Genomic DNA, 57,431 nt, shown 5'->3' with positions numbered 1-57,431 from the left:
GTGCGGACGTGCAGGCGCTGATCGGCAACGGTGGCGCCCTGCGCACGCTGAAGCCCACCCAGTTCGTCGACGAGACCTTCGGACTGCCGACGGTGACCGACATCTTCGCCGAGCTGGAGAAGCCCGGCCGCGACCCGCGCCCGGCGTTCACCACGGCGTCCTTCGCCGACGGCGTCGAGACGCTGGGCGACCTGGTGCCCGGCATGGTGCTGGAGGGTCAGGTCACCAACGTCGCGGCGTTCGGCGCGTTCGTGGACGTCGGCGTGCACCAGGACGGGCTGGTGCACGTCTCGGCCATGTCCAAGAACTTCGTCAGCGACCCGCGCGAGGTCGTGAAGTCGGGCGACATCGTCAAGGTAAAGGTCATGGACGTCGACCTGCAGCGCAAGCGGGTCTCCCTGACGCTGCGCCTGGACGACGAGGTCGGGGCGGCTCCCGGCGGCCGCACCTCCGGCGGCTCCCGCTCCGGCGGTGCCGGCGGTCAGGGCGACGGCCAGCGCGGCGGCCGCCCGGGCGGCGGCGAGGGCCGCGGGCGGGGCGGCCAGGGCCGTGGCCAGGGACAGCGCGGACAGGGCGGTCAAGGCGGACAGGGCGGCCGCGGCCGCCCGGCCCCGGCGGACACCGCGATGGCGGACGCCCTCCGCCGCGCCGGCCTGGCCTAACCCCCCTCCGGGGCTTGCGCTCAGCAGGCTGAGGAGGAGTCGAACGTAGGGTTGGTCGCAGCAAGAGGCGTGATGGGGCGACCAACCCTACGTTCGGCTACCAGGTGATGCCTCGTGAGGCCTGGGCGTGGGAGACTGGGTGTCACCATCGGCCCCATGGAGATCAAGCGCGCCCCGTGAGCAGCACCGCAGAGACCACGCCCCGGCGACGTCGACGGCAGGAGCTGCTGAGCAGCTCGATCGCCGTGGCGCGGCGGCTGCTCGCCGACGGTGGGCTCGAGAGCGTGACGATGCTGGCCGTCAGCCGGGAGATCGGGATCGCGGGGCCTGGCCTCTACCGGTACTTCCCGAGCCGCGCCGACCTGCTGCGGGTGACCTACCGGGACGTGCTCGACGAGCTGGTCGCGCACGTCCGCGCGGCGATCGCCCGGCAGCCGGCCGGTGACCGCGCTGCCGAGGTGCAGGCGCTGACGAACGCGATGTTCGCGTGGAGCGTGGCGCACCCCCACGAGTTCGACCTGCTGCTCGGCGCCGGCCTGCGCCTGGTCGAGGACGGCGCACCGGTCGGCGGGGAGTCCGGTGGCGGCACGTTCTACGAGGTGGCGGCGCTCGCGTTCCCGCCGGTCGTCGCCCAGTGGGCCGACGGCGCCGTCCTGTTCGACGAGCCGGTCGCCCCGGAGCTCGCGGCGGACCTGGGCGCCCGCCGCGACGCGCTGCTCGCCGTGTTCCCCGACGCGCCCCGGGACGTGCCGCTGGGTCTGGTCGCGGCCGTCCGCGTCGCCTGGCAGCGCACCTTCGGCCTGCTGTGCATGACGGTGTACGGGCACGTCACCGAGCCCGACGGCCCGGTCCGGCGCGACTACATCACGGCCCTGCTCGACGACCTGAACGCCCGGAACCTCGCGCTCTTCGGCCTGGCGCCCAGCCCCGCCGCCGTCCTCGAGACCGTGTTCGAGACCGGGTCCGGGAGCGGTGCGGCCGAGCCCGCCGCCTCCGAGCCCGCCGCACCCGAGCCGCTCCCCGCCGGAGCCCACCCGGCCGACGTTGCGGGCACGACCCCGCAGCGCGGCACGGGCCGCCGAGCCCGGCTGCGCCGCGAGCTGCTGGCGGAGGCGCTGCGCTCGGCGCGCCGCCTGCTGGACGAGCACGGCCCGGACGGCGTCACGATGCAGGCCGTCGCGAAGGACGTCGGGATCGCGGCGCCCGGGCTGTACCGGTACTTCGACGGCCGCCCCGGCCTGCTGCACGCCACCCACCAGGACGTCGTCGACGAGCTCCTGGCGTACGTGGAGACGGCCAGGGCGCGGCAGCCCGCGGGCGATCCGAGCGCGCAGTGCCACGCCGTCGTCGACGCGCTGTTCCGCTGGTGCCTCGCGCACCGCAACGAGTACGACCTGCTGATGTCGGGGCGGCTGCGGATCTCCCTCCCGGGCGAGGACACGCCCGGGGCGCCGCGGCACGCGCCCCTGATGGCCCTGGACCGGGTCGGCGCCGTGTTCGCACCGATCGCCCTGGCGTGGTGGCGGGCCGGCTGCCGCGTGATCCCCGACGACGAGATCTTGCCCGCGCTCGTGCCCCACCTGCGGGCCGCCCGCGAGGCGATGCGCGGGATCCCGGGGTTCCCGCCGGACGTGCCGCTCGGGCTGCTGCACGCGATGAACCTGTGCTCCGCGCGGCTCTGGGGCCTGCTCACGCTGACCGTCTACGGCCACATGGGCGACCTGGAGACCCCGGCGGCCGCCGCGCACCTGGACGCGCTGGTGCTGGACCTCGCGGCCGACGCCCTCGACGTCTTCGGCCAGAAGCTCTCGGCCGCCGTCGTGCTGGTGCGGGACACGCCGGGAGCGTCCGACCCCGTCCGATAGACCGGTGGTGCGGGTTCGGTCAGGATGGCGACATGAACAACGCACCCGAGACACCCGGCGAGCAGACGGACGACACCTACGACGTCATCGTGATCGGTGGCGGGCCCGTGGGCGAGAACGCGGCGGACCGCGCCTCCCGCACCGGCCTGTCCGTCGCCCTGGTCGAGTCCGAGCTCGTGGGCGGTGAGTGCTCGTACTGGGCCTGCATGCCGTCCAAGGTGCTGCTGCGCGCGGGCACCGTGCGCGCCCTCGCGCGCGACACACCCGGCCTGGCAGACCCAGGGGCGCCCGACGTCGCCGCCGTGCTGGCCCGGCGCAACGAGATCACCTACGACTGGGACGACTCCGGGCAGGTCTCGTGGGTCGAGGGTGCGGGCATGACGCTCGTGCGCGGGCACGGCCGCCTGGCCGGCGAGAAGCTGGTGGAGGTCACGGTGCCGCGGGCGTCGGCCGGTGCCGGGTCCGGCGACGCGGCCGGAGGCGGCGCCGAGGACGACTCCGACGTCGGCGGCGGGCTCGGGGAGGCCGAGACGGGCGAGGTCCCGGTGACGAGGCTCCTGCGGGCCCGGCATGCGGTGATCGCCGCGACCGGCAGCGTGCCCGTGCTGCCCGACACCCCGGGGCTGGCGGCCGCCTCGCCGTGGTCGAGCCGGGAGGCGACGGGCGCCGAGGCGATCCCCGAGTCGCTGGTCGTGATCGGCGGCGGGGTGGTGGGCGTCGAGATGGCGAACGCGTACGCGGACCTCGGCGCGCGGGTGACACTGCTGGCCCGGGGCGGCCTGCTGTCGAACGCCGAGCCGTTCGCGGGCGAGATGGTCGGCGAGTCGCTGCGCGCGATCGGCGTCGACGTCCGGACCGGCCTCGGGGTCGCCTCGGTCGAGCGGCCGGGCACCGGCAGCGACAACGAGCCTGCCGGCCCGGTGACGGTCACCCTGTCCGACGGCGGGACGATCACCGCCGCCGAGATCCTGGTCGCGACGGGGCGCGTGCCGCGCACGACCGACCTGAACGTGGAGAGCGTGGGCCTGGACGCGTCGAGCCTCGGCCGCGGCGGGGCGCTGGTGGTCAACGAGTCGCTCGAGGTGGTCGGCGTGCCCGGCGGCTGGCTGTACGCGTGCGGCGACGTGACGGGGCGGGCGCCGACCACGCACCAGGGCAAGTACCAGGGCCGCATCGTCGGCGACGTGGTCGCGGCGCGCTACGGCACGGAGTCTGGCGACCGCTCCCCGACGAGTGGTGACCCGGAGCCCGCCGTCGGACAGGAGGGCAAGCCGTGGTCGCGGTACGCCGCGACCGCCGACCACGGCGCGCGCGTCCAGGTGGTGTTCACCCACCCGCAGGTCGGCTGGGTGGGGCCGACGGAGCGCGAGGCGCGGGCCGCCGGGATCCCGGTCGAGGCCGTGTCGTACGACCTGTCCTGGGTGTCCGGTGCGAGCGTGGACGGCCCGAACTACACGGGCCGGGCCCAGGTGCTGGTCGACACGCAGCGGCGGGTCCTGGTGGGCGCCACGTTCGTGGGGCCGGACGCCGGCGAGATGCTGCACGCCGCGACGATCGCCGTCGTCGGCGAGGTGCCGCTGGACCGGCTGTGGCACGCGGTGCCCGCGTACCCGACGGTCAGCGAGGTGTGGCTCCGCTTCCTGGAGTCCTACGGCCTCTGATCCACCTCGGGCTCGGTCCACTCACCTTTGAGGCCCGGGTTTCTTCGCTTTGGACGGTTCCAAAGCGAAGAAACCCGGGCCTCAAAGGTGAGCCGCGGCGGCCCGCGCGGGGCCGCCGGGTGGGGTCAGCTCGTCGGGGTCAGCGAGCCGTCCGAGCTGAAGACCAGCCCGAGGGTGACCTCGCCCTGCTGCAGGGCCGACTTGGTCAGCGGGCCGCCGGCGTCGAGCGAGCGGAACTCCGCGAACTCCAGGCCGTACGTCTCCTCGAGGCCCGGCTGGCAGAACGGGCGCTCCGTGCACTCCGGCGGGCCACCGAGCACCAGGCCGCCGCAGGTCTCGGCGAGCTCGCTGAGCGTCGTGACGCCGTTCTCGTCGGCGAAGGCCTTGGTCACGGCGAAGGCGTTCTGGTCCTGCGCGGGAGACGGCTGGCCGAACACGAGCCCGACCTCCTCGCCCAGCCCGGTCAGGCCCTCGACGGTCGCGTCGAGGTCGCTGCTCGCGACCGGCTCGGCGTCGGCCCCGTTGACGTCCTTGTTGATGAACTCGGTCAGGGTGCCCACGTACTCGGGGATCACCTGGACCTGCTCGCCGTCCTCCAGTGCGGGGAGGTAGGCCTCACGGTTGCCGATGGTGGTCACCTCGGCGTCGTACCCGGCGGCGTTCAGCACCGTCGCGTAGATGGTGCCGAGCGTGGCGCTCTCGGCGAAGTCGGCGGCGCCGACGACGATCTTGCCGCTGCCGCTCTGCTCGGAGCTGTCGAGGCCGGCGTCGGCGACGAACTCCTCGGCGACCTCCGCGGACGTGCGGCGGTCGACGTCCACGGCCTTGTTCAGGCCGATGAGGGTGTCGGTGTCGAGCGCGGCCGACACGGAGTCGAGCAGCGGGATCAGCGTGTCGTCGCCCTCCACGGCCGCCGCGTTGATCGCCGGGATGATGTTGTCGACGGTCTGGAGCTGCTGGTCGTCCTCGAGCACCACCAGCTCGTCGCCCGGGACGGCCTCGCACGCGGCGAGGGTGCTGCCGCCGGTCGAGGTGCTGCCGCCACCTCCGCCGGAGGAGCCCGGTGCACCACAGGCGGTCAGGAACGCGAGGGAGACGACGGCGGCCGCGGCGCCGAGCGCGCGCGGCAAGGACACATGCGTACGGGGGAACTTCATCGAATGTCTCCGAACGTGGGTGACGTACAACTGTTCTACGGCTTCGATCCGTCCCATTCGACCTCGGTCGGCGGTCGATGGCAAGGGATAAACCCCCTCGTGAGAATGTCGTTACATTTGGTCGGGCACCCCGGGGAGTTATTCCCGGAGAGATGCCCTGCTAGGCAGCGCGGACCCGGAGCGGGGCCGGGGTCGCGATGCGCTGCCCGACGGCGAGCACGGCGTCGATCAGCAGGCAGAGCCCGGCGACCACCACGCCGCCCGCGAGCACCTCGCCGTACCGTTGCGTGCCCATCCCGAGCGCGATGATCTGGCCCAGACCACCGCCTCCGGCGAGGGCCGCGAGCGGGATCGTCGCCACGACCTGCACGATCGTGACGCGCAGGCCCGCGGCGACGAGCGTGGTGGCGAGCGGCAGCTCGACCTGCAGCAGGATGCGCCCGTTGCTCATGCCCATGCCGCGGGCGGCGTCCTTGGCGTCGGGGTCGGCGCCGCGCACGCCCTCGTAGGTGTTGACCAGCAGCACCGGCACCGCGAAGAAGGCGGCGGCGATGACGGTGGCGGTGTTGCCGAACAGGCCGCCCGCGGCGAGGAGCAGGATGATGCCGAGGGTCGGCAGCGCCCGGGAGGCGTTGGTCAGCCAGACGACCGTGCCCGCGCCCCGGCCGCTGTGGCCCAGCCAGGCGCCGGCCGGGATGGCGAGGGCGGCGGCGACGGCCACGGCGATCACCGTCATGACCAGGTGCTCGCCCGTGAGCTCGAGGATGCCGCCCGGCTCGGTCCAGGTCAGGGGGTCGTTGAGCCAGACGATCGCCTCCTGGACGACGCCGGTGGGGGCGGTCATGCGGTCCTCCCGCGCAGCCAGGGGGTCAGGGCTCGGCCGACGGCCCAGAGGGCGAGGTCGAGCACGAGGGCCAGCAGGATCGTCGCGAGCGTGGCCGTCATGATCTCGGCCCGGTAGAAGTTGTTGCGGAAGCCCTGGAACATGAGCTGGCCGAGCCCGCCGTACCCGACCACGACGCCCACGGTCACCAGCGCGACGGTGGACACCGTGGCGAGCCGCAGCCCGGCGATGATGCTCGGCATGGCGCTCGGCATCGCCACCTGGACCAGCAGGCGCCCCGGCCCGTAGCCGAGGCCGCGGGCGGCGTCGGTGACGGCGGGGTCCACGGTGGACAGCCCGGCCACGGTGTTGCGCAGGATGATGAGCAGCGCGTAGACCACCAGGCCCACCAGCACGGGCGTGCGGCCGATGCCGAGCAGCGGGGCGAGGATCGCGAACAGCGCCAGGGACGGCACGGTGTACAGCACGGCCGCGGTGCCGAGCACCGGTCCGGCCAGCCACCGGGACCGGGAGATCAGCGCGCCGAGCGGGATGGCGATGGCCGCCGAGATCGCGACGGCCTCGATCGTCAGGCCGGCGTGCTCGACGGTGCGCTGCCAGATCAGGGGCGCGTTGTCGACCACGTACGACCAGGAGAACCACGGGTTGCCGGGCATGCTTGAAACCTATCGTGCTCTTCACCCGGTAGGTTCGAGCACATGGCCTCACGCACCGTGATCGAGCTGGACACCGTCCGCAAGACCTTCGGCAACGGCACCGTCGCCGTCGAAGGGCTGAGCCTCTCCGTGCGCGAGCACGAGGTGCTCGCGCTGGTGGGGCCGTCGGGCTGCGGCAAGTCGACCACGCTGCGCATGGTCAACCGGCTGGTGGAGCCGACGTCGGGCCGGATCCTGCTCGACGGCGAGGACGTGACCACCACCGACCCCGTGGCCCTGCGCCGCCGCATCGGCTACGTGATCCAGAACGTGGGGCTCTTCCCGCACCGCACCGTCGAGGCGAACATCGCCACCGTGCCCGGACTGCTCGGCTGGGACCGGCGCCGCACCCGGGCCCGCGTGGCCGAGCTCCTGGACCTCGTGGGCCTGCCCGCGGCCACGTACGCGAAGCGGTACCCGCACGAGCTGTCCGGCGGTGAGCGCCAGCGCATCGGCGTGGCCCGGGCGCTCGCGACCGACCCGCCGGTGCTGCTGATGGACGAGCCGTTCGGTGCCGTCGACCCGGAGTTCCGCCGCCACCTGCAGACCGAGTTCCAGCGGATCCAGCAGGAGACCGGCACCACGGTGATCCTCGTGACCCACGACATCGACGAGGCGGCGCGGCTGGGCGACCGGATCGCCGTCCTGTCCCGCGGCGGCAAGCTGGAGCAGGTGGCGAGCCCGCTCGCGGTGCTGGCCCACCCGGCGTCGGAGCGGGTGCGCGACTTCATCGGCGACGGCGCGGCCTCGCGCATGCTCTCGCTCGCTCGGCTGCAGACGGCCGACCTGGAGGGCGTGGACCGGATCGTCGAGCCCGCCCCCGCGCCCGTCCGGCTGGGCGCGCGTCTGACCGACGCGTTCGAGGCGGTGGCCGCGCTGCCGGCGTCGGCCATGGGGCGCGTGCCCGTGGTGGGGGAGTCGGGCGAGCTCGTCGGCTCGCTGACCGCGGACGGGATCCTCGGGGCGCTGCGCCGGGCGGCGGACGCGGCGGCGGGGACGGCGTCGGACGCGGCCTGGGACGGACCCGACGCGGCCGGTTCGACCGCGGACGCCGAAGAGGCCGCTGTGACCGACGCCGCGTCCTGACCTGCGCCCAGACCGGGACCCCGGGAACCAGCCCCGATAGTCTCGGGGCGTGACCAACGCACGCGTAGCCCTTGCGACCTGTTCCCAGCTGCCCGACCTCGACAAGGACGACGTGCCGCTGATCGCCGCGCTCGCCGAGCGTGGCGTGACGGCCGAACCCGCCGTGTGGGACAGCCCGGCCGTTGACTGGCAGTCCTACGACCTCGTGCTGGTCCGCTCCACCTGGGACTACTCGCCCCGCCACGACGAGTTCCTCGCGTGGGCGCGCTCGCTGCCCAAGGTGGCCAACGGCGCCGACGTCATCGAGTGGAACACCGACAAGCGGTACCTGCGCGAGCTCGAGGCCGCGGGTGTGCCGGTGATCCCGACGATCTGGCTGGACCCGCAGCGGCACCTGTCCAAGCGCGCCGTGCACACGCGCATGCCCGCGTTCGGCGACTTCGTGGTCAAGCCCGTCGTCAGCGCCGGCGCGCAGAACACGGGCCGCTACCAGCCGGTGTCCGCGCAGTCGCGCGGCAAGGCGATCGCGCACGCCACCCGCCTGCTCGACGACGGCCGCTGGGTCATGATCCAGCCCTACGTCACCTCCGTGGACACCACGGGCGAGACCTGCCTCGTCTTCATCGACGGCGAGCTCACCCACGCCGTCCGGAAGAACGCGCTGCTCACCGGGCCGGCCGAGGACTCGGGCGAGCTGTACGCGCGGGAGGAGATGGCGTCGTTCGAGGCCACGCCCGACCAGATCGAGGTGGCCCGGCGGGCGCTCGACGTCGCACGGGCGGCCACCGGCTCGGACCTCACCTACGCCCGCGTGGACCTCGTCTCGGGCGACGACGGCGTGCCGATGGTCATCGAGCTGGAGCTCACGGAGCCGTCGCTCTGGATGAAGTACGGCACGGGCGTCGAGGGCAAGCTCGCCGACGCGGTGGTGAAGCTGCTGGGCTGAGCCCGGCGCTCCCGCCGTCGGGCAACGCAAGAGGGCCCCTCGCCTGAGCGAGGGGCCCTCTTGTACATGGGGTGAGCGACGGGACTTGAACCCGCGGCCCTCGCGACCACAACGCGATGCTCTACCAGCTGAGCTACGCCCACCATGTTCGCCGATCGTGGACCGGCGACCGTCGAAAAGCATACATGGTCAGCGGCCACGAACCGAACTCAAATCTACGGAGCGAGCTGCTTCGTGACGGACGTCTCGGCGACGCTCGCCGCGGCGGCGCGAGCGGTCGCCGTGTCGGGGCCGGGCTGCGCGGGGAAGAGGACCTCGCGGTAGTAGCGCAGCTCGTCGATCGACTCCAGGATGTCGGCCAGCGCGCGGTGCCCGCCGTCCTTCTTGGGGGAGGCGAAATAGACGCGCGGGTACCAGCGGCGCGAGAGCTCCTTGATCGACGACACGTCGATGATCCGGTAGTGCAGGTACTCCACCAGCTCGGGCATGTGCAGGTCGAGGAACGACTTGTCGGTGCCGACGGAGTTGCCGGCCAGCGGGGCCTTGCCCGGCTCGGGCACCCACTCGCGGATGTAGGCCAGGATCTGCTCCTGGGCCTCCTCGAGGGTCAGCCCCTCGTCGAGCTCCTCGATCAGGCCGGACGTGGTGTGCATGGTGCGGACGAAGTCGTTCATCTGCGCCAGCGCCTCGGCGGGCGGTTTGACGAGGACATCGACACCGGTGCCCAGGACGTTGAGATCGGAGTCGGTGACGATCGCGGCGACCTCGATCAGCGCGTCGGCGCGCAGGTCGAGGCCGGTCATCTCGCAGTCGATCCAGACGATGCGCTCGTTGGGGTTGGGAAGGCTCACCGGCCCAGCCTATTCCGTCCGGCGCCGGGGGTGATCCGCTGGGTGCGGTACGGGGGCCTGAGCTGTGCTGCTCGACGTCGGCACTTTCCTGCGAGGTCGGCAGTCGGCATCGAGATCGGCACAGGCCTGTGCCGATCTCGATGCAAGGTACCGACGTCGTGGGGTGTGCTGGTCGGCAGGGTGCACGAAGGCCCTTCCGCGAGGCGACGAGGTCGCTCGGGGAAGGGCCAGGATGTCCGACGCCGGCCGGGTGGCTGGGCTGACCGGTTTGCCGGACGGTCGCGTCAGATCAGGCGGAGCCGCTTGGCGCGCTTGGCCGTGCGGCGCTCGGGGCGCTCCCGCAGAGCGCGCTCCTGGGCACCGGCGACCTCCGCGCGGCGGGCGATCTCGGCGACCTGTGCGCGGCCGATGTAGTAGGCGGTCTGGGCATGCATGTCCGTGGTCCTTCCAGGGTGGGGAGAGGTGACGGTCGCAGCGGGCGTGCTCCGGCCGGGTCGCGGTCGGAGCTCCTCAGTGTTTCCGTCGTGTTACATCATGTCAGATTCCGGAAATGCCGCGCAAGGCGGACAGGGGTGACGTGCAGCACCCTGTCGCAGGTCAGCGACCTGCTGGGAGGTCTTGCACGCCCAAACAACGAAGCAGAGCGTGTGACGGGCACACGCTCTGCTTCGGGATGTCGGCCGCGCCGGTCGCCGGAGGAGCTCCGACAGGCGCTGTACGGGTCATGCGGACCGCACGCGCAGGGCGGGTGCCGGTGCGCGGTGGTCGAGGTGTGCGGCGCGGGCCTCGGCCCGGCGTCGCTTCTGCTCCTCGCGGAGCCTGCGTGAACGCCGGTGTTCCTCGGCGTCCTGGAGGCGTTCCCGGTGAAGGGTCTGCGCCAGTTCGTACTCGGTGTGCACGTGAGTGCCTTTCGTGACGCTGGATTGCCGGTCTCCCGACAGGAGGGTCTGGCCGGACCCTGTCCACCGCCCGGTATGGGACCGGACGGACGTCACCGCGGTGTGCCTTGAGCCTCCCAGGAGACGGCGGTGCGGCGCACGGCTTTATTCGCGCGAAGTCGCTAAAGATTCCTTGCGCAAGTTCTCTTTAGCGTCCTACCCTCGTGGCATGCCAGAGCAGGAGCAGCCGGAGACCAAGGGGTTCACCCGGCCGACACAGCACGACGACATGGTCATCTCGCAGACCGAGGCCATCAAGGCGATGGCCCACCCGCTGCGGATCCGGCTGCTCGGGCTGTTCCGCCCCGGTGTGGAGCTCACGGCCACCCAGTGCGCCGAGCGCACGGGGGAGTCGGTGGCGAGCTGCTCGTTCCACCTGCGCCAGCTCGAGAAGTACGGGCACGTCGAGCGGGCCGAGGCGCACGGCAAGGAACGTCCGTGGCGGGCGGTCAGCCGCGGGTTCAGCGTCCGCCCCGACCTCGCGGACCCGGAGTCCTGGCCCGCGGCGAAGGCGTTCGGCAGCATGTTCGTCGCCGAGCAGTTCGCCGCCCTGCAGCGCTGGCTCTCCGACGCCGAGCGTGACGACCCGGACTGGCTGTACGCCACGACCCAGACCCACCAGGAGTACTGGGTGACGCGCGACGAGCTCGACGACCTCTCCCGGAGGCTGGAGGAGCTCACCGCACCGTTCCGCGGTCGCGCGGAGGACCCTGGCATGCGCCCTCCGGGTGCGCGTCGCGCACACCTCTTCGGCGCGGTCTGGTCCGAGATCCCGGACCCGGAGGGTGAGGACGCATGACCGCCACCAGGCCCCCCGCGGCCGGCGACGACCCCGCCCGGTACCTGCGGACCCCGATCTTCCGGACCCTCGTGGTGGGCTGGACCCTCGCGAACGTGGCGGACTCCCTGCTCACGCTGCTCATGGCGGTCTGGGTCGCGGACCTGACCGGCAGCGCCGCGCTGGGCGGCGTGACGTTCGCCCTGCTGGGCCTGCCCGCGCTCGCCTCGCCGTTCCTGGGGCACCTCGCCGACCGGGTCTCGCGCCGGCTCATGCTCGTGGTCGCCTACGTCGTGGGCGCGCTCGGGCTGGTGCCGCTGTTCTGGGTGGACCGGCCGGACCAGGTCTGGGTGATCTTCGCGTCCACGCTGGTGTACTCAGCGGTCGCGTACGTGACGGGCGCCTGCCAGTCCGGCATCCTCAAGGACCTGCTGCCGAACGAGGCCCTGGGGCACGCCAACGGCCGCCTCTCGATGATCGACCAGGTGCTGCGCGTGGCCCTGCCGATGTTCGGCGCCGCGGTCTACGCGGTGGTCGGCGTGGTGCCGCTGGTCGCGGTGGCGATCGCCGGGTTCGTGGGGGCAGCCGTGGTGTTCCTGCTGGTGCGGGTCGCCGAGTCGCGGTACGACGACGAGCCGGGCGAGTCGTACCTCGCGGCGATCACGGCGGGGTTCCAGCACCTGTTCGGCACGCAGCCGCTGGGCGGCATGACCTGGAACGCCGTGATCGTCTTCGCGTCGGTCGGCCTGGTGAACGCCGTCGTCTTCGCCGTGCTCGACGGGCTGGGGCTGCCCGCGGCCTGGCTTGGCCCGCTCACCGTGCTGCAGGGCGTGGCCGGGTTCGCCGCCGGGGCGCTGACGCCCCGCCTCATGGCGCGCTACGGGCGGCCGCGCGTCTACGCGCTGGGGATCCTCGCCGGGGGCCTGGCCCTCGTGCCGCTCCTGTTCGACTGGGTCATCCCCGTGGTCGTGAGCCAGGCGCTGCTCGGCTTCGGCGTGACGGCCGCGATCATCGCGTGGGTCACCGAACGCCAGGTCCGGACCCCGGAGCGGCTCCAGGGCCGGGTCGCGGCGGCCGGGCACCTGGTCAACAACCTGCCCGGCACCGTGGTGACGGCGCTCGGCGCGGGGCTGCTCGCGTTCGTCGACTACCGGCTGCTGGTGCTGGTCAACATCGTGGTGGTGGTCGCGGCCGGGCTGGTCGCGCTGCGCCTGCGCCGCGCGGCCGACCCCGACGTGTCAGACGCCCAGGTCACCCGGGTGGCCTGAGCGTCCGACACGCCAGGTCAGGCTTCGCCCGGGAGGGCCTTGCGGATCACCAGGCGGGTCCACGCGCCGACGAAGACCCGGTCGTTCTCCTCGATCTCGCGACGCACGCCCTGGCTCAGCGGGCTGTCCGGCAGCGGCTCGCCCGCCGCGGCCACGAAGGTGCCGTTCGACGAGCCCAGGTCCTCGACCCACCAGCGCTGGCCGTCCGTCGTGAGCTGGCAGTGCCGCCGGGACACCCCGGGGTCGCTGCCGCAGTCGATGTCGGGTCGGATGCCGCGCGACCTCGAGGGCCGCCCCACCAGCAGGCTGCGCTGCCGCAGCGTGACGAGACCGGGCAGGCCCGCGGACGGCATCGGGTCCTCCGGCCGCTCGTGCGCGTACCAGTCGGGGTCCACCCAGATCTCGGCCACCCAGGCGTCGTCGCCCGGGACGGGCGGCGCGGCCAGACCGCCGCCGTCCGGCGACGGCGCGGGGGCCGGCGCGGGGGCCGTGGTCGGGGCGGGCGCCGGCACACCGGCCGACGACGACGTCCCGGCCGGCGTCGGAGCCGAACCCGCCGGCACGGGCGCCGACCCGGCCGGATCGCCCGCGGACGCCGCGCCGGCGCCGGCCACGGAACCGCTCGCGGGCTGGGTGGCATCCAGGTCGCCGAGGTCCAGGCCGGACGTCGGCGGGGGCGGCGGAGCCGGCGTCCCGGTGGTGAAGTCGTACCCGCAGTTCTCGCAGAACAGGGAGTCGGCGGGGGACAGGTCGCCGCAGTTCGGGCACGTCACGGGGCCGGCGGACGCCCCGGCAGGCGCGGCCGGCGCACCACCGGACGCGCCGGTGCCGGTCGCGACGCTCCCGGGTGCGGCGGCGGACCCGACGGCCGACGCGGCACCGGCCCCCGCGGGGATCGGCGTGCCGCAGACGTCGCAGTAGTCCGTGGCCTGGCTGGTGTGTCCCTCCGGACAGACGACGGTCATGCGCGCCGGACCCGGGTCGTCTTGGTGGAGGCGGTGTCGAGTGCCATCTCGTCCAGCTTGGCGGTGTTCCGCTTGAGCCGCACGGTGCCCTCCTCCTCGTTCTCCACGTCCACGATCTTGCGCAGGCGCGACGTGGCCTCGTCGTTGCCGGTCTCGGCGGCGAGCTGCACGGCGCGGCCGAGCTTCACGGTCGCCGTCGCCTCGTCGCCCGCGGCCTTGGCCGCCAGGCCCTCCTGGATGGCCGAGGCGAGCTCGGCCTGGCCCGTGTAGTGCGCCACCTCGGGGCTGATCCGGGCGGTGAGCGTGGAGTCGTCCGACCACTTGGCCTTGACCAGGCCCGACGCCGCCACCTCGCCGCCCACCGCGACCTGGACCCGCGCCGCGAGCTGCTCCGAGCCCACGGGCTTGGCCGCCACCCGCACGGCCACGTGGTAGTCGCGGGTCTCGTCGGCCCACGCGCCGGTGGGGAACCCGCTGGTCAGCGGGTTCACCTCGGTACGACGGCTCGTCAGGTCGTCCACCTCGGGGGCCACCTGCTTGACGAACAGCACCTGCGACCCCTGCGGCGCCCACACCCGCAGGTCCACCGAGGCGACGCCGCGCGACATCGACTTGCGCACCAGGGCCGCGAAGTCCTCGGCGATGTCCTCCGGCCGCGCGATGAGGTCGACGGTGCCGAGCAGCGCCGTCGAGATCTTGCGCAGCTCCTCGACCACCCAGCGGTCGCCCACGCCGCGGGCGTCGCACTGGAAGTGGCCCGTGACGTCGGCGATCATCCGGTCCAGGTGCATGGTCGGCTCGGACTCGTTCTTGCCGTCGGTCAGCAGGATCAGGTGCTTCTGCGCCGCCGGGACCGTGGCGAACAGGTCGTCCGCGAGCCGCAGCCACGTCGAGATGGCCGTGCCGCCGCTGGCCGACATCGTGGAGATGGCCCGCTTGGCCTCGTTGCGGGCGCCGGGCTCCATGGCCACCATCGGCACGCGGGCGTTGGGGTAGGGGAAGATCCGGGTGGCCACGTGCGAGCCGCCGATGATCGCGAACAGCGTGCCGTCCGGGATCTGGTCGACGGCGACCGCGGCGGCGTGCTTGGCGGCCTCCATGTTGCGGCCCTGCATGGACCCGGACGTGTCGACGGCGACGATCTCGGCGACCTGCCCCGCGCCGCCGGCGTCCGCGGTGGCGCTCGCATCCGCGCCCGCACCCGCGGCGACGCCGACGGCCCCGGCCGCCCCCGCGCCGGTGCAGGTCACGGACACGATGGCGTGCACGTCGGTGCCGCCGTCGGACAGGAACTCGTTCTGGAAGACCTCGGCGGAGAACTCGGCCACGGTGGCTCCTCTCGGTTACGGCAGGCTAGCGCTGCTCGGTGACAGTCGGGGCGATCCGGGCGAGCGCGGCGGTGATGTTGTCGCGCCCGCCCTGGGCGTTGGCCCAGCGGACGAGAGCCGCCGCGGCGGCGTGGGGCTCGCCGCAGCCGGCGAACCTGCGCACGAGCTCGCCCATCTCGTGCGCGTCGGAGCAGTAGTTCCACAGGCCGTCCGAGCAGACCAGCAGCCAGCCGGGCCCGGACGGGACAGTCGCGGCGCAGCGCGCGTCGGTGTCCGCGGCGTCGGGGCCGAGCCACCGGGTGATGGCGTGCGCCTGGGGTGACGTCTCCGCCTGGGCGCGCGGCACGCCCGCCGCGATCATCTCCTGCGCCCACGAGTCGTCGACGCTGAGCTGCTCGGCGGGCCCGGCGTCCGGCAGCCAGTACACGCGCGAGTCGCCCAGCCACCCGGCGACGATCAGGTCGCGGTCCACGACGGCGGCCACGAAGGTGCACGACGGCGGGTCGTCCGCGACGTTCGTGCCCTTGGTCGCGGCGAGCTGTTCCGCCGCGCCCCGCACCGCCTGGCCCGCCGCGCGCGATGCGGCGACCATGGCGTCGGTCCAGCCGGCGATGCGCCGGCTGGTGGCGCCCGCGACCGAGCTCGACCCCTCGGGCCCGTAGGCCACGAGCACGTCCCGGGCCGCCCGGCTCGCGGCGAGCGAGGCGACGTCGGAGTCCGGGGCGCTGGAGACGCCGTCGCACACCACGAGCGCGGCGAAGGTGCTGCTCGCGGCGAGCGCCATCGCGTCCTCGTTGCGGGCGTGCCGGATGCCCCGGTCGCAGACGCCGGCCACCCAGGCGGCCGGGCGCTCCTCGAAGTGGTCGCGCTCGGACTGGCCGGGGGTGCCGCAGTCGGCGCAGTAGCCGTCGTCGGCGATGACGCCGCCGCAGGCGGCGCACTTGCGCCGGCCGGAGGCCTCGCCCGTCGCCGGGTCGAGGTCCAGCACGGTGGGCGCCACGTCCAGGGTCACCTCGGACGGCAGGGACGGGTCGTCTGCGACGGCGCCCAGCGCGGTGCCGCAGTTCTCGCAGAACCTGGCGCGGGGCGCCGCGCTCTCCCCACAGCTCGGGCAACGGACGAGGACGCTGTCGTCGGCGGTCATGTCTGGGCAGATCTCCTTGCGTTCGTCAGGGCTCCCGCCCCGTTTATCGCCACGTCCACTGTCGTACGGAGTTTGCCCGGTCCACGAGCGCGACGCGCTCCGAGCGCTCGTCGGTGAGGTGGGCGAGGTTGCGCAGGGCGAGCTCGAGGCGGTCTCTCAGCTCGTGCTCCTCGGCGCTCACACCGGCCACCCGTACGCTCGGGACGGGCCCGTCGCGCAGCACGATGTCGAGCGCCTCGTCGAGGGCCTCGACGGTGACCTGGGCCTTGGGACGGTCGGGGATGTGGGCGGCGTCGAGGCCGGCGACGGCGTCGGCCAGGTCGAGCAGCGTGCGGTGCGCGGAGACGAGGAGCCGGGCCCGCTGGAGGCGGGCGTCCGGGAAGGACCCGCGCGTGGGGCCCACCAGCTCGAGAGCCCCGAGGGCGCCGTCGAGGTCGCCGCCGCCGGACCGCACGCGGGCGAGGCCGAACGCGGCGGCACCGGTGTAGTTGGCGTCGGCCCGGGCGATGGTGCCGTAGAGCAGCTCGGCGACGCCCGGCTCGCCCGAGAGCTCGCAGGACGTGGCGAGCGCGAGCTTGGGCGCCGGTTCGCCGGGCACCTGCCCGTAGACGGCGTTGAACGACGCGCGGGCCGCGGCGGCGTTGCCCGACGCGAGGTGCCCGAGGCCCTCCATCCAGGCGGCGCGCCACTCCCAGGCGTCGTCCTCCAGGATCTGCGCCACGGTGGTGCGCAGCAGCGCGGCGTCGTCCGCCTCGATCGCGGCGCGGGCGACGGCGAGGCGCACCTCGACGGTGTGCTCGTCCGGGTCGGCCAGCGCCTTGATGCGCTCCACGGGGTCGGCCACGTTGACGCCGGCCAGCCAGGACGCCATCGGGTCGGCGGAGTCGACCTTCAGGAGCGGCAGCTCGTTCCAGTCGAGGGCGCCGTCGGCGCCGTCGAGCGGCGGCACGCCGAACAGCAGGGACTCGGCGGACGTCGTCGCGGTGTACCCGGGCCCCTTGTCGGTGGCGACCACCTCGCGCAGCACGCCCAGGAGCTGGACCCGGGCCTCGTCCACGGTGGCGAACCGGTCGGCGGGATCGGGGGCGCACGCCTTGGCGAGCCAGCGGTAGAACGAGTCGTACTTCTGGAAGACGGGGGTGTCGGCCACGGGCGGGAACGACGCCTGGTAGACGGTGGTGTTGCCGCGGAAGTCGAGCACGAGGGACGCCAGGGTGCGGCCGAGCGTGAAGATGTCGGACGCCACGGACGGCCCGACCTCCGGCACCTCGGGCGCCTGGTAGCCGACGGTGCCGTAGATGGCGGACGTCAGGTCGTCGGTGCGGCGTACGCCGCCCATGTCGATCAGCTTGACTCCGTCGCCCTGGGCGATGATGTTGTCCGGCTTGAAGTCGCAGTACAGCAGGTCGTGGTCGTGCAGGTAGCTGAACGCGGGCAGCACCTCGAGGATGTAGGCGATGGCCTGGTCCACGGGCAGCGGGCGGGGCTGACCGCCGTCCTGCTCGCGGCGGTCCTTGAGCACGTCCTTGAGCGACCGGCCGCCCACGAACTCCATGACGGTATAGCCCAGGCCCTCGTGGAGCACGAAGTTGAAGATCTCGACGATCAGCGGGTGCTCGACCTCGGCCAGGAACTGGCGCTCGGCGACCGCCGCTTCGTAGGCTTCCTGGTCGCCCGCGTTGAGGAGGCCCTTGAGGACCACCCAGCGGCCGCTGACGTTGCGGTCCCGCGCCAGGTAGATCCAGCCGAGGCCACCGTGGGCCAGGCAGCCCACCACCTCGTACTGGCCGGCCAGGAGGTCGCCGGCCTTGAGCGCGGGGGCGAAGTCGTACCGCGCGCCGCAGTGCCCGCAGAACCCGGCGATGCGGCCGGGCACGCCGTCCCGGGCGCGGCCCACCGGCTGCCCGCACGTGGGGCAGTACCGCTTGGACTCGGCGAGCTCGGGCGTCTCCATGACGGCCTGCAGCGGGTCGGCCACCGGCGTGTGCGGCACGGTGGTCAGGCCCGCCCCCAGCCGGTGCCCGCGCAGGCGCGTGGACCCGGTGCCGACCCGGCGGGTCTGCCGGGTGCCGCCCGTCACGCGGGCCGAGCCCAGGGCGGTGGACGCGAGGCGGGACGAGCTGGTGCGCCCGGTCGACGGCTCGGCCATGGCGCTCGGCACGGACCCCGAGGCGCGGACGGTCGCCGCGTCGAGGTCGTCGTCGGCCCAGGACGCCGCGACGGCGGCGAGCGCGTCGCCGTCCGGGTTGCCGCCGGCCGGCGTACCGCACACGTTGCAGTAGCCGTCCTCGATGGTGCCGGTGCAGCCCGGCTCGGCGCAGGCCTGTTCAGTCATCGGTGTCCCTCCGGGAGATCGCGCACGAGCGTCTCGAGCTGCTCGGTGAAGTGCCGGGCCAGGGCCAGGTCGCAGGGGGTCGCGTCGAGCGCCTCGCGCACCTCGTCCTCGCCCGCCTTCACGGTGTAGGACGACGCCCGCCCGTTGACCTGGGCCTTCGTCATCAGGTTCTTCACGCGGTAGCGCAGCTCGGCGCGCTCCCGCAGGGGTGCGGTGTAGGCGTCCTCGACCTGCTCCATGGCGCGTTCGACGGCGCCGAGGCGCTGGACGTAGGTGGTGAGCCGGTCCTGCTCGTCCGGGACCTCGCCCAGCCGGTGCACGTCCGGGATCGCGAGCCGTGGCGGATCGGCGATCTCCCGGCGGCAGCGCTCGGCGACCTGCGCGAGCCGGGGCGCCCGGTCGGCCAGCGCGGCGCGCAGCTCGACGGCGCGCTGCCGGTCCTTGGCGAGCGACCGGCTCCGGGCCGCGTGCACGATCAGGTCCCGCTCGGTGCGCGCGACCTCGTCCTCCAGCGCGCCGAGGGGGCCCGTGACGTCGGCGCCGCGGGCGGCGTCGGCCTTGAGCCGGGCGTGCCGGTCGCGCAGGCGGGCGACGGCGGCGTCGTCCTCCGTCGCGGCCGTGGCCCGCGCGGCGTCCTCCGCCCGGACGATCCCGGCGGCCACCGCCCGGAACCGCGCCGTGACGTCGGCCGCGTGCGGGTCGAACGAGAGCCGGGAGGCGAGCTGGTCGGCCTGCGCGTCGCACAGGCGCGCGGCGTCGACCAGGGACAGGAGCGACGTGGCGGGGTCGCCGCCGAGGCGGCCCCAGACGAGCTGCGACATGCGCTCGCGCGCCACGGCGTCGGCCCGGCCGGAGTCCCACACCTCGACCAGCTCGTCCGTGCGGGTGCGCACGGCCTGCCACAGGGTCAGGGCGAGCACCACGTCGGCGGTGACGGCGTCCGCGCCGGACTGCCGGGCCGCGACGTCGAGCCGGTCCAGGTCGGCCCGGCGCACGTCGAGCCACGCCTGCAGGTCGGACAGGTAGGCCAGGAGCGCGGCCGGCTCGGCCGCCACCCCCAGAGCGCCCGGCGGCGCGGGCGCGCGCTGCGTCCTGCTCACGGCGTCCGTCCGTACACGGGCTCGGGTGCGGTCGGCGCCGCGCCGAGCGCGTCGCCCAGCCAGCGGTCGTAGGACTCCTCCCACTGTCCGTCCGCGACCATGTCCTCCAGCACGCCGTTGACGAACCGCACCATGTCCGCGTTGCCGGCCGGGACGCCCACGCCGTACGGCTCGTCGCTCACGGCGTCGCCCACGACCTTGGCATACGGGTCCTGGGCGGCGAAGCCCGCCAGGACCGTGTCGTCGCCGGTGATGGCGTCCACAGCACCCTGCTGGAACAGGACCAGGCACGTGGTGTGCGTGGCGGCGGGCACCGCCTCGACGCCCTCCCACTGCTCCAGCCGCTCCAGGGTGGTGGTGCCCTCGGGCGCGCACACGCGCTGCCCGTCCAGGTCGTCGATGCTCTTCACGTCCGACGTCGACGGCACCAGCAGCTTCTGCCCCGCGTGGTAGTACTCGGCCGAGAACGCGATGTTCTCCCACCGGTCGCAGTTGATCGTGAACGCACGGGTCACGATGTCGACGTCGCCGTCCTCCAGGACGGTCTCCCGGTCGCCCGACGTGATGACCCGGTACTGGATCTTGTCCGGGTCGCCCAGGATCGCGTCCGCGATCTGGTGGGCCACGTCGATGTCGAAACCCTCGATGTCGCCCGTGAACGGGTTGCGCGAGCCCATGAGCAGGGTGTCCGCCGAGACGCCCACCTTGAGCACACCGCGCTCGCGGATCTCGGCCATGGTGGAGCCGGACGTCACCTCCGGGCTGCCGCCCGGGTCGAGCGACGCGACGGGCGGCAGGCCGTCGCTGCAGTCCTCCGCGGCCGTGGCCGTGCCCGACGTCTTCCCGCCCTGCTGGGCCGAACCCTGGGCCGACTGCTGCGCGGAGTCCTGCGTGGTCTCCTGGACCGACTGCTCGGCGGACGACCCCGCCCCGGCCGCGCCCGTCAGGAGCTGCGTCGTGGGCTGGGGTGCGCACGCCGCCGTCGTGCCCACCAGGGCCAGCGCCACCAGGGCGGTGACGATCGGTCTGCGGGCTGCGCGCGTGCTCATCGGTACTCCTTCAGGCGGACGTTCATCCCGGCGGCCGCAGCGACGGCGCCGGCGACACCGAGCACGAGGGCGACCCAGGCCGCGATCTGGGCGGTGGTCGCCGCGGAGCCGAGCCGGTCCACCGCGGCGGTGCTCGTGGTCTCGACGTCGGCGTGGGCCCGGTCGGAGAACGCCGTGAAGGCCGCGCCCGCCGAGTCGTCGGCCGTGGACGTCGCGGCGTCGACCGCCTCCTCCCAGTTGCCGCCGTCGTCCAGCGCGCGGATCTCGGCGTGCTTCTCGTCCCAGGCGTTCAGCAGCGCCAGGGGGTCGGAGCCGGTGTCCGAGGCGTCCTCCGCCTCGGTCAGCAGGTCCCGGGCCTGGGCGACCGACGTCTGGTAGGACTCCTCGAACTCGGCCCCGGAACCGCGCTTGATCAGCGTGAACGACTCCATCGACTTGGCGTCCGTCGCGAGCGACAGGGCCTGCGACGTGGCGACCGTGGCCGCGTACGGCCCGCTCGCCACCGACCGGGCCACACCGTTGCCGCCCAGCACCGCCGCCGTCGCCACGATGCCGCCCACCAGGAGGGCGGCGCTCGCGGCCGCCAGGCCCAGGTTCAGCCGGCGGTGCGTGCGGCGCGCCAGCCAGAGCTGGACGGCGGCCAGCGCCACCAGGCCCAGCAGCACGAACAACAGCAGCGCCTGGCTCAGGGAGACGGACGTCAGGTCGTCGTCCACCCGCTCGGACGTCGAGACCGCCACGTCGTCCAGCGTGGGCAGCACCTCGTCGCGCAGCGCGGCGGAGGCCTGGTCCAGGTAGGCCGCGCCGACCGGGAAGCCCTGCCGGTTGTTCGCCCGGGCCGACTCGACCAGGCCCGCGTACCGCTGCACCGAGTCCGACACCGTGGCCAGGTCCGCGGTCTCGTCCGCCCCCTGTGCCGTCGCGGCCAGCGCCGGCAGCGCCTCCGCGGCCTCGGACAAGCTCGCCTCGTAGCGCTCGCGGGCCTCCGTGGGCTCCAGCCCGCCGACGAGGAACGCGTTGGTCGCCGTCGCGTCCGCCGACACCAGGTCGTTGCGCAGCTCCTGCGTGCCGACGAGCTGCGCGGCGTCGCGCTGCGCGTCCCGCAGCGCCGCCGACTGGCTGCTGCCCGCCAGGAACCCGGTGACCGCGAGCAGCAGGCACGCCACCACGGCCACGGCGGTGGCCAGCGCCAGCCGGCCCGGGGTGGTCGCGAGCTCCGCGGTGAGGCGGTCCCGGACGGAGGTGCGCGCCGGTGCCTCGCCCTGGGCGCCCGGCGCCTGACCCGGCTCGGTCCGGGGCGGGCCCGTGGTGGTCAGGGGTGCCGTCACAGGGTGGCCTCGCTGTCTGTCCCGATGTCCACGACGTCCTCCAGGTCTTCCGGGACCAGCGTGCGCAGCTGGTCCACCGTCGGTCGTTCAACGTCCCGCAGGCGCCAGGCGTGCCGGGCGATCGCGGAGTCGAGCACGTTGCGTGCCCAGCGGCCGTTGCCGAAGCCCTCGCCGCGCACCTGGTCCGCCTCGAGGCGGTCGAAGCGGTCGAGGGTCTCAGGCTCCGGCTCGAAGTCGGCGGCCTGCGCCATGGCCGCGAAGATCTGCCGCAGCTCGGCGGCGGAGTAGTCCTCGAACGTGATGGTCCGCGAGAACCGGCTCTCCAGGCCCGGGTTGGTGCCGACGAACCGGGCCATCGGGCCCGGGTAGCCCGCCACGATCACCACGAGGTCGTCGCGGTGGTCCTCCATGTCCTTGACCAGGGTGTCCACCGCCTCGCGGCCGTACTGGTCCTCGGCCAGCGCGTACGCCTCGTCGATGAACAGCACACCGCCCAGGGCGCGCTGCACCACCGCCGTCGTCTTCTCTGCCGTCTGACCCAGGTACCCCGCCACCAGCTCGGAGCGGTCGACCTCCACGAGGTGGCCCTTGTCCAGCAGGCCCAGCGCGCGGTAGATGCCGGCCACGAGCCGGCCCACCGTCGTCTTGCCCGTGCCGGGGTTGCCGACGAACACCAGGTGGCGGGTGAGCGTGGGGGACGTGAGGCCGGCCTCGGCGCGGAGGCGCTCGATGCGGAGGAGCTCGGTCTGCCGGTGGATCTCTTGCTTGACGCGGTCCAGGCCGGTCAGTGTGTCGAGCTCTTTCAGGAGCTCTTCCAGTTTCTTCTCTGGTGCTGGTGCTGGTGCTGGTGCTGGTGCTGTGGCTGGGGCGGCCGCGGGGTCCGAGATACCGCGCCCGGATGCGTTCACGGGCCCCAGGGGGCCCTCCACTTCGGGAAGGGATACATCCGGGCGCGGTATCTCGGACCCCGCGGCCTTCGCTGTCAGGTCGCCTTCGCCTGGGGGGAGTGGTGGCCGTGTGTGGTGGGCCGCGTCGAGGGGGGTGGGGTACTTGGGGGTGGGGTGGGTGGGTGCCTTGTCTCGGCCTGTTGCCGCGCTGCGGTGGACCGCCTTCGTGCCTTCGGCGGCGGCTATGGCGCTGATGCTCGGGTCGCCCAGGGTGGCGGCCGCGTCGACGACGGCGGACAGGGCGTCGGCGTAGCCCGGGGCGTGCTGCGGGGCTGTCGCGATGAGGTGTTCCAGCAGGTCGGTCGGGGCGGAGCGCCAGCGGCGGGCGCTCACGGCGGCGTCGAAGAACGGCTGGAGCGTGGACGACGTCGGGCGGGCGGCGACGCTCGCGGCCGGGCCGCCGGAGGCGGTGGCCGTCAGCCAGTCGGTCGGGGCGCCCGGGGACGACTCGGCGACCGCGGCGGCCAGCCGCTCGCCCTCGGCCCGCGCGGCGGGGCCGTCCACGCCGGCGGCGGCGCCGGCCCGGGCGAGGGCGTCGAGTGCGGCCGTCAGCGCCGTCGTCGTCACGGGGCCTCCAGCGGAGCCTGACCCGACGCCGTACCGGGACCCGCCGTGCCCGGGCCGGGCAGCGGCTGGTCCGGCAGGGCCTGGCCCGGCGCCGCGCCGGCGCTCGGGAGGGTGAGGCTGCCCGAGGTGCCGAACTTCTCCTCCAGGAACCGCCCGTGGGCCACGAGGGCCACGGCGTCGGCGCGGGAGACGGCGTCGGAGATCTTGTCGAGCGTGGCGCCCAGGAGATCGAGCTGGTCACAGAGGATCAGGAGCGACGTCTTGCCGCGGTCCACGACGCGCCGGTCGGCGAAGTCGCGGGGCAGGCGCAGGTAGGCGTCGACGGCCTCCGGCAGGTAGCTCGTCGCGGTGGCGACCACGGTGTGCGCCTGCTGGGAGCCCGCGCCGAGCCGGTCCAGCCGCGGCGCCATCTCGTGCACGGTCTCGGCGACGCGCTGCACCCGGGCCGTGACGGCCGCGGGGGCCTTCCCGGACGCGCGCGCCAGCACGGCGTCGACGGACGTGACGATCTGCTCGGTCGTGGGCGGCGCCGGGATCGCGAGGGGCGGCTCCTCCTCGGTGCGCCCGCCGCCGAAGACCCGCTGCCACCAGCCCATGCGTTCCCCCGTGCCCGCGGCCGTCACCGGTTGCCGAGGTCGAGGGAGCCGCTCGCCACGCCGTCGGTGTTGGTGCGCCGGGCCCGCTCGACGTACTCGGAGGCCTTGGTCGTCTCGGTCTGCAGCACGCCGATGGTCTGCGACATCGAGTCCAGCGCACGCGTCTTGAAGTCGCTGATGGAGTCCATCGTCGCGTAGATGTTCGCGAACGCCGACTGGAGCTGCTCGATGCCCACGGTCGAGCTCGCGGCCTGCTCCTGGATGGTCGCGGACTGGTCGGCGAGCATCTTGGACGTGGAGGCGATCATGTTCGACGTCGTGGTGTTCAGGGCGCCGATCTGGTCCAGCACGAGCTTCTGGTTGGCGAGGGCCTGCGCCACGATGACGGCGGTGCGCAGCGCCGAGACCGTCGTCGTGGTGGCGCGGTCGACGCCCTTGGTGAGCTCGACGTTGTTCTTGATGATGATGTCGATCGCGAGGTAGCCCTGGATCGAGACCGCGAGCTGGGTGAGCAGGTCCTGGTGCTTCTGGCGCACGTAGAACAGCACGTCCTCGGACAGCGCCTTGGCCCGCTCGGGGTCGGCGATCTGCAGCTCGGCGATCTTCGCGGAGAGCTGGGCGTCGAGCCGCTCGGCCACGTAGATGTACTGGTTGAGCCGCGTCATCGTGTCCCAGAGGTTCTGCTTCTCCAGGTTGAGCGCGGCGTTGTCCTTGCGCAGCTCGTCCTGCCCGTTGTAGAGGGCCTGGATGATGGCGTTGAGCTGGCCCTGGGCGGACTCGTAGCGGCGGAAGTAGTCCTGCAGCTTGTCGCCGAACGGGATGATCCCGAGGATCTTGCGGCCCATGCTGGCCTCGGACGGGTCCAGGTCCTCGACGGTGCGGCGCAGCTCCAGCAGGGTCTGGCCCACCTTGGAGCCGTCGGCGAGGCCGCCCTCCTTCAGGGCCCGGACGGGCGTGGCGAGCAGCCGGTTGCTGGAGTCGGAGGCCTGCCGGATGTCCTGGTCGCCCATGGTGCGCACGTCCTCGGCGCGCTTGGCGAACTCGGGGGAGCGGGTGTCGGTGCCGAGCAGGCCGTCCAGGTAGGTGCTGACCTTCTGGTCGAGCGCGGGCGCCACGGCCGGGTCGACCTTGGGCGCCATCTTGGGTGCCTGCGTCGCGGGCACGGCCTGCACCGGGTCGGGCGCGGTGAGCACGAGCGGCTGTGCTGGCGCGGGGGGTTGAAGCGGCATCGGCTCGGTCATCGGTGCTCCTCGAGATAGGGCGTCCGAACGCGGCGAGTATATGCCGCGGGCATCCGCCGACGAGGGCGGAGACGCTGCTCGGCGGGGTGAGAACGAGGGGGCGGCGGGCAGAGTTCCCGATGCCGCTGGACGGGTGGAGTGTGACGATCCGGAGCGCCGCCCGAGGTGGTACGGCAGCCGGTCGAGGGCCATTTCCGGGTGAAGATCTTGTGTGTGGGTTCTCCACAGGGCGATGCGCGAATGGCGGCTCGTTCTCTCGCCTTCGTTTTCACCCTGTGGATGGTGCGGGTGAATTACCGGGCAAATCCTGCCAAGAATCTGTGCCTCGTGGAGCAACTTCTACCTTTGTCCGCGTTGCGGCATTGGTCCGATTGGTGCCAACCTCGGTCGCCGCTGGCATGGCCTCGGCTTGTCGGGGCTCGGTCGCGATGGGCCCTTTCGAGCCGCTAGGGGAGTGCTTCGGCGCGAGCTCGATCCACACGAAGGAACGGAGAGCAGGTTGCACCACTCAAAAATGCGTATGCGAGCCGGAGCCGGCTTGGCCACCATCCTCACCTTCCTCGTTGCACTCGCCATAGGAGGACTACCCGCGAACGCAGCCGAACTGGCATCAGGTTCTATCTCAGGCGTCGTGCAAGATGAGTACGAGCTGCCCGCCCACCCGGTCCTCGTCACCGTCCGGGTCGCGGACGAGCAGACGATCGCGGGTACGGCGACGACCGGGTCCGACGGTACGTTCGCGATCGGCGAGCTGACACCGGGCGAGCGCTACACGATCGAGATGACCAACGCCGACGGCACCCCCCGTTACATCCCTGGCGACGTCTGGGTGCGGGACGGCGACTACTACGTCGACACCGACGCCGCCGCAGGAACGCCATCCTTCGAACTTCCCGAGTCAGGTCTGTGGATGGACGTCCGGATCGAGCGTGCCGGCGGCATCTCGGGCAACGTCCTGGACCAGCAAGGTGCTCCGGTCTGGGGGGTAAGGGTCAAGGTCGCGGCAGCCGATGGACGAGTCGTCGCTCAGCACGGTCTCGCCGACGGGACGGGCATTGGCGGTGAGTTCAGCTTCCCGCAGGTCCGGCCCGGTGAGGACTACACGCTCGAGATCGTCGAAGCGGCAACGATCGACGGCTTCGCCTTCGGATATGTCGGCGAGCACCAGGCAACCCAGGATCGCGCCGAGGCGAGGCACTTCACCGTTCCCATGTCCGGGCTCTCCGGTCAGCAGGTCGTCCTTCCGCGCCTGACCACCATCACGGGGACGGTCGTCGCGCCCGACGGCAGCCCGGTCGCGAACGCAGAGGTCGCCGCGGACCCCATCGGCTACGGCGCTCGCGGGTCCGTGATGACGGCGGAGGACGGGAGCTTCAGCTTCGAGGCCGCCGGCGGCGATACCGGTGAGGTCTACGTCTCGGCCAACCGCCAGTCCAGCTACTCGCCGTATACCGGCGTCTACTACGCGGGCGCAGGTTCCACGGCGAACGCGCTCGCGGACGCGACACCGCTTGCCGTGGAGCCGGGCGGAAGCCTGACCGGAGTGGACTTCGGTCTGTCGGAGTGCGGTGCCGTCGAAGGCGAGGTCACCAGTCTTCCAACCTCCGGGTCCGTGGTAGTCCGCGTGTTCAGCGACGAGGATCCGGACCTCGTCACCCGTGACGTGCAGATCACCGGGGACGGTGCGTTCCGCGTCCCCGGTCTGGCGCCAGGGACGTACGACGTCGCGGTAGTCGTCACAAGGGAAGGCGAGAGCCCGGAGTACTGGTTCCGCTACGGTGCGCCCAACGCCGAGGAGGCGGCCGACGTCGTCGTTCCCGAGTCCTGTGACATCGTGCCGGGTATCGACTTCGCGCTCGGCGAGCACGAAGTGCATCCGATGACCTCTCCCGCGATCTCCGGTAGCACCAAGGTGGGCGAGACGGTCGAGGCGAACCCCGGGACGTGGACGCCTGGCTATCTCGCCTACTCGTACCGGTGGCTTCGTGACGGCGTCGCCATCGAGGGTGCCACCTCGGCTCGGTACCAGATCACGACGGACGACCTTGACTCGGAGCTGTCGGTTGAGGTCACGGCACGACGCGACGGCTTCACCGACGGCGTCGCGACGTCGCCCGAACGCGCTGTCCAGCGGTAGTACCTCGCGTTCCTACAGGTTCGCTCAGCTCTGACGACGGCCGCCGTCCGACGGCGGTCGTCGTCATGCGATCCGCCCATCAGCGGGAAGTAGCGGCGGCCCGTCCTGGTGCCCGCCCCCCACCGACAGCTCCCGCCGCTGGTCGGTGGGTGTGGTGCGCCCCACACGGCGTCCGCCCACGGAATATGCCCGCCGGGCCCCGGGGTTTGGGAGCATGAACGGAGTCGTTCGGACACCCTTCCAGACAGGATGTACACGAAGCCATGCCCTCGCGCCGGTTCTCCCGCCCGCGTGCCGCCGTCGTCGTCACGGCCGCCGTCGCCCTCCTGCTCGCCGCTTGTACCCCGGGAGGCGGGACGACGACGAACGAGCCATCCGGCGAACCCGTCACCGGCGGCACCCTGACCTACGCGTCCGGCGACGCCGAGCCGTCCTGCCTCGACCCGCACGTCGGCGGCAACTACCCGCAGGCCCTCATCGCCACCCAGTACCTGGAATCGCTGGTCTCGCTCGACGAGGACGGCGAGGTCATCCCGTGGCTCGCCACCGAGTGGGACGCGAGCGACGACGGCCTGGAGTGGGAGTTCACGCTCCGCGACGACGTGACGTTCACCGACGGCACCCCGTTCGACGCCGAGGCCGTGGCCGCGAACATCGCCCACGTGCAGGACCCCGCCACGGCGTCGTCGACCGGCTACCTCGCCCTGGCGAAGATCAAGGACGTCGTCGCCGTCGACGACCACCTGGTCCGGCTCGAGATGAGCGCCCCCGACTCCGCGCTGCTGGAGTCGCTGTCCCAGGTGTGGGTCGCGATGGAGTCGCCCAAGGCCCTGGAGCGCAGCCAGGAGGAGAACTGCGCCGCGCCGGTCGGCACCGGCCCGTTCGTCGTCGAGACGTGGGAGCGCCAGGACTCGGTGACCCTGGTCCGCAACGAGGACTACAACTCGCCGCCGGCCGACGTCGCCGAGGCGACCGAGGGCAGCGACCTGCCGTACCTCGACTCGATCGTGTGGCGGTTCATCCCCGACTCCGCGAGCCGCTACGCCGCGCTCCAGTCCGGTGAGGTCCAGGTCATCGACAACGCGCAGCCCGACACGATCCGGTCGGCCGAGTCGGACGACGCGATCGAGGAGCTGGATGCCCCGCGTCCCGGCGCCGCCAACCGCATCGAGCTCAACTCGGGCAAGGCGCCCTTCGACGACGAGCGCGTGCGCGAGGCGTTCATCCGCTCCGTGAACGTCGACGACGGCATCCAGAGCCTGTTCTTCGGCACCGCCGAGCGGTCCTACTCGCCGCTGTCCAGCGTCGAGCCGCTGGGCCTGAGCCTGCCCGACCTGTTCACGGTCGACACCGACGCGGCGTCCGACCTCCTCGACGAGGCCGGCTGGGACGAGCGCGACGCCGACGGCTACCGCGTCAAGGACGGCGAGCGCCTCAGCCTCGACTTCCCGGTGAGCACCAACCAGTCGATCCCCGCCGAGCAGTCCCTGTTCGAGCAGATCCAGGCGGACGCCAAGACCGCCGGCTTCGAGGTCAACCTCCAGCCGCTGGACCTGTCGAGCTGGTACGGCGTGCTCGCCGAGAACGACTACGACCTGGTCAGCGCGCCGTACACGAAGGTCGGCCCGGACGTGCTGCGCATCCTGTACCACTCCGACTCGATCACGCCGGCGCCGAGCGGGTACTTCGCGAACCTCGCGCAGGTGGACGACGCCGAGCTCGACGACCTGCTCACCCAGGCCTCCGCCACGAGCGACGCCGACGAGCGGGCAGCGCTCTACGAGCAGGCGCAGCAGATCATCCTGGAGGGCTACTACATCCTGCCGCTGTACGACCAGCAGAACCACTTCCTGCGCTCGTCCACCGTGCAGGGGCTGCGGGCGATGCCGACGGTGTCGACGCCGACCTTCGCCGGGGCATGGCTGGCGCCTTGACCCTTCCGGTCGCCACCACCGGGGCGCGCAGGAAGCCGGTGCCGGGCAACCGGCACTGGCTGCTCCTGCGCGCCGGCGGCGTCGTCTTCGTCCTGTGGGCGGCCGCGACCATCACGTTCTTCGCCCTGCGGCTCGTCCCGGGCGACCCCGCCGAGGCGATCCTCGGCGGCCCCGGCTCGCAGGCCGGGCCCGAGGCGCTGGCGCAGGTGCGCCGCGAGTACGGCCTCGACCAGCCGCTCGTGGTGCAGTACCTCACCTACCTGGGGCGGCTGGTGACCGGCGACCTCGGCCAGTCGTACTCGCTGCACAAGCCGGTGCTGACCGCGATCGGCGAGCAGTTCGGCGCCACGCTCACGCTCGCCCTGGTCTCCCTTGTGCTGGCCTGGGCGCTCGCCACGGGCCTGGCGGCGTGGAGCGTGCGGGGCGGGCGGGTCGCCTGGGCCATCGGCTCCGGGCTGGAGCTGGTCGCGGCGGCCGTGCCGCACTTCTGGCTCGCGACCGTGCTCATCCTCTTCTTCAGCCTGACCCTCGGGATCCTCCCGCCGGTCAGCGTGCCCGGGCCGCTCGGCATCGTGCTGCCTGCGCTCACCATGGCGATCCCGCTCGCCGGGTTCCTGGGCCAGGTCATGCGCGAGTCCCTGCTCACGGCCATGGAGTCGCCCTTCGTCACCACGGCCCGGGCGCGCGGCGAGAGCGAGGTGCGGATCTTCTGGCGGCACACCCTGCGGCACGCGGCGATCCCCGCCGTCGGGCTGTCCGGGTGGGCCTTCGGGTCGCTGATCAGCGGGGCCGTGGTGGTCGAGTCCGTGTTCGCGCGGCAAGGGCTGGGGCGCAGCCTGCTGTCCGCCGTGCAGCTGCGCGACGTCACGCTCGTGACCGGCATCGTGCTGGTGGTGGCGCTCGCGTACACCGTGATGACGCTGGTCACCGACCTCGCCGACCGGGTCATCGACCCGCGCACCCGGGCGGTGGCCGAATGAGTCGCGCCCGGGTGGGCGGCCTCCGGTTCACCGTGGCCGAGGCGGTCGCCGCCGTCTTCCTGGTGCTGCTCGTGGTCGCCGCGCTGTGGCCGGGCCTGCTCGCCCCCGGCGACCCGCTCGCCGTCTCGCACGCCGACGCCTTCCAGCCGCCGTCGCTCGCCCATCTCTTCGGGACCGACGAGTCCGGCCGCGACATCTACACGCGAGTCGTGCACGGCGCCTCGGAGTCGCTGCTGATCGGCGTGCTCGCCACCGCGATCGGCATCGGCCTGGCGATCGTGCTCGGCTTCGTGGCGGGGCTCGGGCCGCGCTGGCTCGACTTCGGCACCACCCGCGTGGTCGAGGTGCTGTTCGCGTTCCCCGGCCTGTTGCTCGCCCTGTTGTTCATCGTGGTCACGGGGCCGGGCGTGCTGAGCTCCACCATCGCCGTCGGCCTGGCCACGGCGCCCGGCTACGCGCGCATCATCCGCTCCCAGGTGCGCCGGACGGCGTCCGCCGAGTTCATCGAGGCCGCCCGGGTGCTGGGCCGCGGGCGGCTGTGGATCACCGCGCGCCACATCCTGCCGAACGTGACCGCCGCCCTGTTCGTGCTGGCCACGCTCGGCCTGGGGCAGGCGATCATCTGGGTGTCCTCGCTGAGCTACCTCGGCCTGGGCGCCGTGCCGCCCGCCGCGGAGTGGGGCGCGATGCTCGCCGCCGGGCGTACCTACATCGCCAACTTCTGGTGGATGACGTTCTTCCCCGGCCTGGCGATCGTGGCCAGCGCCGCCGCGGCGACGGTGATCGGGCGGGGCATCCAGAAGCGGAACAGGAGCGCGGCATGAGCGAGGTGGGGCGGGCCTCGGGGCGGACGCCGGTGGAGCCGGGCGAGCCGGTGCTGGACGTCCGCGACCTCGTCGTGTCGTTCTCCGGGCGGCGCGTCGTCGACGGCGTCAGCCTCCACGTCGCGGCGGGCGAGTGCGTAGCGATCGTCGGCGAGTCCGGCTCCGGCAAGAGCGTCACCGCGCGCAGCGTCGTCGGCCTGGCGGGGGAGGGCGCGCGGGTGTCCGCGGCCCGGCTGTCCGTCGCGGGCCAGGACGTGCTGTCCCTGTCGCAGCGGCGCCTGCGGAAGCTGCGCGGCGGCACCGTCGGGCTCATCGCGCAGGACGCGCTCGTCTCCCTGGACCCCCTGCGTCCGGTCGGCCGCGAGATCGGCGACACGCTCGCCCTGCACACCGACCTCGACGCCGCCGCGCGCCGTGCGCGCACCCTCGAGCTCCTCCAGCGGGTGGGCCTGCCCGACGCCGAGCTCCGGGCCGGTCAGCGCCCCGGCCAGCTCTCGGGCGGGCAGCGGCAGCGGGCGCTGATCGCCGCCGGCATCGCGGCCGGCCCGCGCCTCGTCATCGCCGACGAACCCACCACCGCGCTCGACCAGCCCGTCCAGGCCGGCGTGCTGCGGCTGCTGGGGCAGCTCCGCGACGAGGGCACGGGCGTGCTGCTGATCAGCCACGACCTGTCGGTGGTGCTCGGCATCGCGGACCGGGTGCTCGTCATGACCGACGGCGTGGTGGTCGAGGAGGGCCCGCCCGCCGAGGTGTTCGAGCGGCCCCAGCACCCGTACACGCGGAAGCTGGTCGACGCCGTCCCGGCGGGGCGGCCGCGGGGAGCCGTGCTGTCCGGAGCTGGTGCGCCGTCGGCCGCCGTCGTCGGGCCGTCGGCCGGCGCGGCCGCCGCCGTCGAACGTAGAGATAGTCGCGCTCTGAGCGGTGACAATGCGACTACCCCTACGTTCGATATTGCCGGCGCCCAGGGGCGGGAGGTTCTCGTCGAGGCCCGTGGGCTGTCGCGGGTGTTTCACGTCGGGGGGCGGGAGATCGTTGCCGCAGACTCCGTGTCGTTCTCCCTGCGGGCAGGGCGGACGCTGGGGCTGGTCGGCGAGTCGGGGTCGGGCAAGTCGACCACCGCGCGCCTCCTGCTCGGCCTGGAGCACCCCGACGCCGGCGAGGTCACGCTGCTGGGCGAGCCGTGGAGCCCGCTCCCGGAGACCCGACGGCGGCCGCGCCGGCCGCTCATCGGCGCGGTGTTCCAGGACGCCCTGAGCTCGTTCGACCCGCGCTGGACGGTCGGCGCCGTCCTGGCCGACGCGATCACCCGCGGCCGGTCGCTCCGGCCCGGGCCGGTGCGCGCGGAGATCGCCACCCTGCTGGACACCGTCGGCCTCGACCCCGCGCTGGCCGCCCGCCGCCCGTTGCACCTCTCCGGCGGGCAGCGGCAGCGTGTCGCCGTGGCGCGGGCGCTCGCGGCGCAGCCCCGGGTGCTGGTCCTGGACGAGCCGGTCTCGGCGCTCGACGTCTCGGTCCAGGCGCAGGTGCTCGACCTGCTGGACCGGCTCCAGCGCGAGCGCGACCTCGCGTACCTCCTGATCACGCACGACCTCGGCGTCGCGCTGCACATGAGCGACGACGTCGCGGTGATGCAGGAGGGCCGCATCGTCGAGCAGGGCCCGGCGTCGCAGGTCTTCGACGCCCCGGAGCACCCGTACGCCCGACTGCTGCGGGACGCGGTCCTGCTGTAGCGGGGCGGGGATCCGGGACCGGCGCGAGCGAGCCTCGGTACCGACACGACCTCGCCCCGGAGAGCGGTCTGCGGCCCCGGGTAGGTAACGCTGACGGAACATTGCTGTCTCAGCGTTACCCACGCCAGCGGCGTGGCGTCCTACTCGGACGATGCCGAATCGGTCCGTGCCGTCGCCGACCGATGAAATTCGGCGGCGTACGGGGTCCACCTCACCTGAGATCGGCCCGCCCGGGGCCGCCGAGACCTGGAGAATTCCGATGCCGCGATACCTGATCTCGTTCGACGACGGCGCGATGACGTTTCCCGAGGAGGACCTGCCCGCCGTGGCCGAGGCCTCGCACGCGGTGGTGCAGGCGGCCAAGGACGCCGGGGTGTGGATCTTCGGCGCCGGCCTGGAGCGGCAGCGGGCCGCGATCGTGGGCACCGACGGCACCGTGACCGACGGGCCGTTCCCCGAGACCAAGGCCGTGATCGGCGGGTTCGCGATCCTCGAGGTGGACTCGCGCGCAGAGGCGCTGAAGTGGGCGGCCCGGATCGCGGAGGGCTGCCGCTGCGCCCAGGAGGTCCGGGAGCTGATGTACGACCCGGAGTCCTGAGGTCTCGAAGGGGATCAGAGGTCAGGGCAGCGGCTCAGCCGGCGAGCGACCGGACCGTGTCGATCGTGTCCGCCTCCGCGGCCGTCTTGTCGTCGCGGTAGCGCAGCACGCGCGCGAACCGCAGTGCGAGGCCGCCGGGGTAGCGGGTCGAGCGCTGCAGGCCGTCGAACGCGATCTCGACGACCTGCTCCGGCCGGACGGTGACGACCCAGCCGTTGTCCTCGACCTCCAGCTCCCGGAACCGCTCGGTCTGCCACTCCAGCATCTGGTCGGTCATGCCCTTGAACGTCTTGCCCAGCATCACGAAGCCGCCCTCGGGGTCCCGCGCGCCCAGGTGGATGTTGGACAACCAGCCCTGGCGGCGGCCGGAACCGCGCTCGACCGCCAGCACCACGAGGTCCAGGGTCTTGCGGGGCTTCACCTTGACCCAGCCGGCGCCGCGTCGTCCGGCCGCGTACGGCGTGTCCAGCGACTTGATCACCACGCCCTCCTGGCACTCGCGGACCGCGCCCGCGAAGAACTCGGCCGCCGCCTCCGGGTCGGACGTCACCAGGCGGCGCACCGTGTGCGGCGCCGCGACCTCGTCCAGCACCGCGAGGCGGTCGCGGAGCGGGGCGTCGAGCAGGTCGCGCCCGTCGGCGTGCAGCACGTCGAAGAAGAACGGGGTGAGCTCGAACTGATCGGCCAGGGCCTCCTCCGCCGACGTCGCCCGGGCCGGGCCGCGCGCGGAGCCCCGGGTCGCCTCGTGGCTCGCCGACCGGGCGGCCGTCTCCTGGAACGGCCGCGGCACGCCGTCCGGTCCGACGCCGAGCGCCTCGCCGTCCAGCACCAGCCGGTCCGACGGCAGAGCGCGCACCGCCTCGACGATCTCCGGCACGCGCTCGGTGATGTCGTCCAGGGAGCGCGTGACCACCCGCACCTCGTCGCCGAGGCGGTGCACCTGGATGCGGATGCCGTCGAGCTTCACGTCGACGCACAGCTCGGCGTTCTCGTCGCCGGACCCCAGCTTCTCGAACGCGGCGGCGACGTCCGGGGCCGACTGGGCGAGCATCGGCCGCACCGGCCGGCCGACCTCCAGCGTGAAGCCCCCCAGGGCGGCGAGCGGGTCGTCCGCGAGCAGGGCGGCGCTCGCGACCGGTCCGGTGGCCCCGCGCAGCATGACGGCGCGGCGGACGGCGTCGGCGGGCGTTCCGGCGGCCTCCGCCACGGCATCGACGACGACGGAGTCGAGCGCGCCCTGCCGCAGCTCGCCCGCGACCAGGCCGCGGAGGAACGCCTGTTCCCGCTCGGTCGCGGCGCCGAAGAGCTCGGCGACCGCGGCGGAGCGCGCCTGGGCCGAGCCCGCACCCTCCAGGGCGGCCATCGCGGCGAACGCGGCGTCGACGTCGCGCACCGTGAGCGTGGAGTCTGCGGCCGGTGGCGGCAGATCGCGCAGCGCGGCGTAACCGAGCCCCGTGCGGCGCTGGCGCAGCGCCCCGGCGAGATAGGCGACGACGATCTCCAGGTCGTCGGCGACCGCTCCGGCTTCGGGGACGGATGCCGCGACGTTGGCCATACCTCCGGGCTCCGGATCGGCGACCGCATTCGTCGGCGCGGCGGAACCGCCGTCCGCCGTCCGGCGCAACAGGTCGGCGATGGCCGCACGCTTGGCCAGGCGCGAGCGCGTGGCGGCGACGGCGTCGGACGTGGCGGCGACCTCGGCGAGCAGCATGCTCCATCTTGACCCGCCGCCCGACCGGCCGCGGCCCGAGGTGTTGACCAGAGCAGTTGCTGCCACGCCGGGGCCGGTCCTGGCAGCAACTGCTGTGGTCAACGCATCATGCCCACCACGTCAGGTGAGCGGGCGCATCGGTGGTCGGCTCGATGAGCTCCCACGCCTCGGCGATGCGGCCGTCCTCGAACCGCATGATGTCGACCACCGTGATCTCCGGCCCGGCGGGGAGCCGCCGCGGACGTGGTGATCCCCATGATCATCCGCATCGACGGGCGGGAGCTGCGGCTCTTCTCGACGATCACGACGTTCGGCACCCCGATGGACATCACGCTCGACGAGGTGGCGATCGAGTCCTACTACCCGGCCGACGCCGAGAGCGCCGCCTACTTCGCGGACGACGTCGTGCAGGACGCCGTTCCGGAAGCAACTGCTCCACGGGCGTAGCCGTCAACCGTGCGGCCAGGCCATCACCGCCGCCTCCACGGCCGCGCGGGTCGCGCTGGGGACGCCCGGCACCAGCTCGTACGCCTCCTCGGCCGCCTTGGGCGCGCGCCGCCAGGTGCCGACCAGGCGCCCGTCCAGGAGCACGGCCGGCCGGAAGATTCCGTTGCTGAACGGGACGACGGTGCGCATCGCCTCGGCGTCCGCGACGAGTCCGCGCTCCTGGTAGCCCAGCACTGTCTCGTCGAACCCCGGCACGAGCACGACCCCGCCGGGCTCCGTGAGCCCGTCCGGGTCCACGCCGCGCCCGACCAGCATCGCCCTCCCGTCGACCGTGACGTCGACCAGGGCGTCCGGCTCCGCCTCGCGCAGCGCGCGCACGGCGGCGCGGACGGGCGTCTTGGGCAGGCCGAGCCACCAGGCCAGGTCGTCGACGGTGGCCGGTCCGCGGCTTGCGAAGTAGGACCGGGCGATGCGGTGCAGGGCCGCCTCGGGCTCCTCGGCCAGGACGCCGCCCGCCGGGGCCGGCGTCGCGACCATGCGCTGCTGCGCGCCTGCGAACGGGCCCCAGTGCAGCACCCCGCGCAGCGCCAGGGTGACGATCAGGTGGTAGCCGCGCTGCCCCTCGATAGGTATCCCGGCCTGCTGCCACCGGTCGATCATCTCGGCGCGCGTGAGCCCGCTGTCCGACGCCGCGAGGGCTTCCCGGGTGACGGCCTCCGCCCGGTCCACGATCGCGTCGTCCAACCCCTCCACCTCGCGGACGCGCCGGCCCAGGTGCGTCACGCGCTCGCCCGTGAGCGAGACGAGCGCGGCCAGGTCGGCGGGCGTGGTCGCGAAGAGGGTCCCGCGCTGGGTCCACCCGCGCACGAGGGTGCCGTCGTCGAACGCGGCGCGGACGTCGTCGACCGTGGTGCCGGGACGGGACCGGACGGCGACGGCGCGCAGCACGGCGGGCAGGTCCTGCCCCTGCAGGGCGACCATCCGGCGCACGACGTCGGCCGGCGACGCGGTGCTCGGCCCGTCGGGCAGCACCAGGCCCTGCGTGCGCAGGCGCAGCCGGCGCGCGGCGTCGGGGGAGAGGTCGGTCGGTCCGGAGAGCATGCGGGAAGGTTACGTCGCACCTGTGACACTCACCGGGCCCGAACCGTCCTGGCTGGTCAGCCGGTCAGGAGCCGCACAACAGTGACACGGTGTCATGCCCTGGCCCGACGGATGTCACAGGGCCGGGGTGACATGGTTGCACTGGCGCACGCGGCCCCTGCCCGGTGGGATCGAGGCATGACCTCGACACCAGCGCGTGACGTTGACAGCCCAGACCCGACCCCACCGCGCCGGGTGATGCGTGTGTCCGTGCTGACGATCGCCGTGGCCCTCCTGGCGGCCGCCGTGGCACCGGCTACGGCGTCGTCCGCGCCGGCGTCCATCCCGAGCGGGACCGCGACGGCCGCGACGCCGGCGACGGCCCCCGCGGGCACGCTGGACTGGGGCGACTGTCCCGAGGCGGTCGCGGCGCCCGGGCTGGAGTGCGGCACCATCGACGTCCCGCTGGACTACGCCGAGCCGGACGGCCGCACCATCGAGGTGGCCGTCTCGCGCCTCTCCAGCACGAACCCGGACGCGCGGCGCGGGGTGCTGCTCACCAACACCGGCGGTCCCGGCGGGGAGGGCCTGGCCTACCCGGCGGGCCTGCGCGACGTGCTCAAGCTGCCGCAGGACCTGCTGGACCAGTACGACGTGATCGGCATGGACCCGCGCGGCGTCGGCCGCAGCACCCCGGTGACCTGCGACCTCACGCCGCTGGAGCACCCGACCAACATCCCGATGTACGCGGGCGGCGCGGCCGACGTGCGCACGGAGGCCACCCGGGTGGCGGACGTCGCGGAGAAGTGCGGGTCGTCGTCGACGGCGTGGCTGCTGCCGCACATCACCACCGCCAACACCGCCCGCGACATGGACCAGGTCCGCGCGGCCCTGGGCGAGGAGAAGGTGTCCTACTTCGGCATCTCCTACGGCACCTACCTGGGCTCGGTCTACACCTCGATGTTCCCGGAGCGCAGCGACCGGTTCCTGCTCGACAGCGCCACCGGGCCCGGCGGCTGGGACTCCTCGTTCTCGCGCATGTTCGGGCAGGGCGTCGAGGACCGGTTCCCGGACTTCGCGCGGTTCGCCGCGGACCGCCCGGAGTACGGCCTGGGCGACACGCCCCGGCAGGTGCGGGCCACGTACTTCGAGCTCGCCGCCCGCCTGGACCGGGAGCCCAGCCCCGACGGCTACACCGGTGCGGCCTTCCGGTTCGCCACGTTCGCCGCCCTCTACTACGACTCGAGCCTGCCGGGACTCGCCGAGACCTGGCGGGCGCTCGACCGGGGCGAGCCCGTCCCGGTGCCCGGGGAGCTCGCGGGTCCGACGACGGAGCCCGCCGCGCCGTCGACCCCGGCAGACGGCGCCACGGCGGCCGCTGCCGAGGCGGCGGACGTCGAGATCCCCGCGGACAACTACATCGCCAGCCAGCTCCACGTGATCTGCAACGACTCCGACTGGCCGGAGCAGGTGTGGCGCTACCAGCTCAACGTCGCGATCGACCGCATCCGCTACCCGATGTTCGGTGCGGCCGGGGCAAACATCACCCCGTGCGCCTTCTGGCCGTCCGAGCCGACCGAGCCGCAGGTGGAGATCACCGACGACGGGCCGTCGAACGTGCTCATCCTGCAGAACCTGCGCGACCAGGCGACGCCGCTGTCCGGTGCGAAGGCGCTGCGTGCGGCCTTCGGGGACCGGGCGCGCATGGTGACCGCTGACCAGGGCGGACACCTGTCCTACCTGCGGCTGGGCAACGACTGCGCCGACGACCTCGCCACCGCGTTCCTGCGCACCGGGGAGCGTCCGGACAGCGACGTCGCCTGTGGAGCGCCCTAGCGGCCTATTTGGCATGGTCAAGACCGGCCCGGCCTAGGCTAAACTCGGCTCGCTTGCCTCCGTAGCTCAGCTGGATAGAGCGGGTCACTTCTAATGACTAGGTCGCGGGTTCGAATCCTGCCGGGGGCACTGATCTGCTGTCGTCGGGCGTCGGAGACTCACTCCGACGGCCTGCACAAAACCTCTGTTTCTGCATACCCACCAGCCGCTACGGCTTGGCAGAACGATCTTGACCAATCAGGATGAAGCCGTGACTCCAGGAACACGCTCCGCAGTGCTCGGCCGTCGGGGTGGTGTGGACCCGAACGTTGCGGAGCAGCTCGGCTTCACGGTGCACGACGTCGTGCAGGACCTGCGCCGTGACGTCGCCGCGGCCACCCTGCCCCTGCCCGTCGACGGCGCCGAGGAGGCCGAGGCGTCCCGGGAACGCCTCCTGGCCCAGCTCGACGAGCACCTGCTGCCGCGCCTCGCCGAGCTCTCCAGCCCCGCCGTCGTGGTGCTCGCGGGCTCCACGGGAGCCGGCAAGTCCACGCTCTTCAACAGCCTCCTGGGCGAGGAGGTGTCCGAGGCCGGGGTGCTGCGGCCCACCACCCGCGAGCCCGTCGTGGGCGTGCACCCCCGGGACGTCGACACGCTCACCGCGGGCCCTGTCACGGAGCTCGCCCGGCTGGTCAAGCACGAGGGCGTGCCGCGCGGCACCGCGCTGATGGACGCGCCCGACCTCGACTCGCTCCTCAAGGAGAACCGCTCCACGGCCCACCAGCTGCTGGAGGCGGCCGACCTCTGGCTCTTCGTCACCACGGCCGCCCGCTACGGCGACGCGCTCCCGTGGCAGGCGCTCGACCGCGCCAAGGAGCGCGGCGCGAGCGTGGCCATGGTGCTCAACCGGGTGCCCAAGGAGAACCTGACGACGATCCGTACCGACCTCAACTCCCGCATGAAGGAACGCGGGATGAAGGACGTCCCGCTGTTCATCGTGCCCGACGTCGGACCGCACGAGGGGCTGCTCGACCCCAAGCTGGTGGCGCCCATCCAGCGCTGGCTCAACCTGATGGCCGGTCCCGAGCGCTCGCGCACGGTCATCCTGCGCACCCTCAAGGGCGCGATCGGTGCCCTCCCGGACTGGGTGACGGGGCTCGTGACCGCGGTGGAGCAGCAGGGCACCGCCGCGTTCGACCTGCGCAACACCGTCCAGGCCGTGGTCCCGGATGCGCAGCTCGCCGCGCGCACCGCCGTCCTGTCGGGGACGTCCGGTGAAGGCACGGTCGCCGCACGGTTCGCCGAGATCGCCAGCACCGACCACATCTCCCGGGTCACGGTCCGCGACGGCATCGCGCGGACCACCAAGCGCGCGGGGAAGGCCCGCGAGACGGCCCTGCTCCGGCTGCGCGAGGAGGTCGAGGCCACCGCGACCCGCGCGTTCGTGGCCGCCGGCGTGCGCACCGAGGAGAGCCTGCGCGGCGCCCTGGCCGGCCCCGGAGCGCCGCCCGCCGGCGAGACGATCCTCCCGTCCGCGTCGAGCCGCGCCAAGGAACGCCTCGCCTGGGGCCAGAAGGCGGCCGCGGCCTGGTCCCGCCTGGCCGACGACGTGGTCGGCCGCATGGCGGACGCCGACCCCGCGACGTCCGACGCCGAGGCGGTGGCCCGCGCCACGGGCGCCCGCAAGGCGTTCGGCGACGCCGGGCTCGCGACGCTCCTCCAGGCCACCGCGCTCGGCAACGAGGACTCGATGGCGCTCGTCGACCGCGTGCTCGGCGAGAGCGCGGGGGACTCGATCGAGGAGCTCCAGGGCGAACTTGCCGACCAGGTCGCGCTAGCGGTTGCGGAAGAGGCCCGTTCTGTCCAGAGTGCCCTTGACGTCCCCGCGCTAGCCGACGACGCGGCCGCTCCGCTCCGCGTGCGGCTGGCCGAGCTCAGGAGGCTGACATGACGAGCCACGACGCGACCCTCGGCGCTCGGACCGAGGACCTCGGCAGAGCCCTCCAGATCGCCGGATCTCGCCTCGACGACACGGTCTTCGGCAAGGTCGCCAGCTCCGTGGCCGGGGTGCGCGAACGACTCGCGCTCGGCGTGGACCACACTGTCGTGGCCCTCGCGGGGGGCACCGGGTCGGGCAAGTCGAGCACGTTCAACAAGATCTCCCGCCTCACCTTCGCCGACGTCGGCGTCAAGCGTCCCACCACCGCCAAGGTCACCGCCTGCTCGTGGAGCGACGACGCCGCCACGCTGCTGGACTGGCTCGGCGTGGAGCGGGAGCGCCGGATCACCCGGGCCGGCGAGCTCGACTCGGCCGACGAGGCCGCCCTGAGCGGCCTCGTGCTGCTGGACCTGCCCGACCACGACTCGGTCGCGCCTGCCCACCGCGACGTCGTGGACAAGGTGCTGCCGCTGGTCGACCTGCTGGTCTGGGTCGTGGACCCGCAGAAGTACGCCGACGACGCCCTGCACACCGGCTACCTGCGCGACTCGTCCGGCATGCGGGCGTCCACCGTGGTGGTGCTCAACCAGATCGACACGGTGCCCGTGGGCCAGCGCGACAACCTGGTCAACGACGTGAAGCGCCTGCTGCGCGACGACGGCCTGGACAACGTGCCGGTCATCGCGGCGTCGAGCAAGACGGACATCGGCATCGACGACCTGCGCGGGCTGCTGGAGCAGACGGTGGCCCGCCGGTCGGTCTCGGCCGGCCGCGCCGCGGGCGAGCTGGACGCCGCCGCGACGCTGCTGCTGAGCCAGACCCCGGCAGAGGTGCCGTGGCACATCGACACCGTCCTCGAGCGCGAGATCGACGCCCTCGCGCGGGCGGCCGGCCTGGAGTCCGTCGCCGCGCAGGTTGGCGCCGCGGTGCGCAACGGTTACGGCTCGCCCGAGTTCCGCAACCCGGACCCGGACTCGATCGCGCTGTCCCGCTCGCGCTGGCTCACCGGTTCCGGGGAGTCGCTCAGGCCGGGCTGGCAGCGTTCGCTCGCCGAGAGCGTGGCGAGCGCTCGCGACGTCACGAGCGCCGTGTCGACGGCGCTGCAGGGCGTCACCCTGGACACCCGCGGCCCGACGACGCAGCCGCTCACCCGCCGCCTGGCGCTCGGGGCGGTGCTGCTCGCTGTGGTGCTCGGGATCTGCACGGTGCTGGCCTCGACGGGAGTCCTGCCCGTGGGCGACACCTGGACCACCGTGCTCGGGGTCGCCGCCGTGGTGGCCGCGCTCGCGGCGCTCGTGGTGTTCCTCGTGGCGATGCAGATGCGCCGTGCGCTCGCCGCGCGCCGGGCGCAGGGCGTCATCGCGTCGGGCCGCGCCGCGCTCGAGCGGGTGCTGCGCCAGACCCTCGGCGTGCCCACCCAGCGACTGCTCGACGAGCACCGCGCGGTGCGTGAGCTCGCACAGAGTGCGCGCGACGACGGACCCTCGATACCGCTTCGTGTGGAAGAGAACGCGACCACAGGCAGCCAGATCCGGGTTTCGTCAACAGGTGACTTCGGACTGACCGACCTGCGCTCCGTCCGCGCCTGATGCTGGGTACGGACCGGCCGCGAGGGCCGGTCCGGAAACCCAGGAGGGCTCCATGAACGACGTGACGGTGACGGTCTCCGGCTTCGCCGGCAACTCCCCGGTGCTGCACACGGGCAAGGGCAAGCCGTTCGCCATGTTCCGCGTGGCGAGCACGCGGCGCTACGTGAACGACGCCGGCGAGTGGACCGACGGCGCGACGCTGTGGTTCACGGTCAAGGCGTGGCGGACGGCGGCGGTGAACCTGGTCCGGTCGGTCCGCAAGGGCGACCCGGTGGTCGTCACGGGCCGGCTCGAGATGGACGAGTGGGAGGGCCCGGAGGGCGAGCCCCGGAGCGGCCTGGTGATCGCCGCGACGGGGGTCGGCGTGGACGCGACCCGGGGCAAGGTCGAGTACTCGCGGCTCGTCCACCACGAGCCGGTGCCCGGGTCCCGCGGCGACGGCGACGTGACGGACCTTCCGGGTGACGCCGGGCTGGTCGCGGCGCGGGCGGGCGAGAGCGACCCGTTCGGTGTCGACCTGCCGGGTCCCGGGGGTGACGAGGAAGACCAGGGCGACGGGGCCGGCGTCGGGCAGCGGGAGCTCGTGACCGCGTAGGCTGGTCCCAGTCGTGCTCAGCGGTCCGCGGGTGCCGGAGGCATCTCCTGTGCGGACGCCCCGGCACCCGCTCCGTGTGAGCGCACCCATCCGACGTACCTTCTGTGAACGGTGGAACACAGGCAGTGGCTGAATACATCTACTCCATGTACAAGGCGCGCAAGGCGCACGGCGACAAGGTCATCCTCGATGACGTGTCGCTGAACTTCCTGCCCGGCGCCAAGATCGGTGTCGTCGGCCCGAACGGCGCCGGTAAGTCCACGATCCTCAAGATCATGGCCGGGCTGGACACGCCGTCGAACGGTGAGGCGCGGCTCTCGCCCGGGTACACCGTGGGCATCCTGCTCCAGGAGCCGCCGCTGAACGAGGAGAAGACGGTCCTCGGGAACGTCCAGGAGGCCGTCGGCGACATCCTGGCCAAGAAGGCGCGGTTCGACGAGATCTCGGCGCTCATGGCCGAGCCGGACGCGGACTTCGACGCGCTGCTGGCCGAGATGGGCACGCTGCAGGAGGACATCGACGCGGCCGACGCGTGGGACCTCGACTCCCAGCTCGAACAGGCGATGGACGCGCTGCGCTGCCCGCCGCCGGACGCCGACGTGACGCTGCTCTCCGGTGGTGAGCGCCGTCGTGTCGCGCTGTGCAAGCTGCTGCTGCAGAAGCCCGACCTGCTGCTCCTGGACGAGCCCACCAACCACCTCGACGCCGAGTCCGTGCTGTGGCTCGAGCAGCACCTCGCGGGCTACGCCGGCGCCGTGCTCGCCGTGACCCACGACCGGTACTTCCTCGACCACGTCGCGGAGTGGATCTGCGAGATCGACCGCGGGCGCCTCTACCCGTACGAGGGCAACTACTCGACGTACCTGGAGAAGAAGCAGGCGCGCCTGGAGGTCCAGGGCAAGAAGGACGCGAAGCTCTCCAAGCGCCTCAAGGAGGAGCTGGAGTGGGTGCGGTCCAACGCCAAGGGCCGCCAGACCAAGTCGAAGGCTCGCCTGGCCCGCTACGAGGAGATGGCGGCGGAGGCGGACCGCACCAGGAAGCTCGACTTCGAGGAGATCCAGATCCCCGCCGGCCCGCGCCTGGGATCGCTGGTGCTGGACGCCGACAACCTGCAGAAGGGCTTCGACGGGCGCACGCTCATCGACGGCCTGTCGTTCACGCTGCCGCGCAACGGCATCGTCGGCGTCATCGGCCCGAACGGTGTCGGTAAGACCACGCTGTTCAAGACGATCGTGGGCCTGGAGCCGCTCGACGCCGGTGAGCTGAAGGTCGGCGAGACCGTCTCGATCTCCTACGTCGACCAGTCGCGCGGCGGCATCGACCCGAAGAAGACCCTCTGGGAGGTCGTGTCCGACGGGCTCGACTTCATCAAGGTCGGCAACGTGGAGATCCCGTCGCGGGCCTACGTGGCCTCGTTCGGGTTCAAGGGCCCGGACCAGCAGAAGCCCGCGGGCGTGCTGTCCGGTGGTGAGCGCAACCGCCTCAACCTGGCCCTCACGCTCAAGCAGGGCGGCAACCTGCTGCTGCTCGACGAGCCCACCAACGACCTCGACGTCGAGACCCTCGGCTCGCTGGAGAACGCCCTGCTGGAGTTCCCCGGCTGCGCCGTCGTGGTCTCTCACGACCGGTGGTTCCTCGACCGGGTGGCCACGCACATCCTGGCCTACGAGGGCACCGAGGAGAACCCGGCGAACTGGTACTGGTTCGAGGGCAACTTCGAGTCGTACGAGGCCAACAAGGTCGAGCGCCTGGGCGCGGACGCCGCGCGCCCGCACCGGGTCACGTACCGCAAGCTGACCCGCGACTGAGAACGCGGCCGGCGGGGTGGGCGACCGAGGTACGAGGCCGCCCACCCCGCCGGTCCCGAGGAAGTCGCGATACAAGCACTGCGACTGACGACGCGGCACGGGCCTGGCGCCTGCCACATCCCATTGAGGCCCGGGTTTCTTCGCTTTGAGCCCGCTCAAAGCGAAGAAACCCGGGCCTCAAAGGTGATCTGCCTCGCCCGCATAACGGGCGAATTTGGCATATGTTCCTTGCTGTCAGTAGGCATCTTCGACAAGATGCCGCAGTGAGCCCTGCCCTACGGCCCGGATGGCGAGAGCTTCCGCCCCTGCTGCGAGACCGCATCACCGATCTGCTCGGCGCCCGTGTGATCGCCGCCAGGCAGCCGGACGACTCCGGGATCCTCCCTGGCGCGCGCTTCCAGGTGCAGACGACGAAGGGCCATGTCTTCGTCAAGGCCATCGGCACGGAGCAGCCGGGACCGCTGAACTTCCTGCGGCAGGAGATCGCGCTCTCGCCGCTGCTGCCCGCCGCGGCGCCGCACCCGGAGCTCCTCTGGTCCCTCGACGACGTGCTGCCGAACCTCGGCACGTGGGTCGCCGTCGGCTACGCGATGAAGTCAAACGTGCGCCCGATCGACCCCTCCTGGCCCGACGAGGACATCGCCACCATGGTCAAGGTGGTCCGGGGGATCGGCGAGATCGAGGCGCCGGGCGACCCGATGTTCCTGCCCGAGGAGAAGGTGTTCCCCACGGACTCGTGGGAGTACCTCGCGGACAAGCGCCCCGCCGGGCTCGCCCAGCACTCGCCGTGGCTCGCCAACCGGCTGGAGGGCCTCGCGGAGATCGTGGCGCACGCTCCCGACGCGATCGCCGGCACGAGCCTGCAGCACGGCACCCTGCGGGTGCAGAACGTGATGCTGCCCGCCCGCCTGGGCGAGAAGCCGTTGGTCACGGACTGGATCCGGGGCAGCGTCGGGGCGCCGTACCTCGACCTGGTCTCGATGCTGCTGCACGTCCGCGCCAACGACGGCCCGCCGCCGGAGGCCACGCTGCGCCGCTACGGGCTGCCGCCCGGCACGGAGCGGGACGCCGTGACCTGCTGGATCGCGGTGCTCGCCGGCCATTACGTGAAGTCGTCGATGGACACGCCGCCCACGGACATGCCGGAGCTGCGCGCCTACCAGCACCGGCTGGCCCGCGCCGCCGTGCAGTGGCTGCAGACCAGACTCGGTTTCTGAACCACGCCGTTCCCGCAACACGTGCTGTGGTTTGCGGGTGAAAGCGCAGTTCGGCACACTCCGGCCATGAGCGCTGTGCGGCGACCGGCTTGGTCCGATCTACCCCCGTCTGTCCGTTCTCGAGTCAGCGAGTCCATGGGGGGACGCGTGATCGGCTCGGCTCCCCTGAGCGGCACGGACCTGGCCCCGCTCGAGGTGCTGCAGACGGCGTCGGCCCGGTCGATCGTGCGGGCGGTGGGGCCGGAGGCCCCGGTGACCCAGGACCGCATGGCCGCGGAGGCGGCCTCGCTCGCCACGCTGCCCGACGAGGTGCCGAGCCTGGAGCGCGAGTGGTACGTCGACGAGGAGCTTCCCGGTGCGGGCCGCTGGGTGGTGCTCGGCTACCGGAACGAGCCCATCCGCCCGCCGCGCGACCCGTGGGACGACGCCGACCTCGCCGCGGCGGTCGAGCTCGCCATCCAGATCGGCTCGACCGAGGCGCCCCCGGACCTGCCCGACGCGCTCGACCTGATCGATGTGGGTGCCTGGGCCACCATCGCCGCGATGCGGCCCGCCGGCCTGTCGGCCTTCACGCCATGGCTCCTCGACAAGGTCGACCACCTCGCGGACATCGCCCGCTACGCCGGCGAGGCGATGTCCGGCAAGAACCTGGTGCACGGCGCACTGCGCCGGGAGTCGATCCTGATCACCGACCACGGCTGGGACGCGACGAGCGCGCACGCCGTCGACTGGTTCATGCCGTCCCACGGCGCGTCCTTCCTCGACGTCGTGCTGCTGCTGCCCTACTTGCGGGTCGACGGCGCTCCGCCGCCCGGGGTGGTGCTCGACCGGCACCCCCTGCCCGACGTCGACCCCGAGGCACTGACCTGCGCCGTGACCGTGGTCGCCGGTGCGCTGGTGCTCGAGTCGATGCGGCCGCCGGAGCCGGGCGCACCGCACGGCCGCGCCGTGCAGCGCGAGGTGGCCCACGCCGCCCTCGACTGGCTGCGCTCGCGGCTCGGCGGCTGACGTCTTCACCCGGTTGCCACGCCACGGGCGCGCCTGACCTGCGCCGCTGCGGCAGACTGAGCGCCATGACCGAGAAGCCCGACGACGGCGCGGTGCCCGGCGGACCGAACGCGGGTGTGAGCCCCTGGCAGACCGCCGGGCTGCCCACGGAGTCCGCTCCTGCGCCGTCCACGGGCCTTGACGACGAGTCCGGCCTGACCGGCGCGCTGGAGGTGCTCCGGGCCCGGCTCGGCGCCCTGCGCCTGCCGCTGGAGACCACGGGCGCCGAGGCCGCTCGTACGGAGCTGCGCCGGTCCACGGACCAGCTCGACGACTACCTGCTGCCGCGGCTGCGGGCGCAGAAGGCGCCGCTGCTCGTCGTGGTCGGCGGGTCCACGGGCGCGGGCAAGTCGACGCTCGTGAACTCGGTGCTGGGCGAGCGGGTCACGCAGCCGGGCGTGCTGCGGCCCACCACCAAGGCGCCCGTCCTGGTGCACCATCCGCTGGACGCGCGCTGGTTCTCCACGGACCGGGTGCTGCCGGGCCTGGCGCGGGTGACGACGTCGGGCGCGGGGACACCGACCAGGTCGACGGTGGGTCCCGCCGTCGCGGAGCAGGGCAACGGGACGCCGCACGACCCCTCCCGCACCCTGCGCCTCGTGTCCAGCGACTCGCTGCCCAAGGGCCTGGCGCTGCTGGACGCGCCGGACATCGACTCGGTCGACACCGCCAACCGCGAGCTCGCCGCGCAGCTCCTCGGCGCGGCCGACCTGTGGCTCTTCGTCACGACGTCGGCGCGCTACGCCGACGCGGTGCCGTGGGACCTGCTGAACCAGGCCGCCGCGCGCAAGGCGCAGGTCGCGATGGTGCTGGACCGGGTGGACCCGGGCGCGGAGGCCACGGCCGACGACCTGCGGGACATGATGGTCGAGCACGGGCTGACCGGCAGCCCGCTGTTCGTCATCCCCGAGGACGGGCTGTCCGACGACGGCATGCTGCCCGAGGACGCCGTCGGCGAGGTCTCGCGCTGGCTCACCGGGCTGGGCGGCGACGCCGACGCGCGCCGCCGGGTCATCGCCGCGACCCGCGACGGTGTGGTGGACTCCCTCGTGGGGCGGGCGGGCGAGCTGGCCGACGCCGCCGACGAGCAGCGGGCCGCCGACGCACGGCTGCGGCACGTGGTGGACCGCGCCTACGCGGACGCGGTGGCGCACGTCGCCGCGGCGACGTCGGACGGCGCCCTGCTGCGTGGTGAGGTGCTGGCCCGCTGGCAGGACTTCGTGGGCACGGGCGAGTTCTTCCGCGCCGTGGAGGAGGGCATCGGGCGGTTCCGGGACGCGGTGAGCACGTTCTTCCGCGGCAAGCCCAAGGAGGCTCCCCAGGTCGAGAAGGCGATCGCCCACGGGCTGGAGTCGGTGGTGCTGGACGCCGCAGAGGAGGCCGCCGAGCGGTCCTACCAGGGCTGGCGGGGCGACGCCGCGGGCACGGCGCTGTTGGAGGGCCTGGAGCTGTCGCGGACGCCGGCCGCGCTGCGCGCCGAGGTGGGCGAGCAGATCCGGGGCTGGCAGGGCGACGTCCTGGGGCTCGTGCGCGAGCAGGGCGAGTCCAAGCGCGGCAAGGCCCGCGCGCTCTCGTTCGGCGTGAACGGCCTCGGCGTGGCGCTGATGATCTTCGTGTTCGCCTCCACGGGTGGGCTCACCGGCATCGAGGTGGGCATCGCGGGCGGTTCGGCGGTGCTGGCGCAGCGGCTGCTGGAGGCCGTGTTCGGGGAGGACGCCGTGCGCCGGCTCGCCGTGCAGGCCCGCGACCGCCTGCGGGCCCGCATCCAGGCCGTCATGGACGGGCAGGCCGCCCGCTACACCGCGCAGCTCGACGCGCTCGGCTCCGCGGAGGCGGGCGGTTCCGCCCTGCGCACGGCGGCCGACGCCGTCGCGTCGGCCGCCTCGGCGGAACGGCGGTCGCGGGCCCGCGAGACGGACGCGGCACCCGCGGCGGCATCCGTCGTGGACCTGACCGAGAGCCGCGGGCTGCGCGGTGTCCGCTCGCCGGCCGGCGGCACGGGTGCGGCGGACGGCCGGGGCGACCTCTCCGAGGAGCCGGCCCGCAAGGGCTTCTGGAAGCGCCTGTTCGGGGACGGCGACCGGTGAGCCGGCTCGGCCTGGCCGACCGCACCACGGCCCTCGACACCACGGTCCAGGCTGCGGACGGCCGCATCGAGCCCGCGCTGCTGGACGAGGCGCGCGCCGTCGTGACCCGGGCGCGCGAGCGGGGCGGCCTGTCCGCGGAGCACACCGTGGTGGCGCTGGCCGGCGCCACCGGCTCGGGCAAGTCGTCGGTGCTGAACGCGGTGGCCGGTGCCGCGATCGCGCAGCCCGGCGTGCGCCGTCCGACGACGTCGCACCCGATGGCCGCCGTCTGGGGCGACGGCGCGGACCCGCTGCTGGACTGGCTGGAGGTGGGCCGCCGGCACCATGTGGGGCCCGAGGCGGCCGAGCCGGCGCCGGACGAGCCGGCCGGCCGCGGGCCGTTCCGCCGTCGGACCCCCGCGGGGGACACGACCGGGCTGGTGCTGCTGGACCTGCCCGACCACGACTCGATCGTGACCGAGCACCGGATGCGCGCGGAGCGCCTGGTGCAGCGCGCCGACCTGCTGGTCTGGGTGGTGGACCCGCAGAAGTACGCGGACGCCGCGCTGCACGAGGGCTTCCTGCGCCCGCTCGCGGGGCGGGCCGAGGTGGTGGTCGTCGCGCTCAACCAGGCCGACCGGCTGACGGCGGAGGAGACGTCCGCGATGCTCGCCGACCTGAGGCGGCTCGTGGCCGAGGACGGCCTGGACGGCGCGCGGGTGCTGGCGGTGTCCGCGAAGACCGGGCAGGGCATCGACGACCTGCGCGGCCTGCTGGCGAAGGCGGCCGCGCGGCGGGAGGCCGCGACGGCCCGGCTCGCCGCCGACGAGCGGGTGGTGGCCCAGCGGATCGTCGACGAGTGCGGCACGCCGCCGCCGTCGCGCGCCGGGAGCCAGGCCACGGGCGACCTGGTGGCCGCCCTGGAGGACGCCGCGGGCGTGCCCACGGTGGTCGACGCCGTCCGCGTCTCCGCGCGCCGGGACGCCCGGTCGGCGACCGGCTGGCCCCTGACCCGCTGGATCGGCCGGCTGCGCAGGGACCCGCTGCGGCGGCTCGGGCTGCGGACGGCGGACCGGGAGCAGCGGGCGCCGTCGGGCCGCGAGGACCTGGTGCGCACGTCGCTGCCGACGGCGCGGCCCGCCGTGCGCTCCACCGCGGCCTCGGCCGTGCGGCGCTATGTCGAGGAGGTGACGCGCGGCGTGGCCGACCCCTGGGTGCTGGCGGCGCGCTCGCGCGGGCAGGCGGGGATCGACACGCTGCCCGACGCCCTGGACCAGGCGGTCGCCGCGACCCGCGTCGAGGCGCAGCGCCGCCCGGTGTGGTGGTCGCTGGTCAACGTGGTGCAGTGGCTCCTGGTCGCCGTGCTCGCGGCGGGCCTGCTGTGGCTGTTCGTGCTGTTCGGGTTCGCGTACCTGCAGCTTCCGCCGTTGCCCACGCCCGTGCTGTCGCTGCCGACCTGGTCGGGCGACGGCGTCGTGTTCCCGGGGACGCCCGGGTCCGGCTCGGGCGAGGGGCTCGGCGTGGACCCGTTCACCATCCCGTGGCCCACGCTCATGGTGCTCGGCTCGGTGGTGCTCGGCCTGCTGCTCGCCCTGGTGTGCCGGATCTTCGGCGCCCTGGGCGCCCGGCGCCGGGCGAACCTGGCGCGCCGGAGGCTGCGGCAGTCGGTGGGCAAGGTGGCCGACCGGCTGGTGCGGGAGCCCGTGGGGGAGGAGCTGGCCCGGCTCGCGAGCTGCCGGACGGCGGCGACGGTCGCGGCGAGCTGAGGTCTGCCGCCGGGAGAGGATAGGGACCATGACACGCCTGCACGTCCCCGTCACGCTGCGCTGGTCCGACCTGGACGCCTACGCCCACGTCAACAACGTGGCGATGTTCCGCCTGCTGGAGGACGCCCGGATCACGGCCTTCTGGCAGCACCCCGAGGCGCCCGAGGGCGAGGCCTGGCCCACGGCCGTGGTGCCGACCGGCCCCGACGCCGACTCCCACACGCTCGTGGCCGGCCAGCGCATCGAGTACCTGCGCCCGCTGCTGTTCACCCGCACGCCGGTGCGCGTGGAGATGTGGCTCGGCCGGATCGGTGGGGCGAGCGCGGAGGTCTGCTACGAGGTGCACGACGGCACGGCGAGCATGGTCAAGACCGGCCCGACGTCGGGCGGCAAGCCCTACGCCCGCGCGACCACCACGCTCGTGTTCGTCGACGCCGCCACGGACCGGCCGCGCCGCCTCACCGAGGGGGAGCGCCTGGCGTGGAAGGAGTTCCAGGAGGAGCCGATCACGTTCCGCCACCGCGGCTGATCGGCCGCTGAGTGGTCCTCAGTGTGTCCGAATTGCTAGATTCATCCCCCTTGGTTTCGGCCACGGAGGAACAGTGGATCTGCCCCAGCACTACCTTGACCCGGTCACCCTGCACGAGGTGTTCGACGACGTCCCGGCCGCCCGGGCGTATCTCGCCGAGCTCGCCGGGGGTCCGGCCCGCGACGAGCCGGCGACGCTCGCCGTCCGCGTGCCGCTGACCCGGGCGCTCGCCCCGGAGAGCGACGACCCCGACACCGAGCTGGCCGAGGCGGAACGCCTCGGGTGGCTCGCCGTCAGCCTGGCGGGCGGTCCGGGGGACGACGCCGCGGCCGCGCACTCGCACGCCGCCGACGTGCCCCTCGCCGCGGTGTCGCCCCTGCTGCGGCTGGGCCACGTGCTCCAGTGGCGGCACCGGTTCGCGGAGGCCGACCTGCTGTTCGGGCTCGCCCTGGAGGCCGCGCTCTACTACGGGGAGCACGCCGCGAGCATCGAGCACGCGCGCCGGCTGGAGTTCTTCGCCCTGCAGGACTGGGGCCGGTGCCGCTACGACCAGGCGCTGGAGGTGCACGCCGACCAGGCCCGCCCCTACCTCGGGGAGGCGCTGGCCCTGTTCGTGCGCGCGCTGGAGCAGCGGGTGGACGTCGCCGCGTCGCCGCACGAGGTCGCGACCGTACGCCTGGCGGAGCAGGCGGCCCGCGACCGGCTCGCGGAGCTCGGGGCGTAGCGGATCAGTCCGGCGGCGTACCGGGCGGCGCGGGTCAGGCCGGCAGCCGGATCATGCCCTCCTGGCCCGCCGAGGCCACGAGGACGCCGTCCTGCGTGTAGACCTTCGCGGTGCCCAGGGCGCGGCCGCCCTGGGCCGTGGGCGAGGACTGCACGAACAGCATCCACTCGTCCACCTGGACGTCGCGGTGCCACCACATGCCGTGGTCGAGGCTGGCCATCGGCACCGTGGCGGCGACGTCCTGCCAGGACTTGCCCGCGGCGCGCATGGCGGGCTCCAGCATGAGCTGGTCGCACGCGTAGGCCAGCAGGGCGCGGTGCATCGACTGGTCCTTGATGCCCAGCGGCCGGCGCGTGCGCATCCAGACGAGCTGCGTGGCGGGCGGCGTGCCGCCGTGGGCCACCGCGGCGTCCGGGTGCAGGTACAGCGACCCGCCCACGTGCCGCAGCTCGAACGGCGAGTCCGCCCAGAACTGGGCGCGGACGTCGGGGCCGTCCGGCAGGGACCCGAGCTCGTCGAAGGCGGATCCGACGTCGTCGGGCGCGGGGACGCCGTCGGGCATCGGCATCGAGTGGTCGTAGCCGGGCTGGTCCTCCTGGAAGGAGGCGATCATGGACAGGATCGGCTTGCCGAACTGGATCGCGTGGGTGCGGCGCGCGCTGAACGAGCGCCCGTCGCGCAGGCGCTCCACCGCGAAGTCGATGGGCTCCTCGACCCGCCCCTCCCGCAGGAAGTAGCCGTGCAGGGAGTGGATCTGGCGGCCGTCGGGCACCGTCCGGTCCGCCGCCAGGATCGCCTGCGCGAGCACCTGACCGCCGTAGGCGCGGTTCGCCAGGGCGGGCATGCTGTTCCCGCGCAGCACGTCCTCCTCGCCGCGCGGCCCCCAACCCTCGAGGTGCCGCAGGTCGAGCACCTGGAGCAGGCGGTCGAGCGCGTCGGGCGTGTGGTCCGACGTGGCGTCGCCGGCGATCAGGTCAGGGGTGGCGTCCACGGGCGGGCGTCTCCTTCGGTTCTTCTGGGTCAGTCTTCGAGCGGGTCAGTCTTCGAACGTGTTGATCATGCTGAAGGCAGCGCGCTCCAGGTAGTCCCACAGCTGCGACTCGTGGATCGGGGCCAGGCCGAGCGAGTCGACGGCGGTCCGCATGTGCGCGAGCCAGCGGTCGCGGGCGTCCGGGTTCACCTTGAACGGCGCGTGCCGCATCCGCAGGCGCGGGTGCCCGCGCTGCGCGGAGTAGGTGCCGGGTCCGCCCCAGTACTGCTCGAGGAACAGCGTCAGGCGCTCCTTGGCCGGCCCCAGGTCCTCCTCGGGGTACATGGGGCGCAGCACCGGGTCGTCCGCGACGCCGTCGTAGAACGCGTCGACGAGGCGCACGAACGTGTCGTGGCCGCCGACGGCCTCGAAGAAGGAAGGTTCCTGTGTCACGCCAGTCATCCTGCCACCCGCCTATGACGGTCCGGTGAAACTCGGTCTCGTGTGAGCAAGTCGACAATTGCCCGGGCGAAGGGCTTGCCAGCACAGATAGGGTGGGGACAAACCTGCAGCGACGCACGGTGGGAGTTGAGACATGACCAAGGCTGACCAGATTCTTGCGGCACTCGGGGGAACCTCGAACGTCGTCGAGCTGGAACCGTGCATCACCCGGCTACGGGTCGAGGTGAGCGACCCGGCCCTCGTGGACGAGCCCGGACTGAAGTCGTCGGGAGCGTTCGGCGTGGTGCGGTCCGGAAGAGTGGTGCAGGTGATCGTGGGCCCCGAGGCGGACAACCTCGCGGCCGAGCTCGACACGCTCAGGGTGTGATCACGAGGGCGTGAACCCGTAGAGAGTGACGTGCGCGGGCCCGGGACGAGCTCCCGGGCCCGTGACCTGCTTCACGATCGTGCCGCGGCGTGGAACCGCGGCGCGAACGGGCTGTGAAGGTCGCGCAGTGGTCCCTCGGACCCGGTCGGAGATGTACCGGTCCTCCGGTTCGACCCGAGTAGGTTGGGGGCCGTGTTCGAGTCTCTTGCTGCCTCCGTGTTCGACAGCGCCGAGGATTTCTGGTCCTGGTTCCTCGACAAGCCCCTCACGATCATCCTGATCCTGGTGATCGGCATGGTCGCGATCGGCGTGATGCGCCGTGTCGTGACCGCCCTCACCGAGCGCATCGCGATCGGCCAGAAGCCGCGTGCCGTGGTCGAGACGGCCGCGCCGCCGGTGGGCACCACGACGGGCGCCATCCCGGTCACCACACCCGGGTCGGCGGCAGCCACCAAGAGCCAGCGCAAGAAGAACGTGCTGATGACGCCGCAGGCGCTGGCCGACGTCTTCGGGGCGGTCAACCCGCGCGCGGCCGAGCGCCGTGCGCAGCGCGCGCGGACCGTCGGGTCCGTGCTCAACTCCACGATCAACATCGTGATCGGCACCGTCATGGCGCTCTGGATCCTGCAGACGCTGGACGTCAAGATCGCCCCGCTGCTCGCCGGCGCCGGTGTGGCGGGCGTCGCCATCGGTTTCGGCGCCCAGAGCCTCGTCAAGGACTTCATCTCGGGCGTCTTCCTGCTCATCGAGGACCAGTTCGGCGTGGGCGACAACGTGGACCTCGGCGCCGGCGTGGTCGGCACGGTCGAGGCCATGGGCCTGCGGCTGACCCAGGTCCGGGCGTTCGACGGCACCCTCTGGTACGTCCGTAACGGCGAGATCGTGCGCGCGGGCAACCGCACCCAGGAGTGGAGCCGCGCCGTCGCCCCGGTGCAGGTCCCGCTGGGGGCCGACATCGACGCCGTGCGCGCGGCGCTCGGCCGCGCCGTCGACCGCGTCAAGAACGACCCCGAGCTGGCCGACAGCCTCCTGGAGACCCCGTCGGTGCGCGGCGTCGACGAGGTGGACCAGGGCGGCCTGACCTTCACGCTGCACGCCCAGGTGCGCCCGGCACAGCAGTGGGCCGTCGCCCGGTCGCTGCGCGTGGCCGCGCACGCCGCCCTGCTGGACGCGGGGATCGTCGCGCGCTCGGCGCCCGCCCTGTTCGACGAGGGCGTCACGGGGGACACCCCCGGCGTCAGCTGACGTCCAGCCGGTTTTTCGGGCCGGGTTACGCCCGGTACGGGTCGGTAGATGGCAGGATCTTTCCTTGTGACCGACGAACCGAAGCCCGGGTCCCCCGGAGACGGCTCCACCGTGCGCCAGGAGCTGGCCGAGCTGGCGACCGCCCACGGCGTGCAGTGCGAGTACACCGACCACGACGGCCGCGTGCAGCAGGTCAGCCCCTCGACGCTCGTCGCGGTACTGGAGGCGCTCGGGGTCCCGGCGGCGACCCCCGGCGCCGTCACCGCCAGCCTCGACCGCGCCCGCGACGACGAGTGGCGCGCCATGCTGCCGCCCACGGTCGTCACGCGCGAGGGCACCGAGGTACAGGTCCCGGTGCACGTCGCCGACGGCGCGGACGTGACCGCGTGGGTCGAGCTCGAGCAGGCCGAGACGCCCGTCGTCCCGGCGAGCGCCACGCCCTGGCGGGTGACGGCGCCCGGCGCCACGACGGCGACCGGCTCGTTCGCCACCGTGCGGGGCACCCGGGTGCAGCTGCGCCAGGCCGACGTCTACGCCGAGCCGCGCACCGTGGACAGCCGCAAGGTCGGCCGCGCCACGTTCACGCTCCCGGACACCCTGCCGCTGGGCTGGCACACGCTGCACGCGGAGTCGGGCGGGCAGACGGCGCAGGCCTCGCTCGTGGTGACGCCCGCGCGGCTGGAGCTGCGCGAGCAGATCGCCCGCAAGCAGGCCTGGGGCTTCATGGTCCAGCTCTACTCGGTGCGGTCCCGGGACTCCTGGGGGATGGGTGACCTCGCCGACCTGGGCGACCTCGCCTGGCAGACGGCACACAACGGCGGGGCCGACTTCGTCGCGATCAACCCGCTGCACGCGACCGAGCCCGTGCTGCCGGTGACCCCCAGCCCGTACCTGCCGACCTCGCGGCGGTTCATGTCGCCCCTGTACATCCGCGTCGAGGACATTCGTGAGACGGCGTATCTCTCCGCCGCCGACCGGTCGCTCGTGGAGTGGGCCGCGGAGCCCGTCCGGGAGCTGTCCGAGGACTCCGGGCCGATCGACCGGGACGCCGTCTGGGAGGCCAAGAAGGCCGCGCTCGAGGTCGTCTACACGGCGCCACGGTCGGCGGCCCGGCAGACGGCGTTCGACGAGTTCGTGCTGGCCCAGGGGCGCGGTCTGGTCGACTTCGCCACCTGGTGCGCCATCAAGGAGCACCTGGACGGCCGGGACTGGCCGGCGGAGCTCTCCGACCCCGGCTCGTCCGGCGTGCAGACCCTGCGCAACGCCCTGTCCGACCGGGTCCAGTTCTACTGCTGGCTGCAGTGGGTGGCCGACGAGCAGCTTCGTGCGGCCCACCGCGCCGGCCTCGACGCCGGCATGCGGCTGGGCGTGTTCAAGGACCTCGCCGTCGGCTCGTCCCCGGACGGCGCCGACGCCTGGGCGGATGCCGCCGTCCTCGCCCGCGGGGTGTCCGTGGGCGCACCGCCGGACATGTACAACCAGCAGGGCCAGAACTGGTCCCAGCCCCCGTGGAACCCGCGGGCGCTCGCCAAGGTGGGCTACGCGCCGTACCGCGAGATGCTGCGCACCGTGCTGCGCCACTGCGGCGGCCTGCGGGTGGACCACATTCTCGGGCTGTTCCGCCTGTGGTGGATCCCGGGCGGGGCGCGTGCGTCGGCGGGCGCGTACGTCACGTACGACCACGAGGCCCTGATCGGCATCCTGTGCCTGGAGGCGCACCGCGCCGGCGTCGCGATCGTGGGCGAGGACCTGGGCACGTTCGAGCCCTGGATCCGCGACTACCTCGCGGAGCGCGGCATCCTGGGCACGTCCGTGCTGCTGTTCGAGCGGGACGAGGCCGGCGCGCCGGTCGAGCCGGAGGCCTACCGCAGCGCGGCCCTGGCCACCGTGACCACCCACGACCTGCCGCCCACCGCCGGGTACCTGGCGGGGGAGCACGTGGACCTGCGGGAGCGGCTCGGCCTGCTCACGGAGGACGCGACGCTCCTGCGCGCGCGGGCCCGCCAGGAGCGCGAGTCGCTCGTGGAGGCGCTGTCGCGCCGGGGGTTGACGACGTTCGACCCGTCCGAGCGCGAGCTCGTCGAGGGCCTGCACCGCTACCTCAAGGACACGCCGTCCGCGCTGGTGGGGGTCTCCCTGGCCGACGCCGTGGGCGAGCGCCGCACGCAGAACCAGCCCGGTACCGACTCCGAGTACCCGAACTGGCGGGTGCCGCTCGCGGACTCGGCGGGCACGGTGGTGCTCCTGGAGGACCTGTTCACCAACGCCCGCCTGCGCAGCCTGGTCACGGTGATGAACGAGGAGAACCCGGAGCCGGAGCCCACGAGGTAGGCGCGCCCCGCCAGACGCCGTCCGCGCACCGCTGGACGAACGAAGTGCGCTTCTACCCAGTCGTGGGGGGGGGGCCCGGCCCCCGGTGAAGGGCCCCCCCCGCCCGGTTTGGCCGCCATTACGGGGGGGGCGGGGGCGGGGGCGCGGGGGGGGGCGGGGCGGGGGCCGC

Annotated in this window: 47 protein-coding genes and 2 tRNA genes (1 of these 49 cut by a window edge); 29 read left to right on the top strand and 20 right to left on the bottom strand. The window is 73.4% G+C overall.

Annotation, left to right across the window (positions count from 1 at the left end; genetic code table 11):
• The 3 genes from ACIPN7_RS09015 to ACIPN7_RS09005 all read left to right on the top strand — a co-directional run.
• Positions 1–662, top strand: the 3' portion of a protein-coding gene (locus ACIPN7_RS09015) for a Tex family protein (RefSeq protein ID WP_400540186.1). The gene continues 1,747 nt to the left of window position 1, outside the view; the window shows 662 of its 2,409 coding nt (coding positions 1,748–2,409); its start codon lies off the left edge, out of view; its stop codon occupies positions 660–662.
• Positions 663–838: 176 nt separating this feature from the next.
• Positions 839–2,527 (top strand): TetR/AcrR family transcriptional regulator, encoded by a 1,689-nt coding sequence (locus ACIPN7_RS09010; RefSeq protein ID WP_400540184.1) that lies wholly within the window; start codon positions 839–841, stop codon positions 2,525–2,527.
• 32 nt (positions 2,528–2,559) lie between these two features.
• The gene (locus ACIPN7_RS09005; RefSeq protein ID WP_400540182.1) at positions 2,560–4,188 is read left to right on the top strand and encodes a dihydrolipoyl dehydrogenase family protein; all 1,629 of its coding nucleotides are present in this window, start codon (positions 2,560–2,562) and stop codon (positions 4,186–4,188) included.
• A gap of 125 nt (positions 4,189–4,313) precedes the next feature.
• On the opposite strand, the gene ACIPN7_RS09000 is transcribed toward ACIPN7_RS09005, so the two are convergent.
• The 3 genes from ACIPN7_RS09000 to ACIPN7_RS08990 all read right to left on the bottom strand — a co-directional run bounded on the left by ACIPN7_RS09000 (position 4,314) and on the right by ACIPN7_RS08990 (position 6,845).
• Positions 4,314–5,345 (bottom strand): glycine betaine ABC transporter substrate-binding protein, encoded by a 1,032-nt coding sequence (locus ACIPN7_RS09000; protein ID WP_400540180.1) that lies wholly within the window; start codon positions 5,343–5,345, stop codon positions 4,314–4,316.
• 160 nt (positions 5,346–5,505) lie between these two features.
• Positions 5,506–6,189, bottom strand: a complete 684-nt coding sequence (locus tag ACIPN7_RS08995; protein ID WP_400540178.1) for an ABC transporter permease — start codon at positions 6,187–6,189, stop codon at positions 5,506–5,508.
• Positions 6,186–6,845 carry an ABC transporter permease gene (locus ACIPN7_RS08990; protein ID WP_400540176.1) on the bottom strand — a complete coding sequence of 220 codons (660 nt, stop codon included), beginning with the start codon at positions 6,843–6,845 and terminating at the stop codon, positions 6,186–6,188. Before ACIPN7_RS08990 ends, ACIPN7_RS08995 begins: the two co-directional genes overlap by 4 nt.
• A gap of 42 nt (positions 6,846–6,887) precedes the next feature.
• Here ACIPN7_RS08990 and ACIPN7_RS08985 point away from each other — a divergent pair, with 42 nt between their 5' ends.
• Together ACIPN7_RS08985 and ACIPN7_RS08980 are read left to right on the top strand one after the other, a co-directional pair.
• Positions 6,888–7,970: an ABC transporter ATP-binding protein gene (locus tag ACIPN7_RS08985; protein ID WP_400540174.1), complete on the top strand. Its 1,083-nt coding sequence runs from the start codon at positions 6,888–6,890 to the stop codon at positions 7,968–7,970.
• A 49-nt stretch (positions 7,971–8,019) separates the two neighbouring features.
• On the top strand, positions 8,020–8,916 hold the full coding sequence (locus ACIPN7_RS08980) for a RimK family alpha-L-glutamate ligase (protein ID WP_400540172.1): 897 nt from the start codon (positions 8,020–8,022) through the stop codon (positions 8,914–8,916).
• Between the two features lie 67 nt (positions 8,917–8,983).
• Here the strand turns inward: ACIPN7_RS08980 and ACIPN7_RS08975 are convergent.
• The 3 genes from ACIPN7_RS08975 to ACIPN7_RS08965 form a co-directional block, all read right to left on the bottom strand.
• Positions 8,984–9,059, bottom strand: a tRNA-His gene (locus ACIPN7_RS08975).
• A 72-nt stretch (positions 9,060–9,131) separates the two neighbouring features.
• Positions 9,132–9,767: an oligoribonuclease gene (gene orn / locus ACIPN7_RS08970; protein ID WP_400540170.1), complete on the bottom strand. Its 636-nt coding sequence runs from the start codon at positions 9,765–9,767 to the stop codon at positions 9,132–9,134.
• 284 nt (positions 9,768–10,051) lie between these two features.
• Complete coding sequence (locus tag ACIPN7_RS08965; protein WP_377231711.1) at positions 10,052–10,201, bottom strand: hypothetical protein; 150 nt, start codon at positions 10,199–10,201, stop codon at positions 10,052–10,054.
• 673 nt (positions 10,202–10,874) lie between these two features.
• Here ACIPN7_RS08965 and ACIPN7_RS08960 point away from each other — a divergent pair.
• Together ACIPN7_RS08960 and ACIPN7_RS08955 are read left to right on the top strand one after the other, a co-directional pair.
• Entirely contained in the window at positions 10,875–11,504 is a 630-nt protein-coding gene (locus ACIPN7_RS08960) for an ArsR/SmtB family transcription factor (RefSeq protein WP_400540167.1), read from the top strand.
• Positions 11,501–12,751 carry an MFS transporter gene (locus tag ACIPN7_RS08955; protein ID WP_400540165.1) on the top strand — a complete coding sequence of 417 codons (1,251 nt, stop codon included), beginning with the start codon at positions 11,501–11,503 and terminating at the stop codon, positions 12,749–12,751. Before ACIPN7_RS08960 ends, ACIPN7_RS08955 begins: the two co-directional genes overlap by 4 nt.
• 17 nt (positions 12,752–12,768) lie before the next feature.
• Here ACIPN7_RS08955 and ACIPN7_RS08950 read toward each other — a convergent pair whose 3' ends face one another.
• From ACIPN7_RS08950 to ACIPN7_RS08905, 10 genes are read right to left on the bottom strand one after another with little or no spacing between them, the layout of a single operon-like run.
• Entirely contained in the window at positions 12,769–13,716 is a 948-nt protein-coding gene (locus ACIPN7_RS08950) for an FHA domain-containing protein (RefSeq protein WP_400540164.1), read from the bottom strand.
• Positions 13,713–15,044, bottom strand: coding sequence for a VWA domain-containing protein (locus ACIPN7_RS08945; RefSeq protein WP_400540162.1), 1,332 nt, complete (start codon positions 15,042–15,044; stop codon positions 13,713–13,715). Before ACIPN7_RS08945 ends, ACIPN7_RS08950 begins: the two co-directional genes overlap by 4 nt.
• 25 nt (positions 15,045–15,069) lie before the next feature.
• Positions 15,070–16,188: a protein phosphatase 2C domain-containing protein gene (locus tag ACIPN7_RS08940; protein ID WP_400540160.1), complete on the bottom strand. Its 1,119-nt coding sequence runs from the start codon at positions 16,186–16,188 to the stop codon at positions 15,070–15,072.
• Between the two features lie 43 nt (positions 16,189–16,231).
• Positions 16,232–18,523, bottom strand: coding sequence for a tetratricopeptide repeat protein (locus ACIPN7_RS08935; protein ID WP_400540158.1), 2,292 nt, complete (start codon positions 18,521–18,523; stop codon positions 16,232–16,234).
• Positions 18,520–19,623, bottom strand: coding sequence for a hypothetical protein (locus ACIPN7_RS08930; RefSeq protein ID WP_400540156.1), 1,104 nt, complete (start codon positions 19,621–19,623; stop codon positions 18,520–18,522). The genes ACIPN7_RS08935 and ACIPN7_RS08930 overlap by 4 nt, the downstream gene beginning before the upstream one ends.
• The gene (locus ACIPN7_RS08925; RefSeq protein ID WP_400540154.1) at positions 19,620–20,672 is read right to left on the bottom strand and encodes a glutamate ABC transporter substrate-binding protein; all 1,053 of its coding nucleotides are present in this window, start codon (positions 20,670–20,672) and stop codon (positions 19,620–19,622) included. Before ACIPN7_RS08925 ends, ACIPN7_RS08930 begins: the two co-directional genes overlap by 4 nt.
• Positions 20,669–22,000 (bottom strand): hypothetical protein, encoded by a 1,332-nt coding sequence (locus tag ACIPN7_RS08920; RefSeq protein ID WP_400540152.1) that lies wholly within the window; start codon positions 21,998–22,000, stop codon positions 20,669–20,671. The genes ACIPN7_RS08925 and ACIPN7_RS08920 overlap by 4 nt, the downstream gene beginning before the upstream one ends.
• The gene (locus tag ACIPN7_RS08915) at positions 21,997–23,514 is read right to left on the bottom strand and encodes an AAA family ATPase (protein ID WP_400540150.1); all 1,518 of its coding nucleotides are present in this window, start codon (positions 23,512–23,514) and stop codon (positions 21,997–21,999) included. The genes ACIPN7_RS08920 and ACIPN7_RS08915 overlap by 4 nt, the downstream gene beginning before the upstream one ends.
• Entirely contained in the window at positions 23,511–24,110 is a 600-nt protein-coding gene (locus tag ACIPN7_RS08910) for a hypothetical protein (protein WP_400540148.1), read from the bottom strand. Before ACIPN7_RS08910 ends, ACIPN7_RS08915 begins: the two co-directional genes overlap by 4 nt.
• A 23-nt stretch (positions 24,111–24,133) precedes the next feature.
• The gene (locus ACIPN7_RS08905) at positions 24,134–25,351 is read right to left on the bottom strand and encodes a toxic anion resistance protein (RefSeq protein ID WP_400540146.1); all 1,218 of its coding nucleotides are present in this window, start codon (positions 25,349–25,351) and stop codon (positions 24,134–24,136) included.
• 538 nt (positions 25,352–25,889) lie between these two features.
• Here ACIPN7_RS08905 and ACIPN7_RS08900 point away from each other — a divergent pair.
• From ACIPN7_RS08900 to ACIPN7_RS08875, 6 genes are all read left to right on the top strand, one after another.
• Complete coding sequence (locus ACIPN7_RS08900) at positions 25,890–27,488, top strand: carboxypeptidase-like regulatory domain-containing protein (RefSeq protein WP_400540144.1); 1,599 nt, start codon at positions 25,890–25,892, stop codon at positions 27,486–27,488.
• 263 nt (positions 27,489–27,751) lie between these two features.
• Positions 27,752–29,422, top strand: coding sequence for an ABC transporter substrate-binding protein (locus ACIPN7_RS08895; RefSeq protein ID WP_400540142.1), 1,671 nt, complete (start codon positions 27,752–27,754; stop codon positions 29,420–29,422).
• A gap of 38 nt (positions 29,423–29,460) precedes the next feature.
• Positions 29,461–30,402: an ABC transporter permease gene (locus ACIPN7_RS08890; RefSeq protein ID WP_400540424.1), complete on the top strand. Its 942-nt coding sequence runs from the start codon at positions 29,461–29,463 to the stop codon at positions 30,400–30,402.
• Positions 30,399–31,226, top strand: coding sequence for an ABC transporter permease (locus ACIPN7_RS08885; protein WP_400540140.1), 828 nt, complete (start codon positions 30,399–30,401; stop codon positions 31,224–31,226). Before ACIPN7_RS08890 ends, ACIPN7_RS08885 begins: the two co-directional genes overlap by 4 nt.
• Positions 31,223–32,956, top strand: coding sequence for a dipeptide ABC transporter ATP-binding protein (locus ACIPN7_RS08880; RefSeq protein WP_400540138.1), 1,734 nt, complete (start codon positions 31,223–31,225; stop codon positions 32,954–32,956). Before ACIPN7_RS08885 ends, ACIPN7_RS08880 begins: the two co-directional genes overlap by 4 nt.
• Positions 32,957–33,215: 259 nt before the next feature.
• Positions 33,216–33,554, top strand: coding sequence for a YciI family protein (locus ACIPN7_RS08875; protein WP_400540136.1), 339 nt, complete (start codon positions 33,216–33,218; stop codon positions 33,552–33,554).
• A 34-nt stretch (positions 33,555–33,588) separates the two neighbouring features.
• Here the strand turns inward: ACIPN7_RS08875 and ACIPN7_RS08870 are convergent, their stop codons facing one another.
• Positions 33,589–35,265, bottom strand: coding sequence for an ATP-dependent DNA ligase (locus tag ACIPN7_RS08870; protein ID WP_400540422.1), 1,677 nt, complete (start codon positions 35,263–35,265; stop codon positions 33,589–33,591).
• 255 nt (positions 35,266–35,520) lie between these two features.
• On the opposite strand from ACIPN7_RS08870, the gene ACIPN7_RS08865 reads away from it, so the two are divergent.
• Complete coding sequence (locus ACIPN7_RS08865; RefSeq protein WP_400540134.1) at positions 35,521–35,712, top strand: hypothetical protein; 192 nt, start codon at positions 35,521–35,523, stop codon at positions 35,710–35,712.
• A gap of 3 nt (positions 35,713–35,715) precedes the next feature.
• On the opposite strand, the gene ACIPN7_RS08860 is transcribed toward ACIPN7_RS08865, so the two are convergent.
• Positions 35,716–36,813 carry a winged helix DNA-binding domain-containing protein gene (locus ACIPN7_RS08860; RefSeq protein WP_400540132.1) on the bottom strand — a complete coding sequence of 366 codons (1,098 nt, stop codon included), beginning with the start codon at positions 36,811–36,813 and terminating at the stop codon, positions 35,716–35,718.
• Positions 36,814–37,050: 237 nt separating this feature from the next.
• Here ACIPN7_RS08860 and ACIPN7_RS08855 point away from each other — a divergent pair, with 237 nt between their 5' ends.
• From ACIPN7_RS08855 to ACIPN7_RS08800, 12 genes are all read left to right on the top strand, one after another.
• On the top strand, positions 37,051–38,628 hold the full coding sequence (locus ACIPN7_RS08855) for an alpha/beta hydrolase (protein ID WP_400540420.1): 1,578 nt from the start codon (positions 37,051–37,053) through the stop codon (positions 38,626–38,628).
• A 55-nt stretch (positions 38,629–38,683) separates the two neighbouring features.
• Positions 38,684–38,757: transfer RNA gene (locus ACIPN7_RS08850), tRNA-Arg, on the top strand.
• A 121-nt stretch (positions 38,758–38,878) separates the two neighbouring features.
• On the top strand, positions 38,879–40,558 hold the full coding sequence (locus tag ACIPN7_RS08845; RefSeq protein WP_400540130.1) for a GTPase: 1,680 nt from the start codon (positions 38,879–38,881) through the stop codon (positions 40,556–40,558).
• Positions 40,555–42,135: a GTP-binding protein gene (locus ACIPN7_RS08840; protein ID WP_400540128.1), complete on the top strand. Its 1,581-nt coding sequence runs from the start codon at positions 40,555–40,557 to the stop codon at positions 42,133–42,135. The genes ACIPN7_RS08845 and ACIPN7_RS08840 overlap by 4 nt, the downstream gene beginning before the upstream one ends.
• Before the next feature lie 52 nt (positions 42,136–42,187).
• Complete coding sequence (locus ACIPN7_RS08835) at positions 42,188–42,730, top strand: single-stranded DNA-binding protein (protein WP_400540126.1); 543 nt, start codon at positions 42,188–42,190, stop codon at positions 42,728–42,730.
• A gap of 125 nt (positions 42,731–42,855) precedes the next feature.
• Positions 42,856–44,538 (top strand): energy-dependent translational throttle protein EttA, encoded by a 1,683-nt coding sequence (gene ettA, locus ACIPN7_RS08830; protein ID WP_400540124.1) that lies wholly within the window; start codon positions 42,856–42,858, stop codon positions 44,536–44,538.
• 263 nt (positions 44,539–44,801) lie between these two features.
• Positions 44,802–45,755 carry a phosphotransferase gene (locus ACIPN7_RS08825; protein ID WP_400540122.1) on the top strand — a complete coding sequence of 318 codons (954 nt, stop codon included), beginning with the start codon at positions 44,802–44,804 and terminating at the stop codon, positions 45,753–45,755.
• Between the two features lie 147 nt (positions 45,756–45,902).
• Entirely contained in the window at positions 45,903–46,763 is an 861-nt protein-coding gene (locus ACIPN7_RS08820) for a hypothetical protein (protein ID WP_400540120.1), read from the top strand.
• Between the two features lie 65 nt (positions 46,764–46,828).
• Positions 46,829–48,889: a dynamin family protein gene (locus ACIPN7_RS08815; protein ID WP_400540118.1), complete on the top strand. Its 2,061-nt coding sequence runs from the start codon at positions 46,829–46,831 to the stop codon at positions 48,887–48,889.
• A complete protein-coding gene (locus ACIPN7_RS08810) occupies positions 48,886–50,634 on the top strand; it encodes a GTPase (protein ID WP_400540116.1) in 1,749 nt (582 codons plus the stop codon). Before ACIPN7_RS08815 ends, ACIPN7_RS08810 begins: the two co-directional genes overlap by 4 nt.
• Positions 50,635–50,662: 28 nt before the next feature.
• Positions 50,663–51,163 carry an acyl-CoA thioesterase gene (locus tag ACIPN7_RS08805; protein WP_400540114.1) on the top strand — a complete coding sequence of 167 codons (501 nt, stop codon included), beginning with the start codon at positions 50,663–50,665 and terminating at the stop codon, positions 51,161–51,163.
• Between the two features lie 73 nt (positions 51,164–51,236).
• Complete coding sequence (locus tag ACIPN7_RS08800) at positions 51,237–51,887, top strand: hypothetical protein (protein ID WP_400540112.1); 651 nt, start codon at positions 51,237–51,239, stop codon at positions 51,885–51,887.
• A gap of 34 nt (positions 51,888–51,921) precedes the next feature.
• Here the strand turns inward: ACIPN7_RS08800 and ACIPN7_RS08795 are convergent, their stop codons facing one another.
• A complete protein-coding gene (locus tag ACIPN7_RS08795; RefSeq protein ID WP_400540110.1) occupies positions 51,922–52,878 on the bottom strand; it encodes an acyl-CoA thioesterase in 957 nt (318 codons plus the stop codon).
• A gap of 45 nt (positions 52,879–52,923) precedes the next feature.
• Positions 52,924–53,319 carry a globin gene (locus tag ACIPN7_RS08790; protein WP_400540108.1) on the bottom strand — a complete coding sequence of 132 codons (396 nt, stop codon included), beginning with the start codon at positions 53,317–53,319 and terminating at the stop codon, positions 52,924–52,926.
• 133 nt (positions 53,320–53,452) lie between these two features.
• Between ACIPN7_RS08790 and ACIPN7_RS08785 the strand changes: the two genes are divergently transcribed.
• The 3 genes from ACIPN7_RS08785 to malQ all read left to right on the top strand — a co-directional run bounded on the left by ACIPN7_RS08785 (position 53,453) and on the right by malQ (position 57,262).
• Positions 53,453–53,686 carry a glucose PTS transporter subunit EIIB gene (locus tag ACIPN7_RS08785; RefSeq protein ID WP_400540106.1) on the top strand — a complete coding sequence of 78 codons (234 nt, stop codon included), beginning with the start codon at positions 53,453–53,455 and terminating at the stop codon, positions 53,684–53,686.
• Positions 53,687–53,878: 192 nt separating this feature from the next.
• Positions 53,879–54,931, top strand: coding sequence for a mechanosensitive ion channel family protein (locus ACIPN7_RS08780; RefSeq protein ID WP_400540104.1), 1,053 nt, complete (start codon positions 53,879–53,881; stop codon positions 54,929–54,931).
• Between the two features lie 66 nt (positions 54,932–54,997).
• Entirely contained in the window at positions 54,998–57,262 is a 2,265-nt protein-coding gene (gene malQ, locus ACIPN7_RS08775; RefSeq protein WP_400540102.1) for a 4-alpha-glucanotransferase, read from the top strand.
• The last annotated feature ends 169 nt before the right edge of the window (positions 57,263–57,431 follow it).

Origin of the sequence: Promicromonospora sp. NPDC090134 (assembly GCF_044746965.1) — a bacterium.
GTDB lineage: Bacteria > Actinomycetota > Actinomycetes > Actinomycetales > Cellulomonadaceae > Promicromonospora.
This window is presented reverse-complemented; position numbering and strand designations above follow the sequence as displayed.

Bases quoted from the DNA above. Each gene is read 5' to 3' on its own strand.
- ACIPN7_RS09005 (WP_400540182.1), top strand. From the start codon at position 2,560: ATGAACAACGCACCCGAGACACCCGGCGAGCAGACGGACGACACCTAC.
- ACIPN7_RS09000 (WP_400540180.1), bottom strand. From the start codon at position 5,345: ATGAAGTTCCCCCGTACGCATGTGTCCTTGCCGCGCGCGCTCGGCGCC.
- ACIPN7_RS08995 (WP_400540178.1), bottom strand. From the start codon at position 6,189: ATGACCGCCCCCACCGGCGTCGTCCAGGAGGCGATCGTCTGGCTCAAC.
- ACIPN7_RS08990 (WP_400540176.1), bottom strand. From the start codon at position 6,845: ATGCCCGGCAACCCGTGGTTCTCCTGGTCGTACGTGGTCGACAACGCG.
- ACIPN7_RS08985 (WP_400540174.1), top strand. From the start codon at position 6,888: ATGGCCTCACGCACCGTGATCGAGCTGGACACCGTCCGCAAGACCTTC.
- ACIPN7_RS08965 (WP_377231711.1), bottom strand. From the start codon at position 10,201: ATGCATGCCCAGACCGCCTACTACATCGGCCGCGCACAGGTCGCCGAG.
- ACIPN7_RS08960 (WP_400540167.1), top strand. From the start codon at position 10,875: ATGCCAGAGCAGGAGCAGCCGGAGACCAAGGGGTTCACCCGGCCGACA.
- ACIPN7_RS08955 (WP_400540165.1), top strand. From the start codon at position 11,501: ATGACCGCCACCAGGCCCCCCGCGGCCGGCGACGACCCCGCCCGGTAC.
- ACIPN7_RS08950 (WP_400540164.1), bottom strand. From the start codon at position 13,716: ATGACCGTCGTCTGTCCGGAGGGACACACCAGCCAGGCCACGGACTAC.
- ACIPN7_RS08940 (WP_400540160.1), bottom strand. From the start codon at position 16,188: ATGACCGCCGACGACAGCGTCCTCGTCCGTTGCCCGAGCTGTGGGGAG.
- ACIPN7_RS08935 (WP_400540158.1), bottom strand. From the start codon at position 18,523: ATGACTGAACAGGCCTGCGCCGAGCCGGGCTGCACCGGCACCATCGAG.
- ACIPN7_RS08925 (WP_400540154.1), bottom strand. From the start codon at position 20,672: ATGAGCACGCGCGCAGCCCGCAGACCGATCGTCACCGCCCTGGTGGCG.
- ACIPN7_RS08910 (WP_400540148.1), bottom strand. From the start codon at position 24,110: ATGGGCTGGTGGCAGCGGGTCTTCGGCGGCGGGCGCACCGAGGAGGAG.
- ACIPN7_RS08905 (WP_400540146.1), bottom strand. From the start codon at position 25,351: ATGACCGAGCCGATGCCGCTTCAACCCCCCGCGCCAGCACAGCCGCTC.
- ACIPN7_RS08895 (WP_400540142.1), top strand. From the start codon at position 27,752: ATGCCCTCGCGCCGGTTCTCCCGCCCGCGTGCCGCCGTCGTCGTCACG.
- ACIPN7_RS08885 (WP_400540140.1), top strand. From the start codon at position 30,399: ATGAGTCGCGCCCGGGTGGGCGGCCTCCGGTTCACCGTGGCCGAGGCG.
- ACIPN7_RS08880 (WP_400540138.1), top strand. From the start codon at position 31,223: ATGAGCGAGGTGGGGCGGGCCTCGGGGCGGACGCCGGTGGAGCCGGGC.
- ACIPN7_RS08875 (WP_400540136.1), top strand. From the start codon at position 33,216: ATGCCGCGATACCTGATCTCGTTCGACGACGGCGCGATGACGTTTCCC.
- ACIPN7_RS08870 (WP_400540422.1), bottom strand. From the start codon at position 35,265: ATGCTGCTCGCCGAGGTCGCCGCCACGTCCGACGCCGTCGCCGCCACG.
- ACIPN7_RS08865 (WP_400540134.1), top strand. From the start codon at position 35,521: ATGATCATCCGCATCGACGGGCGGGAGCTGCGGCTCTTCTCGACGATC.
- ACIPN7_RS08860 (WP_400540132.1), bottom strand. From the start codon at position 36,813: ATGCTCTCCGGACCGACCGACCTCTCCCCCGACGCCGCGCGCCGGCTG.
- ACIPN7_RS08855 (WP_400540420.1), top strand. From the start codon at position 37,051: ATGCGTGTGTCCGTGCTGACGATCGCCGTGGCCCTCCTGGCGGCCGCC.
- ACIPN7_RS08840 (WP_400540128.1), top strand. From the start codon at position 40,555: ATGACGAGCCACGACGCGACCCTCGGCGCTCGGACCGAGGACCTCGGC.
- ACIPN7_RS08835 (WP_400540126.1), top strand. From the start codon at position 42,188: ATGAACGACGTGACGGTGACGGTCTCCGGCTTCGCCGGCAACTCCCCG.
- ACIPN7_RS08815 (WP_400540118.1), top strand. From the start codon at position 46,829: ATGACCGAGAAGCCCGACGACGGCGCGGTGCCCGGCGGACCGAACGCG.
- ACIPN7_RS08805 (WP_400540114.1), top strand. From the start codon at position 50,663: ATGACACGCCTGCACGTCCCCGTCACGCTGCGCTGGTCCGACCTGGAC.
- ACIPN7_RS08790 (WP_400540108.1), bottom strand. From the start codon at position 53,319: ATGACTGGCGTGACACAGGAACCTTCCTTCTTCGAGGCCGTCGGCGGC.
- ACIPN7_RS08785 (WP_400540106.1), top strand. From the start codon at position 53,453: ATGACCAAGGCTGACCAGATTCTTGCGGCACTCGGGGGAACCTCGAAC.